Raw genomic sequence first — 57671 nt, 5'->3', positions numbered from 1 at the left:
GGACGCAAAACGCAGCATGGGCGCAAGGCGCTCTTTCGAGTTAGCGCTTGTCCACTTTTCGGGCGGCAATGTCGCCCGCACTCTGAAATACCTGCACGAGCACGATGCATAAAATGACCGCTGCTATCATGACGTCGTCCTGGTAGCGCTGGTACCCATAACGGATGGCAATATCGCCCAGTCCGCCCGCACCCACCGTGCCCGCCATGGCCGAGTAGCCGAACAGCGTAATAAACGTGATGGATACGCCACGGATGAGCGACGGCAAACTCTCCTTGAGAAACACCTTCGTCACGATCTGCCAGACACTCGCGCCGAAACTCTGCGCTGCCTCCACCAGCCCGCCATCGACCTCCGCCAAGCTCTGCTCCACCATGCGTCCCACGAACGGGGCGGACGCCACCACGAGCGGCACGATAGCCCCCGGTACGCCGAGCGACGTGCCCACGATCCAACGTGTAAACGGGATGAGCGCCACAAGCAGGATGATGAAGGGGATGGAGCGTCCAATGTTCACGATCCAGCCGAGCACCGCGTTGAGCACGCGATGAGGCTTCAAACCGTTCGGGCCCGTCACGATGAGCGCCACGCCGAGCGGAACGCCGATAACGTAGGCGAACAGCGTGGACACACCCGTCATGACGATGGTGTCCCACGTGCCCTGCGCAAGCAGCAGGCCATACGCGTCGAAGAACTGCATCAGGAAATCCATGCTACCTCCCCTGCCGATCGAGGCGAACCGCAGGGTTCCCAGGCGCGTCGACAAGCCCCAGAGAACCCGCAGCAGGATCATCCAGCCGGTTCCCTTCGGACGGCTCAGGCTCCTTCCACGCCGCTAGATCGCCCGACAGGCTATCGTTCTCGATCAGCTCACGGGTCACCGGACTCTGCGGGTTTGCGAACACCTCCGCCGTAAGCCCTTCCTCCACGATGCGCCCGCCGTCGATAACCGCGATGCGGTTGCACACCTTCTGCGCCACAGCCAGCGAATGTGTGATGACCACCATCGTGACGCCGAGGTCGCGGTTGATGTCGGCGAGCAGCTTCAGAATAGAGACCGTCGAGCGCGTGTCGAGCGCGCTCGTAGCCTCGTCGCACAACATGATGGCGGGATTGTTGGCAAGCGCTCGAGCAATGGCGACGCGCTGCTGCTGGCCGCCGGAGAGCTGACTGGGATAGCGGTCGGCCAGATCGCCCAGCCCCACGAGCTCGAGCAGTTCGCGCGCTCGTTTCTCACGCGGCTCCTTCTTCTCGTGGCGAAGCTCCAGCGGGAATGTCACGTTGCGCAGCACGGTGCGCTGCTGAAACAGGCTGAAGTTCTGGAAGATCATGCCGATGGAGGAGCGCAGCTCCAAAAGCTGCTTACCGGACAGATCCGTCACGTCTCGGCCGTCGATGAGGATACGACCTCCGGTCGGACGTTCGAGCAGGTTGATGCACCGCACAAGCGTAGACTTGCCCGCGCCCGAAGCGCCGATGATGCCGAACACGTCGCCGTCGGCGATTGCGAGGTCGACATCGCGCAGGGCATGATGAGCCGTCTCGGCGCTGCCTTCGTAGGTCTTGCTCAGATGCTGTAACTGGATCATGGTGGTCTCGATCGGTCGTCGTTTCGTCCTTGTTGCGGAAATGCGGCCATTTATTATAGACGAAGGCCGCACGGAAGCTAGGCCTGGGCCTCAGCGAATGCGCCGAAAGGCCCAGGCTTGGGCATGCACATGGCCACGGTATGCGCGAAACGCGAACTCATAGTTGGGTATCTTACGGGAAACGAACGCTGAGTCAATGGTCGATCCGGGGAAACGCTATGCGAATCCCCAAACATCAGATATCTATAATACAGATAGCCTTGCTGACTGTTCGCACAATTGCCATGTACCGAGCAGGAGACCCCGAAGACGCGAAACGGCGTCCCGGTCGGAAACACGCCCAAACGGGCCGCGGCATTAAAATTCAACAAATCTATGACAATTCGCACTCCGCCTCGACGCTCGCAGCGTGTGAGCTCTATACTCCGCCCCTGTCGCGCAGAGGCGGATCGCGCGCAGGGCAACCGTAATACGGAAGGATGACCATGAGCGAGGATCTACTGGCCGCAAACGGAGTGGATTATGACGAGGCCATTGAGCGCTTCGGCGGCAACAAGGAGCTCTACAAGCGGATAGCTGTCAAATTCGGCGACGATCCCCACTTCGCCGCTTTGAACGACGCAATCGACCGCAACGACGTCGAAGGGGCGTACCACCATGCGCATGCGCTCAAGGGAGTAGCCGGCAACCTCTCGCTGGGAAACCTCTACCGCGCGGCCAGCGATATGACCGAAGCACTGCGCTGCGGCGATATGACCACGGCACATTCCCTGATGGGCCTGGTGCGCGAGACGCACGCCTCGGCGCTCATCGGGGTGGAGCAACTGAAGCGCATGTAGAGAGTCAAAGCCGTCTTCGAGCGAGACTTACGAGCGGGGCGTTCCGCTCCCAGCACCTTCGTTTTCGTCGCGCCCAGATCCTCCTTCAGAGTCCGATCCCCCGGCCTCCTCGTCCGTACGGCCATCCCCATCGGCGCGCCCGCGCTTCGTTTTTTTCCGGGGATGGTAGTGGTGGAGCAAGACGGGATCGAGCAGATGCAACTTGAGCACTCCATACGCCGTGACGCCCGCAGCGATGCAGAATACGACGATACGCCCCATGCCACTCAGTCGCGTGATGAGCACGCCGCACAGCGCGAGCACCGCCGTCCAACCCCACATGATGAGCGTCGTAGCACGCTGAGAAAAGCCCGTCTCCATAAGCCGATGATGAATGTGCCCGCTGTCTGCCTGGTCGATGGGCTTATGCGCACGCGTGCGGCGCACAATAGCAAGCGCCGTGTCTATGATGGGCACACCCGCGGCCAGAAGCGGCACGAGCAGCGACACGAACGCCGCCGAACGCGCCACCGCAAACAGCGACACGATGCCAAGCGAGAACCCGAGGAGCAGCGCACCGGAATCGCCCATGAAGATGGATGCAGGGTGGAAATTGTACCTGAGAAATCCGACGCAGACGCCGGCGAGCGCAATGGACATGATAGCTGCATCGGGACGGAACGTGAGCACGGCAAACGCGAAGAGCGTGAACGCCGAGATGGCCGTGATCCCGGCGGCGAGCCCATCGAGCCCATCGATGAGGTTGATGACGTTCGCGAATGCGACAAGGTAGAACACGGTGAGCGGATACGAGAACCAGCCAAATTCCAAGAAGCCCGCACCGAACGGATTGCGCACGCTCGAGAGCAACAGCCCCGAGGCCACGACGATGCATGCGGCCGCCACCTGCCCCGCCAGCTTCGTCTTCGGCTTCAAATCGACCACGTCGTCGACCACGCCCACAGCGAACATGAATAGCACACCCGCTCCGACGCCGATATAGTTCACCTTGAGAGACGGGTGCGGTACGAAAGGATCGGCCCAGCCGAGTACGCACATGCCTACAAAGACCGCGAGCAGGGCGACGAGAAGGCCGCCGAGCATGGCCACGCCGCCCATGCGGGGCACGGGCTCTTTATTGACGCGGCGAGCGCTGGGATAGTCGATGGCATCGAACCTGACGGCCAAACGCTTCGCCGCGGGGACGAGGAGCATGGTCGCGAGTGCGGCGAGCACGAAGAGCGCGAGGCACTCGACCAGGTTCATGCACCACACTCCTTGTCTCGGCAATCTCTGCCATTTTTTCGAATTGACGCCGCACCGAAGGAATATTATAACGTTTCGTTTAGAATTGACTATAGGCATGTTCGCTTGCACGCTTATGGAAAGGCCGTCCGTGGCGCACCGCCCTGTTATCAGCATCATCATTCCCGCCTACAATGTCGAGGCGTGGCTTCGCCGCGCCGTGCAATCGCTGCAACGGCAAACGCTGGAGGATTTCGAGCTGCTGATCGTCGACGACGGCAGCACCGACGCGACGGGGGCGATCTGCGACGAGCTGGCTGCCGAGGACGGGCGCGCCAAGGCAATCCACCAGCGGAACGGGGGCGCGGCGCGCGCCCGGAACACCGCCATCGCCCAGGCGACGGGCGAGTTCCTCTACTTCATGGACGGCGACGACTGGTGCGAGCCGACCATGCTCGAGGACATGCACCGGCTCGCGGCCGAGCATGCGCTCGATTTGGTGGTGGCCGGCTTCTACATCGACACCTACTATGGCGACGACAAGTTCTACCGGGAGCTTCGCACCGCCCCGGACGCGGTGTACGAGACGCAGCAGCAATTTCGCGAGCAGGCCCATCGGCTGTTCGACGCGCAGCTGCTCTACGCGCCGTGGAACAAGCTCTACCGGCGCTCTTATCTGGCTGAGCGCGGCATCGTGTTCCCCGAGACCTTCTGGGACGACCTCCCTTTCAACCTGGACGTCATCCGCGATATCGAGCATGTGGGCTGCATTCCCGAGCGCTACTACCACTTCCTGCGCGCACGGGCCGAAAGCGAGAACACGAAGTACCGCAGCGACATGTACGGCAAGCGCGAGGAGGAGCACCGGTGGCTGTGCGAGCTGTACGGCCAGTGGGGGCTCGACTCGGACGAGATCCGGGAGTTTCTGGCGCGGCGCTATGCCGAGCGCCTTGTGGGATGCGTCGAGAACGTCACCAACAAGAGCTGCACGCTGCCCAAAGCCGAGAAGCGAGCCGAGATCGAGCGCATGATCTCCACCCCGCACGCGAAAGACGCGCTCGCGAAGGCGCAGCCCCGCTCGACCATGATGAAGCTCATGCTCGCACCGCTGCGCCGAGGCGACGCGCGCCTGACCATGTGGGAGGGCGCGTTCATCTCGTGGGTGCGCCGCCACAGCACGAATCTGTTCGCGCGCCTGAAGGCGAATAGGTAGGGGCGAGCGCTCCATGCCGGCAGGAACCATGCAGCGAGCACCCCACCCCGTTTTGCAACGAAAGGCGGAGACGCAATGAGCCGTATCGCGGCAGTGGTCGTGACGTACAACCGGAAAGAACTGCTGCTGCAGTGCCTCCAACGCCTTCAGGCGCAGAATCATCGGGCAGAGTTCCCCGGAGCCGAACTCGAGGTCATCGTGGTGGACAACGCGAGCTTCGACGGCACCCGCGAGGCGCTCGACGAGCTCATACAAGAGGGCGGCATCTGGTATTCCAACACGGGATCCAACCTGGGCGGCGCCGGCGGCTTCAACTGCGGAATGCGCAAAGCGGTCGAGCTGGGCTGCGACTACGTCTGGATCATGGACGACGACTGCATGCCCCACGAGGACACGCTGCTGGAGCTCCTGCGCGCAGACGCCCAGCTCGGAGGAGACTACGGCTACCTCTCGAGCGTGGTCCGCTGGACGGACGGCGGCATCTGCACGATGAACGTGCAGCGCCACCCTCTGACGCGCAGCATCGTCGACTTCGCACCCGAGCTGCAGCCCGCGACGCTCGCTTCGTTCGTGTCGCTGTTCGTGCCCGCGGCGATCATCAAAGAGCTGGGCCTGCCCATCAAGGACTTCTTCATCTGGAGCGACGACTGGGAGTTCACGCGGCGAATCTCGCGCGCGCACCCCTGCTACGTGGTCGGCAAGAGCGTCGTGACCCATGCGTCCAAGAGCAACGGCGTGGGAAACATCGCGTTGGACTCCGAGGAGAAGATCGCGCGCTACAAGCTGGCGTACCGCAACGACGTGGTACTGTACCGGCGCGAGGGCCTCAAGGGCTACGCGTATATCGTCGTCAGGGGCTTGTACCATACCGTTCTCGTGCTGACCAAGGCGAAGTCGAAGAAGCTCGAGCGCTGGCGCACCATTCTGCAGGGCAACCTGGAAGGCTTCGGGTTCCACCCCGAGATCGAGTACGTGGATGCAGGTACGGAGGAGAGCCTGCCGTCCCACGACGTGCAATAGGGGCACTTGGCAATTCGTTGTCGGATATCGAAGGCCATCGCAGAGCGAATGGCATCTTCCGTCTTCGACTATCCTCTTGGATTCAAGTCCGTTCCTAAATACTCGTTCCAGAACTCCCACGAGACGAGATAGGGCTTCGCCGCCTTATAGGACGCGCGCACCTTGTCGCCACGCGCGCGATAGTCCTTTTTCAGATCGGACCAGCGACGCTTCAGGCCCCTCCAGCGATCCTTGTCCATATGGCGCACGCAACCGTTCTTGCCGCCCAGATCGAGCGCAACGAGCGTCTTCGCGCCCATCGTATAGGCGCCGAGCGTCGAGAGGCCGCTGTAGAACACCGCTTCGGGGCGATCGCGCAGGAAGGCATCGGGGAGGTAGTGGCGATCGTAGGGTAGCGTGCGCCACAATTTTAGCAAGCTGTCCTTGCGCACGCCGCCGTCCAAGTTGCCTGGAACGATTTTCAGCGATGCTATCGTGTCTTGGTCGAGCTCCCCCACCGGCACAAGCTTCTCGTTCTTCGCCCCGTTCGTCTTCATCAGCTTCTCGCCGCTCACATGCGCCAGATAGTCCGGCCCCTTGAGGTAGTCCTCGAAGCCGTCCAGGAACAGCTCCACCGTGTCGTAGGACATCGTGCGAAGATGCAGGCGGATGTTGCGCCCGAGGCGCGTGACGAACAGCTTTTCGGAAGCGCAGTCGTCCATCGCGATCATGATGAGGAAGTTGCGCACGTACTGGTAGCAGTCGACCGAAGGGCGGAACCGGCCCTCGAACCCTTCATGCCACACGCAGATGCCGTTCATGGTCATGTAGACGGGCTCGGCACGCATGCCGTACTCGACGTCGTCGCAGCGGACGAACAACGGCAACGGCAGACCCTTCTCGCGCACGACAGACAACGGGATGCAGCTGTACCACCAGGCGCCGTATGCCTTCGGCACCTCGACGCTGATGGCCTCGTTGTCTGCGATATCCTGCGCGCGATCGATGTGCAGGTCTTCTTTAATGCGAGCGTACGCTCCAGTGTCGCGGACGAACGACACGTCCTCGAATTGCAGGTTCGGCTCCTCGACAGCCAGCATGGCGCCGTTAATGAACGCGCTGCGGTACCTTCCCTTCGCGAGCACGAGCAGGTTGAACGTGCGCTTCAGGCTCTCCGGCGATACGATGACGTCGTCGTCCATGAGTAGCACGTGCGTGAAGCCCTCCTCGGATGCCAGCGCCTCCATCATGCCGCGCGCGAATCCGCCGGCTCCTCCGACGTTGGGGTTTGGCAGAACCGTCACGCCGTCGTCGCTGAGTTCCTCGGCATCGAGCGTGCGCCCATTATCGACGACGAACATATGGAATGCTTCGGCTATCGGATCGTCGGAACCCAGAACCTCGCGCTTGACGAGGCCGATGTTCGGAACGATATACTGCTCTTTTTTGAACGTGGTCGTGGCCAAGGCAAGCCGAACGGGATTGTTGTCCGCGTCGTCCACGTCAGCATGATAGTAGGCTTCGTGCAGCTTCGTCGCTCCACTCGATTCGAGCTCGAATGCGACGATATCCTTGTCGCTTTCGGGCAAAGACACGTCGAAGATGAAGCGATCGCCTTCCGCACAAACGCAGCACGCTTCATCCTCTTTCAAGATCAAGTCTTCCCCAAGCGATGTCGGCTCGTCATCGCCGCTCGCAATCCCGCGAAAACGCAGCATGCACCGATCGCCCGACAAGACGAGACGCAGCCGAACCGACTCGATTTCCGCATAGGTACGCCATTTTTTGACGGAGCAGGCGTTGAAGTAGGTCAGGAAGTCAACCGTTCCTGAGAACGCAAGCGCCCCCGCATCGAACGTTGCCGAGCCTTCCGCCCGATAGTACGCCTGCGGGTATGCGGACATATGGTCGTCCACCTTCAACATAACGTTCGAAAGCTTATGGCTCGTCATCGCTGCCTCCATTGGGCCGGCCGCATAATCCGTCGGCTCGCGCACGGTGTCGGAAAAGAATACCTCCACCCTACCGTATAGCGTGGAAATCGGCAGCTACCTCCAGGCCAAACCGCAAGACAGTTCCATATAATCGTTGTATGCTTTCGCTTTCGGCATCGGCAAGTAGGCTATAATTGCGGGCGATGATGTACGGGGAATCCGCTCAGCGAATCAACACGGGAAGGCCTTTGCTTTGCGCAGCATATCGAAACCTGAAATGCGCCGGAATTGGTTCATTCTCACCTCGTTGGTGTCGAAGGACTTCAAGCTGAAATATCGCCGCAGCGCTTTGGGCGTGGTGTGGTCTGTGCTCAATCCGTTCCTCATGATGTGCGTGCTTTCGGCCGTGTTCAGCACATTTTTCCGGTTCGACATCGAGAACTTCCCCTTGTATCTGATTCTGGGCAGCACGCTTTTCACGCTCATGGCCGATTCCACCACCACCGCCATGAACTCGATCATCGATTCGTCGTCGCTTATCAAGAAGATCCGCATCGAGAAGATCCTGTTTCCTCTCGAAAAGGTGCTGTTCCAACTGGTGAACTACTGCCTCTCGCTTATCGCGGTCGCCGTTGTTATGATCTACTTCCAGGTGGCGCCCACCGTCAACCTGCTGTTCCTCCCCCTGCTGCTGCTGTACGTCCTTCTGTTCAGTGCAGGGCTGGGATTCCTTCTCTCTGCGCTCGTCGTGTTCTTCCGCGACATCGGTCATTTGTGGAGCGTAGTGATAACCGCCTGGACGTACGCAACACCGCTGTTCTATCCCGTGAGCATTCTTCCGGACTGGATGGTGCCGGTCATGAACTTCAACCCCATGTACCACTACGTCACCTACTTGCGCGAGATCGCCCTATGGGGCCAGACGCCAGGGCTCACGGAGAACCTGATCTGCCTCGGAATGGGCGTGGCTGCGCTGCTCATCGGCTACTTCACATTCCGCAAGCTCGAGAAGAAATTCATCCTTTACGTATAGGTGGTCAGCATGCCCGAAGTCGTCAATACTTCGTTTCTCGGTTCGAGCATCGAGGAAGTGGAAAGTTCAAGCGAAGAAGTCATGGTAAAGGTCGATCATGTCTCGATGGTTTTCAACATGGCCAATGAGACGATGAACAACCTCAAGGAGTATGCGATCGCCCTGGCCAGGCGGGAGCTGCGCTTCAAGGAATTCCGCGCGCTCGACGACATCTCCCTCGAGGTGCGCAAAGGAGACGTATTCGGCATCCTCGGCACCAACGGATCCGGCAAATCGACTTTGCTCAAGATCATCGCCGGCGTCCTCGAGCCCTCCGAAGGCACGTGCACCATCAACGGCAACATCGCACCGCTCATCGAGCTGGGTGCCGGGTTCGACATGGAGTTGACGGCGCGTGAGAACATCTATCTGAACGGCGCCCTGCTCGGCTATTCGAAGAGCTTTATCGAAGACCATTTCGACGAAATCGTCGAATTCGCGGAAATCGAGAAATTCCTCGATATGCCCCTGAAGAATTATTCGTCCGGCATGGTAGCGCGCATTGCGTTCGCCATCGCCACCGTCATCGTTCCCGACATCCTCATTGTGGACGAGGTGCTCTCCGTCGGCGACTTCATGTTCCAGCAGAAATGCGAACGGCGAATACAGACGCTTATCAAAGAACATCAGGTGACGGTTCTTATCGTCTCTCATGACAACAACCAGGTAGAACGCTTGTGCAATAAGGCAGTATGGATTGAGAAGGGCCATGTGCGCATCGATGGCACCGCGCAGGATGTCTGCCAGGTGTATCGCGTCCTCGGGGGACATATCGGATCGGCTGAATCGGAAGAGCGCATATTCGAACTGCTGCGCGATCCCTCAATACCTTGCGACGAGCTTGTAGAAACGTTCGCCGGCGAAACCCGCTACGCTACGCCCGTGAACCTCCTCGAAAGCCTCGAAGGGGGCGAACGATCAGGCTCGATCATTCTCGCGCCTGGTGAAAACCATGCCGTCTGCATGCTTGCCAATGCCTATTCCAGCTTGAACGAAATGCCTGTTTTGCTCACGCGACCCGACCGTCTTCCAGATATTGTGGATCAGAAAATCCGCCAGATGCAGATATCCAGCATCACGGTGCTGGGAGGAAGCGACTTGATTTCGGATGCCGTTGTGAAACGGCTTGAAGTCATCTCCCCCGCTGCAACTATCACACGCATCGATCAGAATTCGGAAGAGCGCTTGGCTTACGCCCTTTTCAAGCACGGCGAGAGCGAGTGGTGGGGACGCAAAGCCATCCTTACCTATCAGGAGGGCATCGGCGACATCCTGTGCTTCATGCCATACAGCTACCGCAATCGCATGCCCTTGTTTTTCAGCGTTTCACGCGGCGTGATTGGGGAAGACGTCCTCAAATCTCTCGTCTCGGGCTCGTTCGACGAAGTGCTCCTCCTCGGAGGAGAAGACGTGTTCCCAGCGGAGTGCCTGGCGCCCTTCGAAAAGGCCGGCATCCCGATCACGCGCTTCTGCGGCAAAGACCCCTTCGATGCCAACAACATCATTACGTCATGGGTAGAAGCACGAGACAATACGACCGACCAGAGTTTCGAGGCCTTTTTCGTGTCTATCTGGAATCCGTCCGACGCCCTTGCCATGGGCCCTTTGACGAAACAGCGTAATGCCACCGTGCTGGTAGAAGATGCCCAGAACCTCGACAGCATCACCAACAACTTCAGCTACATCGAAGCAAAGAAAGACACGCTTTCAAAAGTGGTCTTTTTCGGCGACTCCACGCAGTTCAGCGATTTGGACAAGATGCTGCTGCTGAAGGATCTGCAAAGGTCTCTCAGAAGCTAGGGATCACTCTGCATCCCCACAAGACGACACGATTAAATACTAGTTCACCGGAAGAATTTCATACAAGCGCATGTCGCCTTCAGCAAGCAACGTTTTAAGTCCAGGCGTTTCATCATCGATATTGTTAAAGCCCGTCCATTTACTCGGCGTATAGTAGCCATAGAAACAACGCTCGTCGGTTATCTCGCCACCTAAGTCAAGAATCAAAATGTACCTAATATTAGCATCCTTGATCACCTTTTGCACTTCGTCATCAGAGGCGAGATCATCAATCCGATTTCTCAGGAGTTCGCTCTGGACAGACTCGCCTCCATCAAGAAGTTGGGCTGCCGATCTGCGATAGCACAGATTGAGGCCTTCGAAAGCATAGGCGAATGGGCTACCGTCATCGGCATTGTTGTAAATGCAGTATGCAGGATCAACGACATCCTTCACCTTTCCCGCAAACGCAGCTTCTTCCCGATCATACAGATTGTCGCGATCTTGCAAGTTTGCAAGAATGTTGCACGTCTCATAATCGCCGAACGCGGTTACAACATTTCCGCGCCCAGGAAGCGTGTAACTTGGATAGTAGTTCACAGCAATAAATCCGATAACGAGCGCGACCGAAAGAATAGTTATCAGACTCTTGCTCTTCTCGGGCGCCACCATCCTTGTCGAAATTTTTTTCACCGCCTGGAGCAAAATATAGAGGCCCAGGGTGGCAAGCGGAATGCCAATTAAGGCTGCCATCGCCGCGAGCCGATAAGGATCGGTATACCAGAAGCCCGTAAGAAAGCTCTTGAGCGCACCGTCAGTCGTTGCTCCAACAAAGCAGAATGCACATATGACAGCATAAGAAACCGTTAACCACAAATATCGTCTTTCGTATAGCGTATACAAGATGCCGATAAAAACCAGTATCGCGAGCGATATTTGCGCAGCAGGAACCCGAAAGCCCAGTGTGACTATATTGACCAGTTCTTGACGAATGCTTGCATACGATGCCCAGTTGTAGTGCACTGTACTCTGAAGATACGGCGTGGTATACAGCAAATACCATATCACTGCTACACCAACCAAAAATGCGAGGCATCCAGCAACGGCATACCAGGGTTTAATCGAAGATCGTAAGCCGCTATTCATGATGCGAAGGAAAATCTGATAGACGCAGAAAGGGATAAGGATAAGCGCAGTGGTAAACGCTGCATTAGCATGCAGCACGACCAAAGCCATTAGACCGAATACCAGCAGAATCGCAAGCATTGCCATTCGGCGCCGCGAGCCCCCCCTACACAACCGTATAAAGAACGTGCAGCACAGCGGCACGAGCGAGAAGCCTGCGAGGTTGGGAAATAGAGGACCAGAAACAGAGAGCACCATGCCCCATGGGAACGCAACGAATCCCAAGCATATGATGGAACCAAGACATACAAGCAACCAGCTGTGCTTCTCGAATAAAGTCCGCAAAAACAAGAACATGCTCGACGGAAATACCAGAATTATAAATAGGCAATTCACCGCATTCGCTGCAAGAGAAACAGGCACCTGCAAAGCCATCACATCGAGAGCAGCTAAAATATGCCATGCGGCTGGATAGAACGAACCAGTAACCGGAACGAGCGTCGTCAGCCCTAAACCTTCCAGATCATGGTACAGCGTGGCGTCGAGCATCGAAGCGTTTCCCGATTGACTGAAGGACTGAATAAGGGCAAGATGCCAGCTATTGTCGCTATCTTGCGCAAATGACCAGGCTCCATCAAGCGTTTGCACATAATAGAAGAACGCAAGAATAGCGGCAACGAGAACGTAGCAGAACAGACCAAACCATGCTGAGCGAGTGATTGGCCTTCTCTGCTGCCCAGCTCGGAGCGATGCGGCAAACCTTACTGTTCCGCGCGCGAGAGAGCAGCCGAATATGACAACCTCCAGCACCACGAGAGGAACGACGAGAGTCGCCATAGAAGCAGCGACACCTATCTGCGCGTACACCACACCCAGCATGCTGTAAACCGGTATTGTGAATACCGGAGCACACACGATACTCGTCAACCAATCCGAACGGAACGACTTCAAGAACAAGCAACCCGGTACATATACAATTCCGGCTAATACTATACATGCCAACAAAAATTCAACCCACATTGCTACTACTTCCGAAACTTTCGAATCATTTTGCTGGCAATCCTTCTTCTCTTACTGCCTTCGGGAAACAGCAACCTTTTTGCGGACGGCGCATCGGGCTCCAACTCCTCAGCCAACAGCACCTCATATACCGTTGTATCCCGCGCCGCAATCCAGAATGCCCCGCCGAAGCGATGACTGCCGCTTAGCAAGGGAGGTTTTCCGTACTCAGGATACACTATCGTCGGATGCCGCGCAGCCTTCCATGCCCGAGCGGTGTCTTCGTTCGCCCAAGTCATAGTATCTGGTAAGTCGATGCACGTCGACACGTTCTCAAATGGCAGCGGCATAGCTCCTATAACCGAAAGGAGTTGCGCACGGAAAGCCTGGTTACCCAAAAGGTACGCCGAAGGGACTTCGGTCCTTTTCCGCACCTCCGGCTTATACTCAGGCCTCTTGGGCTGGGTATAGCGGTATTCCCCTCTTAATTTTTGCAACTCATTAACGATCAATGCGGGATCGACCGCTTCTCGCGCTATTTTCGAATTGATCGCCATCACCGTTGTATCAAGAATCTCATCGACTCTCGTATCCAATCCATACTCGCTTAAGAAATAGCGTGTCGTCGGCTTATTCAACTCACGCTGCAAAAGAATGTTTTGCATGCAAACGAACGCCGAATCACCGTCTACGGCATTCAGCATCTGAGCCGGATCATCCTGAAAGAGTGCGAGCCCATCGATCCAGAGAACATTTTCATATCCCGAGCTCAACCAGGGCAACAACAAGGGCTGTGCAATATCAAAATCGTCAAGCGATAAGGTTGCGACCTCCTGGGGACAATCGAAAACCGACCATTGCGAATGCTTGATTATGAGATTGTCGGGGATGGCTTTGAGCGCATTGAGCACCGTGTCGAAAACGAAATCCACTTCATGAAGCACTTCCACCTCGTAACTTCGAGTCGGATCAAGGGTACGAATCAGGCTCTCCAGACATACAACGAACGCGCTTGTCGGCCGATCGCGATACCGCCAGACAATCCTCGCCAGATCGGCTCCGGTCGAATCTTCCTTCGAAGGAGCGCATGATACGGACGTGTCGAGGAAGAAAACGAGCGGGTATCGATCGATTCGCAGCTCTTCTTCTTCAATACGACGCACGAACACGCTATACAGTATCTCACCCAAATAGCCGCAAATACGTTTTCTCGTCGTCGTCAAACCCTCATAGTTGAATCGCTTGTCAAACTCAAGCAACACATCGAACTCGAATTCGCAAAACCGCTGGAACAGATCCTTTCGCATGATGTAACAACTGTAGCCAAGATATTTACTGCCACTTAGGTACGCGTCAAGATCGTTTGCGTATTCCGGCTGTCGTTCTTGAACGATCTCTCGAAGTAAAGCAATATCGTCCTCGAGAAACAGTCCGTAAGCGACCATATGCTCCTGTATGGTCCGCTTCACCCCATCCGGGGTTTCGGCCTTGGATATGTCCCAATAGGGAGGGGCCACCATATCGCACTCCGAAACACATCGCTCGATCAGATCCGCATCGTCTAGCCGGTAATCGCGCAGAGAGAACGACGACAGAGAGTCTTCTTCAATTTGAAGGTGATCGTTCGCGGAATGCTCGAGGCCATCAAAGCAGAAGTATCGCCGGTAATGGCAGAGGCCGTAGTAGTCGGCATCGAGGTTCTTCCAAGCCCAGTACTGGGCGGTTAGCTCGCAGAATGTGAAATTCCGATCTGATATGTTCTCCCCTTCGTCATCGGGCTGCATCCCCTCGAAGCGCCGGGCCGCATTTGCCGCGCCAACCTGCACAGGAAGAAACACGTCCGATTGCGGATGGGGAGCCTCTTTGTGGCATGAGATCAGTATCTTGATGTTCGGGTTTTCCGTACCGGCCACGCTACTCATCCTCCTTGACGCACGGCAGGGCGAACCGGTCTTCATGCTCGGCGTAATACTCCATCATGCCTTTGGTCTGGGGTCCATAGCCAAGGTGCCCTGCTATCACGTTTTCGCTCACGACCATAGCCCGGCCCGTGAAGCACGCGTAATGGCAGATATGCTCTTCGTCATCGCCCAAACCAAAGTCGCTTCCGACAAACGTGAGCGGGAATTTGCCGAATTCCTCCCACGCATCGCGAGTAAAAAGGATCGCCCCGATGCTGTATCTGGTCGAGCAGATGGTGTATGAAAGATCGTCCATCATAAAGCGCTTCGTCAACTCGTCGACATCACGCAGTACAGGCTGCGTCTCGCCCCAGAGGTAACGAGCGACTGCTGCGTCTTCAAGTACGCGCTTGTTATGGTGGATGCCGTCCGTTATCTTCACGTCGCTTAGCTCAGTGGATCGGAAATCATCAATGAGTCCGCATTTCTCAAGCAACCTGATATGCCCATAGCAGCTGACGTTGATAAGGGGAGAGACGAATGCGGGCTGATAATAGCTGTCGCGTTCGACCAACCCATAAGTTTCAATAAGCGGCTCGAAGAACGTCTTTGGCAGAAACATATCCTCGTCGAGCTTGAATATCCATTGAGCCGACGGATGGAGCTCGATGGCGAGGTTCTGTATGAGCGAGAGGTGATTGACCTCCGTTGACAAATACGACCAGCCGTTCTCTTCCGCAATGCGCGCGAGCTGCTCATTTTCCAAACCGCTCGTCATAATGCAGATGTCCATATCCTCGGGAACGGCATAGGCAAGGCGTGAGAACACGTTGTCCCACAGGGGTTCCTTGTACCCCGCAAGCACGATGCAAAGTCTCTCGCTGCCCGTGCTCCTATCGACGAAACGGTGCTCCGAAGAAAGCACCGTTTCTACCTTTTGCCTATGTCGGCGAATTCGCCTCGCTTCAAGCAACGCACTGCCGAAGCCGTTACTGTTAATGAATCCATACAGCGATTCTTTCAAACTCATTCGACTCTCCCAGACGGTATAGAACACACCAGAATATAGATTTCAACTTGAGGGATACATAATACTTCAAGTGGGGTAAAGCTGCAGAAAATGCATCAGCGAGCCATAAGCCTCAACTCTACCCGCCATTTAGCCTTCGCAAGGGGAAAGGGACTCTAAAGTTTCATCTGTGCAAGCTAAATCATCTAACGGCAGCTATGCTTCCAAGGAGGCTATCCTTCTCGCTCAAGATGATCTTCGAAGGATTGAATACGTCGTCCCCCTGCAAAGCAGGCCAGTCAATGCCGATTGCCGGATCATCCCACCGGATCCCGCCCTCATCGTTGGGATGGTAGACATCGTCGCACTTATAGCAAAACTCGGCCGTTTCGGAAAGCACAAGAAAGCCATGTGCGAAGCCCCTCGGAATGAAGAACTGCCGACGGTTTTCGTCCGACAGAATCGCCCCTTCCCACGTGCCGTAGGTGGGACTCCCCTTCCTCAAGTCGACCGCAACGTCGAACACCTCGCCTTTCGTGACGCGAACGAGTTTCGCCTGAGGGTGGTTGATTTGGAAATGAAGCCCTCGTAATACGCCCTTCGTCGATGAAGACTGATTGTCCTGCACGAACTCGCAGTCGATACCGCCAACGGCGAAATCGGTCCGCTTGTACGTTTCCATAAAGTAGCCGCGCTCGTCACCATAGGCTTTAACGTCGATGATCTTCACGCCTTCGATAGACGTATCCGAAAACGTGAAGTTACCTGATGTTACGGTTGTCACGCCAATCTCCCTACTTACCCTCGTACATAGCACGGTAATAATCCTGATAAGTGCCGCTCGTCACATGCTCAACCCATTCGGGGTTGTTCAGATACCAGCGAATAGTCTTGACGATGCCGACTTCGAATGCCGTTTCGGGATACCAGCCCAAATCCGCCTTTATTTTATCCGGGGCGATACCGTACCTGCGATCATGGCCCTTGCGATCTTCAACGTAGGCAATCAGCTGATCGGTTATCTCCGCATCGTCCGCCGCCTTCGAGCACTCCTCGATAATCTTTTTCACAATGAAGATGTTTGGACGCTCGTTATGGCCGCCGACATTGTACACCTCCCCGACCGTACCGTTTGAAACGACCATGTCGATGGCCTTGCAATGGTCCTCCACGTAAAGCCAGTCACGCACGTTCAGGCCGTCGCCGTACACGGGCAGGCTCTTGTGCTGCAGCGCGTTATTGATCATGAGGGGTATGAGTTTCTCAGGGAACTGGAAGGGGCCGTAGTTGTTCGAGCAGCGGGTGATGTTCACCGGGAACCCGTAGGTGTCGCCGTATGCCTTGACGAAGAGATCAGCTGCCGCCTTCGATGCAGAATACGGACTGTGGGGGTTGATCGGCGTATCCTCACGGAAGAACACTTCAGGATCGTCGAGCGGCAGCGAACCATACACCTCATCGGTGCCCACCTGAACGAACTTGTGGACGCCATAGCGGCCATCCGCCTGCCCCCAGGCCGCCCTCGCCACGTTGAGCAGGGTGACCGTGCCCATGACGTTCGTGTCGGCGAATACCTCAGGATTCCTGATCGACCGATCAACGTGAGACTCTGCGGCGAAGTTCACCACAAAGTCCGGCTGATATTCCGCAAACGCCCTTTCCATGGCACTCTTGTCGCGGATGTCAGCCTGGATAAAGACATGACGCTCGTCGCCCTCGATGGACTTCAGGTTCTCCAGGTTACCTGCGTACGTGAGCGCATCGACGTTCACCACGCGAATGTCGTCATGCTTGTTCAGCAGGTGCAATACGAAATTCGAGCCGATGAACCCGGCTCCTCCGGTCACAAGATAGGTCTTCACTCGGTGCCTCCCCGTTCGGCCAGGTTGTTCAGGTAGCTGGCAAGGGCCTTTTGCCAGGGGCGCATCTCGTCGCCCAGCGTCGCTTCGAGGCGCTTGTTGCACAGACTCGAATACTGCGGACGATCTGCCGATTGCGGGAAACGTCGCTTGTACTCCTGAGAACTCAAAGGCTCTTTCTCGCATGGCACGCCGGCCCCGTCAACGATGGCCGAAGCGAAATCGAACCAGCTGCAGGTTCCATTGTTTGTACAGTGGTATGTCCCGTACTCATCCGTAAGCGCGATCTTGAGCATCTCGTAGGCAAGGTCGTTGGCGCTAGTGGGGTTGCCCATCTGATCGGCCACTACCGATATCTTGCAGCTCTCGCGCACAAGACGAAGCATCGTTTTAACGAAGTTCTTCCCGACGTAGCCGTAAAGCCATGCGGTGCGCACGATAAATACACGATCACAGGCAGCCTGGGCAAGTACTTCTCCTGCCCACTTTGTACGGCCGTATGCCGACACGGGACAGACGGGATCGTCCTCAGTACGAGGCTCCGGCACATCTCCGGGGAACACGTAATCCGTCGACACATGGACGAGTTTGGCACCGCACGATGCCGCTGCCAATGCAAGGTTCTCCGCACCTGCCGCGTTCACGTGGTACGCGCGGGCCTCATCGGCTTCACATCCATCGACGTTCGTCGCCGCAGCGCAATTGAACACAATATCGTACGGACCGTGTTCGTCGAACCATATCTCGACTGCAGGAGCGTTTGATATATCGAGCACATCGAAGTCAACATAATCCACCTGTGCACCTTCGTATGCAGCAGGAATGGCGCCAATTTCAGCATATCCTGTTTCCAGAAGTCGCCTGAGCTCGTTTCCAAGTTGCCCACGAGCCCCTGTAATGAGGATATTCAATTAGCCACGCTCCTTGGCCGGAATGATCTTGCCCTCAGCGACCTTCAAGAGGTGCTGGCCATAGACTGATTTCCCATACTTTTGCGCCGCCTCAATAAGACGACTTTTACCTATCCAGCCATTCTGATAGGCAATTTCCTCAATAACCGAAACAGACAGCCCCTGACTACGCTCGACGGCGCGCACGAACTCGCTCGCCTCGAAGAGCGATTCCATGGTGCCCGTGTCGAGCCACGCATATCCTCGACCAAGCGTAACGACATTGAGCGACCCTTCTTGCAGATACATCTGGTTGAGCGTTGTTATCTCAAGCTCACCTCGTTCAGAAGGCTTAACCTGCTTTGCGAAATCGCATACACGGGAATCGTAGAAGTAGAGTCCTGTAACGGCATAATTTGATTTGGGATGCTGAGGCTTCTCCTCAATCGAGACAGCATTGAAATCTTCGTCGAACTCCACCACACCGAAGCGCTCAGGATCATCCACATGGTAGCCGAACACCGTGGCGCCGCCCGTGCTCTCAGCATTCTCCACCGCCTGACACAGGTGGCGCTCAAGACCATTGCCGTAGAAGATGTTATCACCCAGCACGAGCGCACAGGAATCGCCGTCGATAAACTCTTCGCCGATAATGAACGCCTGAGCAAGCCCATCCGGCGACGGCTGTTCGGCGTACGACAGCCTGATGCCGTAATCGGAGCCATCCTTAAGCAACTGCTTGAAATTGGGGAGGTCGCACGGGGTAGAAATTATGAGGATGTCCTTGATGCCCGCCATCATGAGAACCGATAGCGGGTAGTAGATCATCGGCTTGTCGTACACGGGAAGCAGTTGCTTGCTGGTCACCGTGGTGAGCGGGTACAAGCGCGTCCCCGAGCCGCCTGCTAGTATGATGCCTTTCATGAAACCTCCGATAAATCGTCCGACCGAACCGGAAACATCTTACGGTTTTCCAGCATCGTCCACATCGGTGCCGGTTGCAGACACGGCGCGTTCCCTATCGTTCTGATAGCGTTCGAACTTCTCTATTGCTAACTGCTGCGTCAGCTCCTTGAGCTTCGTATCCACCTGCGATATACGCATGTTCAACGTGAAACACTGGATGAGTAAAATGAAGATGAAAAAGAGGAACACGAAGTTGACCGTCGAATACGTGCCGGCCACATCGGACAGGAAAAAAAAGATGCCGGGAAAGATACTGACCAGAAGCAGCAGGCCCGCAATGCAGAACCAGAAGATGGAGTCTTCGAGGCGCACCTTCGCATCCCGCACCTTGCGGGTGATGAACACGAGAGTGAGCAGCGACACGACGAGCAGCGTGATCCTCAGCTCCAGCGTCATTTCGCACCACCCCCGATGCGCTTGCGGAAGAACTGGATAAATAGAATCGATATCGCCATGCGCAGCATGTACATGGCCGATGACCACGGATTCAAGTAGCTCTCCCCCGCCGCACGTTCTCCCATTTCCACCGGCACCTCGACTACTTTCGCATCGGCTCGTTTAATCAGGTAGGAAACAGTATCGGGTTCAGGCCCGAAATTCAGTCCGTGGGCCATCTGTTCGATCATGCGCGCGTTGAACGCACGCATTCCTGACGTGGGATCGGTGAGCTTCTCGCCCGTAGTGAGCCTGATGGCGAGTTGAATCAGCGTGCTGCCCACCATGCGCATGCTCATCGGTTTCTTCGAACCTAGGAACCGCGATCCTATTACGATGTCGTAGGTTTCCACGGCCTTCGCCAACGGCTCGATGTATTCAGGCAGATGCTGCCCGTCGGCATCGAATTGGATAGCGCAGTCGTACCCATGGCGGTATGCGTACTTCATTCCCGCTTGGAAGGCTCCGGCCAGTCCAAGATTCGTCGAGAGATCAAGGAAAGGGTATCTGTTCTCGCGGCACACACGTACGGTGCCGTCGCGAGAACCATCGTTCACGATAAGCAGGTCAACTTGCGAGACTGTTTTTCGCAGTGAATCGATAGTCGTTTTCAACGACTCTTCTTCATTATACGCAGGTATGATCAGTAGGGTTTTCAGCAAACTTATCTCTTTCGCTCATGAAGCACTTCCGTTAATTATATCGCTGGGCACCGGAATACGCACGGTTGATCATGCGGGCGAAAGGCGCCGGCCAGAACCTCTTCAACATCGCCAGATCCTCCTTTGTCCTTACATCATCCATTATGCAAGCCGACGTCTCCGATCCCTCGTGGACCCTGTGATACATTCCAACCCAATCGTCGAACACAAACGAACCGTCACGCTGGGAGAAACGGTACCATGCATCCCAGTCCAAATTGCTTTTAAACCCCGAGCGGAACAAAGGCTGTTCCAAGTTGTCGAGCACGTACGTTACCGCTGGACAGCATATTGGATTACCCAACGACAAGACACGGCGTTTGATGAAGGGGGAACTCTGCAACGCCCGAATTTTGCATGGATTCAGTAATAGACGCTTCATCCCCGAAAGCTCAGAAGAATCGACTTCGACGCCGTCTCGCAACTCACCATAATCTGAAAAATATATTAATGGGCGAACCGCTTCGTTCACCCTTTCCATCATTCGCTCAGCATAGCATTCGCAGTACACATCATCTTGGTGGGCTATAGTAACCAGAGGAGTCTCCGCACACGAAATGGCGAAGTTCCAATCACCGGCGATACCGGCCTCTCCCTTGTTCACCGTAACAGGAACGCCGCATCGCGCCGCCTGCTTTTCGATAAGCGCGTTAGGTGTCGAGGTGGCGAACCGTATATTCGTTGCAATCGACTGCCTCGTGAGTGAGTTTACGCATGTTTCTAGATATTCGCTTTCTTGATAAGCGCACACCACAAACGTATGGTCTTGAGGGGTATACATGCCAACACCTTAAGTTGAAAGCCAAAGCGGCACGAGCTTTGAAGTATCTATGCGTCAATGCCTTCGCATTTGAGCCGAGCATACTCCTGGAGTTTCAGTCATGCCACAGGATCCGCCATAACAATCCGCATCTTCTCCTATACTATAATGATAAATGAAAAAGCAAAGCCTATTTAATTGAAAGCAACTGCAATTAACCTCGACAGACAAACAACAGTTTTACATGGAGCGCTCGCATGGTAAAGATAAGCGTCGTGGTTCCCGTCTATAACACAGCCTCCACACTGCCCCGTTGCCTGGATAGCGTCCTTGGACAAACGTTCACGGATTTCGAAATTATCATCGTCAACGATGGTAGTACGGACGAGTCGCACGCGGTCATAGCTTCCTATGCGGCTACTCACCCCGAGATCGTTGTGGTCACTCAGGAAAACCAAGGGCTGGGTGCTGCGAGGAATGCAGGGATCCGAGCAGCACGCGGTACTTACATAGCATGTGTTGATAGCGATGACCTCATTGACTCAACTATGCTTGAAAAAATGCTGCGTGCCGTGGAAGCCCATGAAGCAGATGTAGCGATATGCCAAGCTGATAATGTCCTGTATTCCGATGGAGAAAGAATTAAATCCCTTGGCATTTACACAATACCGGGAAAGGCCGAAACCATAAATGGTAAAGAAGCGCTTACGCTTCAAATCAACTATATTGTGCCCATTCTCTTCAACAGCGTTTGCTTCAAGCTTGTTCGAAAATCCCTTTTCTTCGACCACGGAGTCTGGTTCCCTGAACAATTTCGCTACGCCGAAGATACCCCGACAAGCGTCGGCATCTTTCTTTATGCAGACACCGTCGCCCTTGTTCGTGAAACCCTATATGATTACGTGAGGGAAAACGAATCGCTCACCAGTTCATACTCGTTGAAGAAAGCACACGACATCTATCTTGACGTCGTCGATATCTGCTCCTATATTCAAAAGGTCGATCCGAGCATCTCAGTCGATAACTTTGTGCTTGGAATGCTTTTTTCAATGGAGAAGCAGATTATCTGGTCTGAAACTAAGGATAAAGAATTCAAGGATTATCTCATGATGATTGGCGCCAACCTGCGCACAATCCATACGCCACAGCTTCACTCGCTTAACATTCCATTTATTCAAAAATTAAAGATATTATGCGCCTATCATGGCTACACCCCAATGGTGTGCAAAATGATATCTTTGTTCAAATGGATTCCTTTTGTTAGATACATGCTCTGATCACAACCACCTTGATCAAGAGATTGCGACAAAATTTATATATCTAATCGAATAATCCTTTAGATAAATGAGGCTTTAAAAAGTTTAAAAGCCTCATTGGGACGGAAAAGTTCATAGCCATATCGCAAAGCAGAGCTCCTACTTTTCTTCCGGCTGAAACGCCCGGCACCGATAAAAGGGTTTTCCCTGGAAATTTTATCCATATATCCTTAATATACTTAAGTGATTCTGTATCGCCAACGATATAGCTTTGTCGTATGATTCCTGCCACGCATTGAGCTACCCTTCCTTTCGCAAGCATACTTTGATCAGGGTAATATCTGCATGTAAAATTGTATATTTTGCATCGCATGTGAAGCTCTTGGTATGATCTTGCCTTATTGAACCCGGAAGACAAGCTACCTTGTCTTTTTCGATATAGATAATACTTTTCCTGCAACAGCATCACCAATTCGCAACGCCTTGCTGTATTTATCCAAAACCATTCGTCTTCAAGAATGGAAACACTTTCATCAAATAAAATGAAAGGCGATTCGAATAATAATTCTTTACGAACAACTTTACCACATGCATATCCTTGAAATGGACTATCTAGGCTTAGAATCCCAGAAGCCATATCGGCTGAAGATCCTTCTTTCCCTTTCAAGTCAAAAGACTCGGAATCGCCACTTCCATCATAAGGCCATTCACGAAGCCCAAAAAGTATACAATCGTAACGGAGCGATTGTATTAAAGGAAATAAATTCCTGAGAGTGTTTGGCTCAAGACAATCATCACCATCGACGAACATAATATATAGTCCGTGGGAAAGCCTGATGCCCGCATTGCGAGCCGCTCCAACACCATAATTATTTTGCGATTCTACGATTACCTGATTGTAAGAGTTAGAATAGGAATTTAAAATCGACCAAGAGTTGTCTTCCGAGCCATCGTCGATGCATACAATTTCGATAGGTAAAGCATCCATTTGACTCAAAATGCTTTCGAGGCATTCGCCAATATATTCCTCAACGTTGTATATGGGAATAATGATTGACAATAGAGGATTGCTCATTTCAGAAGTTCTTCCCCGAAAAGGTCAGATACAATGTGATAGCAATTAACACATTTGCAAGCACAAATACAGCTTACCACATTGTCAATAGCCTTGGAGGTATTTCATTTATAATAAAAGGTTCTAGAAACGAAAAGGAATCGCTACAATTTATTTAAAATCTAGATGAGCGCATACTCCTCGAATTGAGTAAATATGATTAGATGGCTTTTTTTTGCAGACACCCCACTTCAACTGTACAATTCATATCTTATAGCATCAGATATTTCAAAAAATGGTGAAGTTGCCGACGTGCTTGTGTATGGTCAGTTTAGCGACGCTAAGTCATTAGCAAGTGTCTATGCTCAAACCAACCGCTTCAGTACCATATATATCTGCGAACCGCAGAGCTGCGTTGATTTTAAGGATTTATTCCTTTGGCAACTCAGCGTATGTGTGGGCAAAAATCGGCTACATCTTCAAGGTCTTCCCGAAAACTCATACGATTACTATGCAATAGCTTGCCCCACTCCTGCCACATTTGATATATTACGAACTCTTAGAAAGAAAAACCCGAACGTTAAAACTGTTTTTTATGAAGACGGTACAGGAGCCTATAACGGAAACATTTTTCGACAGCCCTTCTATTTCGATAAGCCACCTGACAAATCGCTTCGCGCGGTTACATACGTAAGAATCATTCAATCTCTATTTTCAATTTTCCCTAATAAAAAGATTCTTTACTCGCCTTCAAAACTCTGCCTTAAAAGGCCGGAATTGTTGCAATATCAATTAACTATTCCCTGTGCGAAAATCCCGATAGATCCTGAGGCAATCCAATCTCTAAAGCGCGTTCTCCCTCCTGTAAACAACGTACTTCCAAAAAAACAAAAGATAATTTTTCTTGATGTACCCAGAACTGCACGAGAGAATACGGGGGCTAACATAATAGATCATATGATCGAAATTGCTCAGCAGTTAAATACTCCTTGTCTTCTTAGGACGCATCCCCGTTCGACTTTTGCTTCAAGTTATAGTGAAAAATGTATTGATTTTTCAACAGGGAGTTGGGAGTTAATATGCCAAACCCCAAACATCGATAATGCAATTTTAATTAGCGTTGGCTCATCAGCCCAACTCGCTCCATTTATTGAAACAGGAAAGAAACCTTTTCTCGTTTTTCTGCATAGATTGGTCTTTAAACGAGGCACTCAGAACTATGAACTTGACGAACAAATCGTTCAAATGGCGGTACAAGGTTACGGGGTAGAAGCTGATCACATTGCCGTCCCATCATCCATCAATGAAGCCATTTTAGCAATAAAAAAATTTGTCAGCTAAGTATTGAACTGATTGCGTGCTTCTTAAGTTAGCCAAAGCACAACTTCGACATCAACACAGGAAAGAGCAGTTTTCCGCACCATCCAATCCTGCTTCCCGGCTTGCGCAAGCAGTGCGAAGAAAAGAGAAGACGGACATATGGAAAGCAACTACACACGGATCGCATCTGCTGAGCGAATCCGCATTGAGGAGATGATCAACGAAGGCGCCTCCCTGGCCGAGATCGCTAACACCCTCGGTAAAAGCCCCACGAGCGCCTCGCGGGAGGTGCTGCGAAACAAGGTGACCTGCGCGGCGTATCTTCGTCGTGGTTCATGAGAAACCCGTGCGTCAAGCGGGAGTCCCGTACGAGGAAGAGACTGTGCGCGGCGAAGGGCTGCAACAAATTTTACTCCAGATGCTCGATGACGTTCTGCCATGCCCGCTGCGACAAGTTCAAGGCTTGGACGTGCCATTACGATTTGTTTACATTTAAACACTTGTATACTGGATAAATTCGTGCGGCAAGAACAGGGAACTTCGCAATGAGCCGGTTAATGAAACGAATCCCCGGCGTCGTCTGATCAATATAGTACGAGTTTTTCCACCAGGTAGGAAATTCTGTATGCAAATTTTTCATTATCAGCTTCATCTCCCGCAAGGGTAAGGTTTCGAACTTAGTTAAAAAGATCGAATAGCTATTGAAAGCATACCGGAACGTGTAAATATACTCCCAAGCCGAATAATATCGCTCGAAAAAACCTCTGCTTTTCACTTCTCTCAACAGTTCATTTTCAATTACAATTCGATCAAAGTGATATGCCGCATTGAATTGATGAGTTGTTGAATTCGAATTCTGGCGATAAAAATATCGCACACAGGGCACGAATGAAACTTTATTAATATAGCATTTTAGCAGTGCTGCCCAATAGTTGTCTTCATACCTTATGTGCTCAGGAAATAAGACTTCGCTATCGAGAATAGTTGACTTTTTCCAAAGTCCGCAAACCACTCCTCCAATTGGATAGCACATCACGTCCATTCGCCCTGCGACAGACAACTCGCTCCCACTTGCATCGATAAGCTTTTCATTCCAGCGAACATACGGAGCAATGCCGCCATTCGTCAAATCGGCGACATCAGCAAGGACGCTGTCTTCGGAAATGCCGGCATACTGGATAAAAGCTACGTCAGAATCATCGTCGCAGATAGTCTGGTAAAGCAGCTCATACATATCATCAGCTACCATATCATCGGGATCCACGAATCCCACATAAGCACCTCTCGCTGCCGCGAGGCCAAGATTTCTTGCCCCACCTTGACACAAGTTCTCTTTCGAATCTATAACCTGAATTATATCAGGATGCTGCTTTTTGTTCTCGAGAAGTATCTGAAGCGAGTTATCCGGTGATGCATCATTTACAAAGATATACTCGATTTCTTGGAACGTCTGCGCAAGCAAACTGTCAATACACAGCTGCAAAAACCGCTCCACATTATAGACCGGAACGATGACGCTTATTACCGGACTCATCCGCACTCCCCTTCGAAATATATCCCAAGCAGCTTAAGCCATCTCGCGCTCAATTTCCATGTAGCAAACTACGTTTGATTTTAAGCAATATTCCTTTCACCAAAACCCGTTCGGAAGTGTTCATCGAAAGGAAATATGAAACTATGACGTATAGCAAGCAGTATAAAAATATACCTCCGATTAAGCTGGGCCAAGTAGAATAGTGAATGGAAAACACCATCAATGCCACGCCAAATAACCCCGAAAGCAACAGCAACGGCCCGATCACTCTAGCCAAATTCAACCAAAAACACTTAATGTCCAGCTCGACTTTTTTCGCATAATAATAGTTCATTATTAACCCGTTGCCAAGAAACAACGATATGCCAGTAGCTACCGCAGCGCCTATCGCACCATAAGATGGTATCAGCAAAAAGACGAGCAGGATATCCAGCAAGGACATAATAAGAAAAATCTTGCCCCGAAATGCATATCTGTCAACCACCTGCAATATTGTCAAACCTAAGCTTTGTAGCAGGTCGATGGTAAAAGGGATCATCACAATAAGAGCAATCCAGTAAGCATCGCCATAACCCGAACCAATCCACAGCCCAATAAAATCGTACCCAAACAAAGCAAAACCAAATAACACTAAAAAAATTGGATAGGCTGCTATTCTACCAACACGGGTAAAAAGATTAGAAATCTCGTCAATGCGTTTTTCTTTGAAATACAGTCCAGAAATCTTGGGCATGAAAACCGCTGAAACGGCAGTGCCGACGGGCGCATATGCATCTCTTATCTGCATGGCAACTGCATACACTGCCACAACCTCCGTCCCATACAGGTAGCCAAGAATCAGTTGATTTGTTTTCCAAAAAATCAAATCCCCTATCAAAACTAATAGAATGCCTGACGAAAACAAAAGCAATGCCTTGAACAACTTTTTGTCTTGATGATGGTACACAACGCGCGCTTTCAGTATTCGCCTCGCAAATACTCGCTGGGCAATAGCGCAAATTATATTTAGAAAGAGCTGGATTGCACACACTGTCAGAGCGGAGGGGAAAAAGAAGATTGCAGCAACGACTGCGACAGGCTGCAGAATCGCGGTGATCAATTGAGTTGCTTTCAAAAAGACGAACTTCTCGTGAGCGCTTATGATCGCAACGTTTATGGTGTTGTTCATGGTCACAATCAGGTTCGCGACCAGAACGGCAACCATAATTGAACTTTCAAACAGTTGAAAATCAGTCAAAACCGAAGCATATATTACACGCACGGCAATGGCGGCTACTATGCCGAACGGAATAGCGATAACAGACACAAACTGATAGATTTTTCGACCATAGGCAAGCACATTCTCCATCATCGTTGTGTCTTCACTGGAAAAGTACATGCAATAAAATCTTGTGATACCACCTGAAAAAACCGTATTCATGACAGCCATATAAGAGATAACGGAACCTATGAGCTGGAATAACCCGTACTCGCTCGATCCGATGCCAGCTAACAGGAGCGGCACATACAAGAGTCCAACGAGTACTTGGGCCAATGAGTACAAGTATGAAAGCAAAGTTCCTACGGCACGCTGATGCGCATTATCGCCAACAAGAACTCGAGATTGTTTCATTCTATCGGGCTCATCGCTCATATGACGTCATCGACTTCGACATCAATACAGGAAAGAGCAGTACGCAGCGACTTGTCTGCTTCGTCATACGAATCACCCACACATATGACATGACCAATACGATCATTGCTCGAATGCGGTGAAGCAACACGTTCTCCTGGTGCGCGATAAAGCTCCACCTCAACAACACCGGCGACACTGCGAGCCTCATCTACGCCCCGCGCTGAATGGATGACGCCCCCTTCCGAAGTAATAAATCCTATTGTTGCCACACGATTTATCGTTTGAACAAAATCATACGTTTTGCATAGCGCAACAAAAACTGATCCCTCTACCAGGTTAATCCCGGTCGAAAGAGGAACCAACCTTGAGGTGATATAATCGCCGCCCAGCCGAGCGGCGATTTCAATAACAACGGGCCCGGCTTCGGTAATTTTCATCTCGGTATGCGAAGGGCCATCAACAATACCAATGGCATTGATAGTTGCTCGCGCCACTTCTTTAATGGAGTTCCTAACAGATTCGGGGAGCGCAGACGGCTCAGTATGACCAAGCTCAACGCAATACGGAGGCTCCGTAATCCGCTTATCGGTTATGGCGATAATCTGCGTATTACCTGCTATCGTCATTGCCTCCACGCTAACCTCGGGACCACTGACGCGCTCCTCAACCATCAATACGGCCCTATGCGAAAAAGTTAAAAACTCATCGAACATCTCCGCGGTGAGAAGGCCCTTAAGAGACCCGTCGATCATCTTAACTCCACGACTGGCAGCACCATCGGTCGGCTTGACGACACAGTTGTAGTCGAATGATTCTATCGCCCTGATCATATCCTCGGCCGAAAGGCATACACAAAAATCCGGCATTGGGATTCCGCAGCTAGCGAGACGCGTTCTCATTTCATCTTTATAAGTGGCACATCGAGCGTTCTCATAGCTGATTCCGGTCGGAAGGCCAAGACGCTCTGAAACATAAGCCGCAGTGCGAACCGGCGCATCACTTGTTGATGTTAAAACGTAATCAACACGCTCTCTCCGCGCAAGTTCGAGCACCGACTCCTCGTCAACTGTGCTTATCAATTCAGCCTGGTCAGCAATGTCAAAACCAAGAGCTCTAGGGTCATAGTCGACACAGACCACATGACAACCAACGTTCTTCAAGACCTTAATTGCTGGCAGTTGCAACGGACCTGCACCGAGCATAAGCACCTTGCAATCAGCATCTTGCCCCATCATGACAACCCCAATTCTTCGATGATCCGTTCGCAACCTGCCCCATCGATGAGCGCGTGAGAGGCGCTTGCTAGCTGATTTCGACGCTCACTATCCTTAATCAAAGCTTCAAAAGCCAGCCCTACCGCAGCAATGCAACCATCGAAGTCGCTCTGAACGCAACCACAATATTCAACTATACCGAGTCGCCCCAATGCAGTTCCGCTTGAAACTTGCTCATCCACCATAGCAAACGAAATAGTGGGAACCGCGCACGCAGCAAGCTCGTACACTGTTGTACCGTTTGCAGAAATAGCCAAATCGCTTTGCAGCATGAGCGCACTCATAGAATCCACATGGCGATGCAAATCTACTTTTGGATTATCTCCATACCGGCTTTCAAGACTCTCGATATCATCGAACATTCGTCCTACAACCACATCGATGCCTGAAATCAAATCTGAATAGAGGGACAACACTTTGCTCAATATCGCATCAATAACATGCATTGGGTCGGAAGCCCCCGTTGTTAGAAGCACTCGTCGCACGCGCTTGCTTGCGTGCACGCAATGATCGCTGAACTCTTCTCTCAAGGGCGCATAACTAGGACCGAGTAACAATGTGGTTGAACCTTTGCCATAGGCATCGTCATACCATGCATAATCGATATCCGTGCTATAGTTTATCAATCCTGAGATTTCCCCAAAGCACTCTTTTTTGCTCCCAAGATAAACGATGCTCGCATAGGGGAGCAGCGACTCGACGTACTCTCTTGATGCCTGATACGTATCCAGTAGAAGCGTAGAACCTGGGCTGCTTGAAAGGATCTTTTTCATCTGGGGAATCTCAAAAGAAAGATCATCCCATCTGCTGTCAAGGTTTATAGCTTTGATCCCTTGCTTTTCAATCATCGGCAATGGGGCAGAATCAGCGCATATGAATGCAACTTCAGAGCCCCTCTTGCACAATTGTTTAGCGAGCGTCAAACAGCGTACAATATGGCCCGAAGCAATCTGTTCGTTACCGTCGGCTCGAAAATAGATCACTATTCCACCCCAAAGAGCGCCGAATACACACCACGCTCCTCCTCCTTTTTCCAATCACTCATCAACGCTTCAAATTCGCTATAACGGGGGGTATATCCAAAATCATTTTGCGCTTTAGCTATGTCAAAAGAGTACGCAGTTAGCCCGTTCTTCCTTGTTCGATCATTCGTAATCGTCGATACGCCGTTACTGGGCGCAAATACCTGCGCTATCACCTCCACCTGCTCCGACAGCGACGAAGCAACGCCTGATCCGATGTTATAGAGGCCCTTGGCGTTTGGACTCTCCATAGCATCGACGAAAGCCTGGGCCACATCTTTGACATACACGATATCCCGCCTTACGTTTCCATCACCATAAACGCAAATGGGTTGGCCGAGTTTCGCTCGCTCGATAAACACCTCTGTACCGGATTTCCTCCGCACGCCGTCAACTAAAAGGGAACCATGGGGACCGACGCCGTATACGGGAGGCAACCTGAAAATCACATTCTTCATCCCGTGCTGACTGTTGTAGTACGTACATATATCATTTGCTGCATTTTTCGAAATCACATAAGCAGCATGATCGCCTGTAAACTCAAAATTTCGCTCCCAGTCTTCTCGAATTGCAGAGTCGCATGACCATGAACGTTGAACGTCTGCGTAGGAAGTCGTCGTTATCAATCGATCGACTCCAGTCTTTCTGCAATACTCAAGGAGCCTCGCCGTACCAACCGCATTGACTTCCAAATATTCCCAAGCATTGTCATCGTTTTTCAAATCAGATTGGGAATTCGCAGGTAGGAGCGCCGCTAGAAGAACAACACCTTCAACACCCTCGCTGGGCAAACGCTCTATATCACGATCGCACGCAAGATCAAATGACATATAAGGCACTCCACGCCTTGCGTAATGCGATTCGAAACGAGTGCTTCGCCCAGTCGCTATCACTTCATAGCCCGCATCAAGAAACGCCTGCACGGTATACGCGCCGATAAAACTCGAACCGCCGACAACAAGAACGGACATCCCCTATTCTCCTTCCGTCGTGCTCTCAAACCCTGCAATATATTCTGGTTTCAGCGGAGTACCGCGATCAAGGGAACAGGAGAATCGGCATCCGAGTACCTCGAAAAGATGCTTGGGCAACATTCCTGAGCCAGGCCGGATCGAACGCACATTCTGCTCGGTCACAACATCGCCTTCCGCTACATCCTCGACAACAAAAAGCGATCGACGATTACGCAATCCGCGAACCTCCCCTGCGCTCGGACCATATGAAGCACGTCCAAGCATTTGCTCTACCTGCCTGACATCGGACACCATTTTTCCAAACTCGCCCTCAAGCATCGAGAACGAGGCATCGGGTCCTTTGTCATCATGCGACAGGCAAAGATGCTTTTCAATAACGACGGCGCCAAGCGATCGCGCCACGATGGGCCCCATCGAACCAGGAGAATGATCAGAGAGCCCCACCGCACAGCCAAATTCGCTTTCCATGTCGGGAATAAGCGATAAGTTCATGTTGGAGAAATCGGCCGGATACTGACTGCAACATTGAAGCAGGACTATTTCAGGAGCCCCCCCTATTCGTGCAGCTTCCACGGCATCTGATATTTCTTGCTTGCTAGCCATTCCCGTTGAGATAATCAATGGCTTCTTCTTTCCTGCGGCATACTGAATCAAAGGGATGTCGATGATTTCCGGGGAGGCAATTTTAAACGCCTCTACCCCTAGATCGTTAAGAAAGTCGACTGATGTCGGATCGAAAGGGGTTGACAAGAAATCTAGCCCCAGCTCCAAACAGCGCTTCCGTATAACATCGTGCCATTCCCAAGGAAGAGAACCCTGCTGGTAAAGATCATGCAAGTACTGACCGTCCCACAATCCTCCTTGGATTTTGAAATCGGCGGTTCGGCAGTCGAGCGTGATAGTATCCGCTGTAAAGGTCTGAACCTTCAAGCAGTCTGCACCAGCAGTTTTTGCCGCATCAACTATACGCATCGCATGTTCCAGGCTACCGCCATGGTTCGCGGACATTTCAGCGATTATATAAGCTCTATCGTTCGATATTGATGTAGCAAGCTTTGTCTCAACCACAAGCGCTCGTCCTCCAAAAATACATGCTCGCAGATACTAGTTAACCTCAGGATCAAGCGATTCGTCATCCGCCCGATTCAAGTTGAAGGTTACCAATTTTTGATGCACGTCCTTGTTTTTCAGTAACTCAGGATGATCTTCTATAAGTCTTACGACATCATGGATACCAAAATGCTGATCTTCGTCGAACAGGGCATCGAATATCGCACACGCCGTTCTATAGTCCGATTCCGTATCGACCGTCAAACGCAGACCCGAGAAATCCCTTCCAACGCATGGCGCAGACTCCCAGCGGTAAAGGTCTCCGCTTCTGTACATCGCAACGGTCACATGTTCGCGGCACTCGTCATCGAATGCGCTGTTCCAAGCTCGTTCAAGAGCCGAATAAGAGAATACCTCCACCCCTGTGCCGAGGGGAAGTCCTTCTCTGTAACGTAGATAATCGAGAGGGGCTCGTACGTCAAACTCTCGGATGGCCTCATCGATTATGGAGGGATCGATGAACGGATTGTCCGCAGTCAAACGAATGATCACCGGTGCCTTGTGCTCTGAAGCACATCGATAAAATCTATCGAGAACATCATCTGCATCGCCCCGGAAGCACGTACAGGCCAGAACTCCATTGCATGCAGATTCAACTTGATCGTCTTCATTGCGGTTTGTTGTAGCGATGGTGATCTCGTCGATCAACTCACAATGCCTCAGGCGATCGACGATATGCCACAAAAGAGGTTTTCCACACAAAGGCATTAGAATCTTGCCTGGAAGTCTTTGCGAGCCCATCCTCGCCTGGATGATGGCATGTACCTTCATTGCGCCGTCTCCCTTTCAATGTGCCACTTCGACGGATCAAGAACACTGTCGGGGATAACCGAAAATACGCGTCGATAATGCTCGATGTCCTCAGAAGAAAACAAAGATTTGGCCGGTTCAAGCGTAAGATTTTCTTTCAGCTGCTCAACGGTTTCGCACCCTACCAGAACATCTTCGACGCCTTCCATCTGACGAACGAAGCTGTAACAGAATACCGGCAAAGAAACCTTTTTCCTCTCGGCCTCTTCTCGAACGAAACGCAGAATCGGTGAGATACCAAGTTCCGTTGGAGCCCTATCGTCGGGACCCATCAGCAAAAGACCCTGAAGAAAAATGCTTCTTGCATAAAGAACAATCCCCAAAGAAAAGGCACGGGCTACAGCCTCATCCCATCGGGAAAACGAAAGAACATTCAGGGGGCATTGGACGATGTCGACCTCGCTCGAAAGCCTATTACAAATATACTCAAGCTCGTTTGGATAATAAATAGAAATGCCTATGTTTTCAATGAGCCCTTTGTCCTTCGCGGAAAGCAAAGCATCCATCACGTCAGGATCTTTACATTGCGAAAATCTGTGAAGATAGCAGCAGTACAGACGATCAACACCAAGGGAATCAAGTCGCGAGACAATCTCAGAGGAAACAGCCTCGCGCATGCTTTCTTGTCCTTGTCCGTTCAGGACGGGAGGTAGTTTTGTACAGATGCGAAAAGCTGCGGGGCTACCCTTCCCATACTCTGAGATTATTCTTTCGGATTCACCATAGCCGGCAGCAGTATCCAAGGTCCGAATTCCACCCTGAAATGCTACATCAAGAATAGAAAGGGCCTCCTTGTGGCTTGGCTGGCCGTAACGGTTTTTTATACCGTAGTCGCAACCAAGCTGAACCGTCCCGAGTATCATGGCGTAAACGCCTCCTAGATATACTGACCACAGTCTATTCTATAAACTTGTCCGGTTATCGTCTTTGCTTTATCGCTGGAAAGGAAAAGAACAAGGTTACCGACTTCCTCAGGTGTCGTCAAATGCTTTATCGCGCACTCGTCAAGCACCATTTTATGAATCAACGGACTGGTATTCTCTTGACCTTCTGTATCAATATATCCGGGAGAAATAACGTTGCACCTCACACCATAGCGCCCCAGTTCTTTGGCGATCGTTTTGCTCATTCCCTCAACAGCCGCTTTCGCCGCACAGTACGGCATACTGCCTTCGCGACCGCGCTCTCCGTTTATAGAGCCGATTGATATTATTGTTCCAGATCCTTGCTCCACGAAAAAAGGAGCTGCAGCATTTGCATAATTAAATGCTGGATAAAACGAATTGCGCATACTATAATCCACATCATCCAAACTAAGCTTTAGGAAAGCCGCATGCTTGGCTGATGCAGCATTGTTTATCACTACATCAAGTTTGCCGAACGTTTCAATAGTTTTTTTTACTACGGTTTTTGCTTTCTCATAATCCGACGCATCGGCATACATGGCGAGAACCGAACTCCCATAAAGATCTTTGAGTTTTTCCGCCTGTTCCTTGCTTCGCCTGTAGGTAAAGGCAACCATCGCGCCCTCTCGCACGAGCATTCCTAAAAGCACGCGACCCAAGCCTGAAGCACCACCTGTCAGCAGAACAACCTTTCCATGCAAAAGCATCGAAGACTCCTCGAAAACGCCATTATCGGACATCGTCATCCGCCCCCTCTCCCATAAGCCACTCAACAACCTTCCGAACCGCACCAACCACATCTCGAGCGTCCGAATCGCTCATAGAGCAGTGCAAGGGCAAGGTAATAGCCTGATCGTAAAACAAATTGGCTTCGATGCAACAATTAGGATCGTAGCCAAGCTGATCGTAGTAGGGCAAGCGAAATACGGGCAGATAGTGGACATTTACTCCGATGCCTTCGCAGCGCAAGGCATCGAAGATAAACCGGCGCGAAGTCCGCAAGGCCTCCGTATCAAACCTAAGCACATATAGGTGACGTACCGTGCTCTCAGGCGCTGGATCGAACTGGAACGAAACATGTGGAATATGAGCGAATTCTTCATTGTAGTAGGACACGATTTCTCGACGACGTCGTGCGAATTCCGGCAAGCGACCGAGCTGAGAAATACCCAATGCAGCCTGTATATCGCTGATGCGGTAGTTGTAGCCCAACTCCAGTTGTTCGTAATACCAGTCACCGTCATCTTTAGAGGTCATTAACTTCTTATCGCGAGTGATTCCATGCTTCGAAAAAAGCTCAACTCTCTGCGCAAATTCGGCATTAGAGGTAGCCACCGCGCCGCCTTCGCCTGTTGTCACGGTTTTAACAGGGTGAAAACTAAAGGTAGTCAGATCGGCGATACTGCCTACACATTCGCCTCCGTACTGCGAACCAAGCGAATGGGCCGCGTCTTCGATTAAAATAAGCCCATGTTTATCACATATAGAACGAATATCGTCAAGCGCGGCAGGACACCCCCCAAAGTCGACGGCGATAACCGCCTTGGTTTTCTCCGTAATCTTCTGCCGAATCGAATCAGGAGAAATATTCCACGTAATTGGATCGATATCGGCGAAAACCGGCACTCCTCCGCAATAGAGCACGCAATTCGCTGAAGCCGCAAACGTTATAGGAGAAACGACAACCTCATCGCCCGAACGAATACCCGCAGCAAGACATGCAATATGGAGCGCCGCCGTTCCATTTGCAACCGCCGTTACATAGGGAGCATTTACAATCTGAGCCAGCTTGTTTTCAAATTCTTTGGTTGCCGGCCCGCAAGTAAGATAATCACTTTTAAGTACTTGGACAACTGCCTCTATATCACTTTGCGCGATCACTTGATGACCATAGCCCAATAGTCCACTGCGGACAGGGTTACCGCCGTTTATAGCAAGTTTATTCATAACTATACCCGTGGTTTTCTCTAGTATTGAATATCCATTCGAGAAATGAGTTCCCGCAACTCCTCAACACTTAGCCACTCGGTGTTGAGGCCGGAATCATACACGAAGCCTGGAGCAACCTTCCGTCCGCCCGGCAAAACAGATTTCTCGAGATCGCACCACTCCATATGCGGATACACGATATAGTTCTTATCGTATTCATATGTTGTCAGGCTATCCGCCGCTGGCACCATGCACTCGTGAAGTTTTTCGCCCTCACGAATACCGATTTCAACCTGCTTAATGCCTGGCCCCATTGCGCTCGCCAGATCGACGACTTTAAATGAAGGGATTTTTGAAATGAACGTCTCCCCTCCTTTCGCCTCGGAAAGGGCTTTGACCACAAGCTCGACCCCTTCCGCAAGAGAGATCCAGAACCGCGTCATTTGAAAGTCAGTTATAGGCAGTTCCGTTGCGCCATTATTAATAAGGTTTTTAAAAAACGGAATGACCGAACCTCGCGATCCTGCGACATTTCCGTAACGTACCACCGAAAACGTCGGGCCTGACGCTCCTCGATACGCATTCGCAGCAACAAACAGCTTATCTGAAACGAGTTTCGTTCCGCCATAGAGGTTAACGGGGTTTACCGCCTTGTCGGTAGAGAGCGCAACGACCTTTTGGACGCCAGAATCAAGTGCTGCATTGATGACGTTTGTCGCACCCTCGATGTTCGTCTTTATTGCTTCAATGGGATTATACTCACAAGCAGGCACCTGCTTGAGCGCTGCTGCATGAATAATATAGTCAACGCCTTGACACGCTCGGCGCAAGCGCGCCTCATCTCGCACGTCGCCAATAAAGTAACGCATTACATCATCATATTGCTTTAGTTTATTACGCATAATGAATTGCTTGTATTCGTCACGCGAATAAATGATTATCTTTTTAGGAGAATAATTTTCAAGTACGTACTTCGTGAATGCATTACCGAAAGAGCCAGTTCCCCCAGTAACCAGAATAGCCTTATCGTCAAGCATTTATTCTCCTCTCGCGGCTCCCTCGTAATGGCCACATCACTATTGGGGGCACTTCAGCATTCTCGTCTTTTGCAGTCTCCTCTCAATATCATTCGCATATCGAGAAGAGATCCCTGCATTGCATCTAAATATAATATCCGAATCGCAGGATTGAGTGCAGTAATGGACGCAATAACAACAATCTGCAACGCAACTTTTTGTTCTCACTAATACACCACGACTTTGGTTCCCCAAGGAATGACATCATATATCCATTTGGCGTTCGCAATATCCAACCTAACGCAACCGTGAGAAGCGGCTATGCCCAGCCGTCCATCTTGGATACTTGACATGCTGCCCGGATTGTATAAAACAGAATGGAATAAATAGTTTCCATAGAACTGCGTCCAGTACCAACACGTATATCCCGATCCAAACGACTTTCCTCGATTTTGAACGATGAACGTGCCTTTGACAGTGGGGGTACGGGGCGCCCCGTTGGTGCAGGTCCAGTATTTCACTTCAGTCCAGTTGCCGCGTTCTCCTTGATAGATCGATACCTTGTGAATAGTTGTATTGACTAAAATAAGATAATTCGTATTGCTCGAATAGCCCTGCGCCGTACTTGCCATATTCGCTCGATCCCAATTTACCGATACACGACCGCCGGAACCGAAATTATAGTAAATGCCATTGATGCGTTTCGAACCGTAGCACTGAACGCCGTTGGACTCAAAATAGGAGTATTTACCGTCTGAATTCCATCTCAGCCAACCGACATGCATCGAGCAGTCGGTGTCGAAGTAGTACGACTTACCGTCGATGGTCTGCTCCCACTTGACAGCCCTCATTGTCGACGGACTTATGTAGTAGCGCTTGCCCCTCCAGCTCTGCCAGCCCGAAGCCATCACACCATTGCTGCCGAAGAACGATTTGGAGCCGTCGCGATTCCAAGTGATCAGTCCCGTGTACATTGAGCAGTCGGTGTCGAAGTAGTAGAACTTGCCGTCGATAGTGGTCTCCCACCTGGCGCCGTGGTACTGCTTCGCGGGATCGAAGTAGTAGCGCTTACCACCGATGGTCTGCCATCCGGAAAGGGCGGCGCCGTCACTGCCAAAGTAGGTCCTCGTCCCATCCTTGTTCCAGGTGACCCATCCGGTGCGCATGGAGTAATCGGTGTCGAAGTAGTAGAACTTGCCGTCGATGGTCTGCTCCCATTTGAGAGAGTAGTAGGAGTCGCCGAAGTAGTAGGTCTTGCCCGACACCGTCTTCCACCCCTTCACAGCCACACCATTGCTGTCGAAGAACGATTTGGAGCCGTCGCGATTCCAAGTGATCAGTCCCGTGTACATTGAGCAGTCGGTGTCGAAGTAGTAGAACTTGCCGTCGATAGTGGTCTCCCACCTGGCGCCGTGGTACTGCTTCGCGGGATCGAAGTAGTAGCGCTTACCACCGATGGTCTGCCATCCGGAAAGGGCGGCGCCGTCACTGCCAAAGTAGGTCCTCGTCCCATCCTTGTTCCAGGTGACCCATCCGGTGCGCATGGAGTAATCGGTGTCGAAGTAGTAGAACTTGCCGTCGATGGTCTGCTCCCATTTGAGAGAGTAGTAGGAGTCGCCGAAGTAGTAGGTCTTGCCCGACACCGTCTTCCACCCCTTCACAGCCACACCATTGCTGTCGAAGAACGATTTGGAGCCGTCGCGATTCCAAGTGATCAGTCCCGTGTACATTGAGCAGTCGGTGTCGAAGTAGTAGAACTTGCCGTCGATAGTGGTCTCCCACCTGGCGCCGTGGTACTGCTTCGCGGGATCGAAGTAGTAGCGCTTACCACCGATGGTCTGCCATCCGGAAAGGGCGGCGCCGTCACTGCCAAAGTAGGTCCTCGTCCCATCCTTGTTCCAGGTGACCCATCCGGTGCGCATGGAGTAATCGGTGTCGAAGTAGTAGAACTTGCCGTCGATGGTCTGCTCCCATTTGAGAGAGTAGTAGGAGTCGCCGAAGTAGTAGGTCTTGCCCGACACCGTCTTCCACCCCTTCACAGCCACACCATTGCTGTCGAAGAACGATTTGGAGCCGTCGCGATTCCAAGTGATCAGTCCCGTGTACATTGAGCAGTCGGTGTCGAAGTAGTAGAACTTGCCGTCGATAGTGGTCTCCCACCTGGCGCCGTGGTACTGCTTCGCGGGATCGAAGTAGTAGCGCTTACCACCGATGGTCTGCCATCCGGAAAGGGCGGCGCCGTCACTGCCAAAGTAGGTCCTCGTCCCATCCTTGTTCCAGGTGACCCATCCGGTGCGCATGGAGTAATCGGTGTCGAAGTAGTAGAACTTGCCGTCGATGGTCTGCTCCCATTTGAGAGCATATGTATCGCTTCCGAAGTAGTAGGTCTTGCCGGAAACAGTGCGCCATTCCTCACTAGCAAAAGTACCGCTATCAAGCCGATACCTGAGTCCGGTATTGTCTCGATGCAAACCCTCCTGGCATACATCTTTCTTATTAAGCGCTATTAAAGAATTGGAATGAGTAGATTCTCCCAGCGGCGTCTGCTCTTTCGGTATCGAATCAACCCGCTCTTTATTCTGCTCACGACCATCCGCAGCACATTCTGAATTTATAAGAAAATCTGAATCTTCATCTGCATAAGCAGAGCCTGAAAAAGCAAAAAGAACGATGAAAAACGCGCTTGTCACAAGCAAGGCAGCGGAAAGCCGAAAAGGGCAAAGGCTCTCAAGAATACGATTCATAATCTAGCCTTTCTATTTCAAGCGTCTTCCGGCTCCATTAAAATCTGCTTTCATTGATCAATTAATATAATACGGATGTATCCGACCATTACGCAATCACTATTTCTTTGTTCCCGTGAATGATTTCGAATTAGTCGATTAACAAGTTAGTTCATACATTTTGTCTTTGACCTGTCAAGAAGAATATTAGCCATCATTGCAGAGCGGTGCTTCAAGCCATGAGATCAGAATTGAATGCAGTAAGAAAAGGCCCCACACGCGCACAACGTCGCACTTGGTCAAACCCGTTCGACAACCTCGGTCTCGACGAAACCAAACGCAATCGTGTAGTGAGAAAAGGATTGAATAGGGACGGTAAACTGAAGAGACGTCAGAAAAAGCCCATAAGCATTCCCAGTGTAGCCTTGGCTTGTAATTGATGTGAAGAGACTTGTGCATGCAGTCGATTGTCCTCGCTCAACCTTTCGTCTTTAGGAATCCATCTGAGGCGTGTAAGACAGTGCACCAGAGGTACGACTTCGAGCATGCAGTTGTATCGACCAGTTCGGGTATAACCCGAGACCTTTTTGCTGATGCAACAGCCTAGGGGTATGTCTGCAAGTTCAGGCATACCCCTAGACAATCCTTTAATAAACAGAATACCCAGAAGCAACTTAGGCCGAAATACTACATACTGGATTCAAGACGTCCATTATTATCGAAATAATATATTACGCCATCAATGGTATAGAAACCACGGACCATAACGCCGTTGCTATCAAAATACGAACGAGAACCGTCTCTGTTCCATGTGAGCCAACCGACATGCATTGAGCAGTCGGTGTCGAAGTAGTAGAACTTGCCGTCGATAGTGGTCTCCCACCTGGCGCCGTGGTACTGCTTCGCGGGATCGAAGTAGTAGCGCTTACCACCGATGGTCTGCCATCCGGAAAGGGCGGCGCCGTCACTGCCAAAGTAGGTCCTCGTCCCATCCTTGTTCCAGGTGACCCATCCGGTGCGCATGGAGTAATCGGTGTCGAAGTAGTAGAACTTGCCGTCGATGGTCTGCTCCCATTTGAGAGAGTAGTAGGAGTCGCCGAAGTAGTAGGTCTTGCCCGACACCGTCTTCCACCCCTTCACAGCCACACCATTGCTGTCGAAGAACGATTTGGAGCCGTCGCGATTCCAAGTGATCAGTCCCGTGTACATTGAGCAGTCGGTGTCGAAGTAGTAGAACTTGCCGTCGATAGTGGTCTCCCACCTGGCGCCGTGGTACTGCTTCGCGGGATCGAAGTAGTAGCGCTTACCACCGATGGTCTGCCATCCGGAAAGGGCGGCGCCGTCACTGCCAAAGTAGGTCCTCGTCCCATCCTTGTTCCAGGTGACCCATCCGGTGCGCATGGAGTAATCGGTGTCGAAGTAGTAGAACTTGCCGTCGATGGTCTGCTCCCATTTGAGAGAGTAGTAGGAGTCGCCGAAGTAGTAGGTCTTGCCCGACACCGTCTTCCACCCCTTCACAGCCACACCATTGCTGTCGAAGAACGATTTGGAGCCGTCGCGATTCCAAGTGATCAGTCCCGTGTACATTGAGCAGTCGGTGTCGAAGTAGTAGAACTTGCCGTCGATAGTGGTCTCCCACCTGGCGCCGTGGTACTGCTTCGCGGGATCGAAGTAGTAGCGCTTACCACCGATGGTCTGCCATCCGGAAAGGGCGGCGCCGTCACTGCCAAAGTAGGTCCTCGTCCCATCCTTGTTCCAGGTGACCCATCCGGTGCGCATGGAGTAATCGGTGTCGAAGTAGTAGAACTTGCCGTCGATGGTCTGCTCCCATTTGAGAGAGTAGTAGGAGTCGCCGAAGTAGTAGGTCTTGCCCGACACCGTCTTCCACCCCTTCACAGCCACACCATTGCTGTCGAAGAACGATTTGGAGCCGTCGCGATTCCAAGTGATCAGTCCCGTGTACATTGAGCAGTCGGTGTCGAAGTAGTAGAACTTGCCGTCGATAGTGGTCTCCCACCTGGCGCCGTGGTACTGCTTCGCGGGATCGAAGTAGTAGCGCTTACCACCGATGGTCTGCCATCCGGAAAGGGCGGCGCCGTCACTGCCAAAGTAGGTCCTCGTCCCATCCTTGTTCCAGGTGACCCATCCGGTGCGCATGGAGTAATCGGTGTCGAAGTAGTAGAACTTGCCGTCGATGGTCTGCTCCCATTTGAGAGCATATGTATCGCTTCCGAAGTAGTAGGTCTTGCCGGAAACAGTGCGCCAACCAGTAGCGAAGCTTCCATCGGGATTGCGATAACGGAGGCCTTTACCATCTGAAATAAGTTTTGGAGGATACCATCGATAATCGAAATTGATGTCAACAGCCGTGTTGATTCCATTTACTTTGCCCGAAGACATGCATTGCCACATGTCGTGAGTCCCTGAATAGGAACATTTTGCATTCAGGGTGCCGCTATATGGATACTGAGCAACCCATTTCGTCCACTTATTAAAAACTGGATCAGTTAGATAATTATCGAACCAATTCTTATTGGCATATATGCCAACTGCATAGCCAGCATTAGAAATCTTATTGCAGAACGTAGACGCCATGTTTGCAAGCAAAGCCCTATTGCTCGTTTTCTCGAGGCTTTTCTCTTCAAGATCGTAATATATCGGATAGGCTACTTTCGCACGGCTCAATCCAGCCTCGCTGAGAAGCCGCAAGACATGATCGGCCTCACTTGAGGCGCGCGAAGTACTGTCAGCATAAGAGTAGAGATAAATACCGAACGGGATGTCATTATCCAAACAGCCTCGTACGTTCTGAAAAAAGTATTTATCGTCCTGATTACTCTGATTCATTCCATAACCACATCGGATAATGGCGAACTCAACTCCTGCAGCTTTCGCCTTAGCCCAGTTGATATTCCCATTATGCTCGGAAACATCAATACCGAAAGCTATTGCATTCGTGACCGTCATACGAGAGCCGCCATACATGGTACTCCATGTGGAGCCATTTTTCTCCCAAGCGCTGTCAGCACCAAACGGAAGGATATTAGTCGAACTTGACCCCGAACCCGCAATGCCCGGCAGCAACTCACCATTTTGGTAGCGCCAACTGTTCTCAGTCCCCTCCCCTGTCTTGTTAGTAGAACTCCCTTCACTGTTCTCGCCAGGACTGCCGGCGTTGGTCTCCCTATCGGATCCATTAGGCTCGTCAGCCGAATCGCCTCCGGGACCCATCACAGCATTCTCATTGGCGTTATCAGCAAGCTCCGGATCATCTTCGCCCAGCTCACTAGATTGCTCGCTGTCTTTTTGGTCAATACCTAGCACCTGAGCGATGGCTACCCGTACATCCAAAGCGCCTGCGCTGCCGCTCTCCATATGCGCATTACCCGTCACGTCAACAGCGGCACTCTTCAGGACATCGACAATCTGCGAGGCGGTCAGACTAGAGTCAACCGACCAGAGAAGTGCTGCTGAACCGGAAACAATAGGTGCAGACATCGAACTTCCCGTCGCTGCCGAATAGCCGCCATCAACGTTAGTGGAAAGAATATTTACACCTGGTGCGCTTATGTCCTTCGCCGCGTTGTAGTCGGAGAACGTGGCATTCGAGCCATCTTCGTCGAGTGCAGTTACAGAAAGACATTCATCAAAATCGGACGGATAGCAAGCTGCAGTAATAGCTTGGCCCGAAGCGTCCCCGTTGCCGCCCGCACAGACAGTGAGCACATCATGCTCATTGAGCATGTTTGCAATGGACTCATGTAGAGCCTCGTCCGTCTGGTCGCCCCTATCAGAATAGTAGCCCATGCTTATATTGATAACGCGCAGATCCGTTAGTGAACCAATCTCGATCAGGTCGTTCAAGTATGCGTAAGCAGCAATGAGGTCCGCAGATGTACAAGTATTCTCCTCATCGAACACCTTAACGGGCAAGATATTCGCATTGTATGAAGAACCAGCAATCCCCTGCCCATTGTCGGCCCGAGCAGCGATAACGCCCGAAACCAGGGTACCGTGGCCATTTGCATCACCGCCGTTGGCCACCCCGCTTTGGCTGAGCAGCAAACCCGACGTGACGTCGTAGGCATGCTCAACGTCGAGAGTTCCTTGCAGATCAACATGATTCAGGTTGCACCCGGTATCAAGCACCGCAACCGTAACTGAGCCCTCTGTCTTGGCGTAATCCCACGCATCCACGATCTTGGTGTCGAACAAGTACTGTTGATTATCGAGATTGGAGCCTTCCGCATCGGGCACACAGTACGGATCAGACGTCGTAGTTGCCAGCAATGAATAGGAGTAATTCGGCTGCACATATGCAATGCTGGGAGACTCCTCTAATTTCTGAATAGCCTCTTCCATGGACGCGTCTTCAGATAACTGCGCAAGAGAAACGGCACCACGATTATCCGTCGTTGACTCAATCTCTTCTTGATCAATGATGCCGACATCTTGGAGCGTTGTTTCGGCCGAACGAGCGTTGGGATTAATACTCTCATTAAGCTCAAGCGAATCATCCTCATAGACGATGATCACTTCATCTTCTGAATTCTGGGCAGATACCGCAGTCGAACCTGTAATGTTTGCAGCAAAGGCTTGATCATGAACCGGCACAACGGGAACTAGCCCACTTGCAAGGATGAACGACAGCGACACGCCTGCAAGACACTGATTAAATCCATGAAAGCAAAGGGCAGACGAGCGCGTATGCGTATCTCGCTGATATGATTTACAAACAAACGAAAGCACGCTATCGAACACTCGCGCTACACAGATCTTCACAATGATCTCCATTCAGCGTTTCAGGCTTCTGTTCGGATTAGATTAAGCATAACAAAGCGCGCATTGTCTATTCACTGCAAATCTGTACGCATGGCCTATTCAAACAAAAAAAATAGGACAGTTGATTGCATTCGCAACCTGGACACTGCAATAGCAAGCTGGACGTTCGGGGCATCAAAGCACATCATGAATGAGAATAGTCCTTAGGCCGTCCAGTTTGCTTTCAATTTTGCAATCGAAGGGTCGGTTCGAGGGCGCTCTGAACGGATGATTCGGGCAGGCGGTCGAACGAGGGCATGCTGGCGCAGGCCTCCGTACAAGTTTTGCAAAAGCAATCCGGACGCCCGATACAAATAGATATGCAGACCCTCGCCCCGGCCCTGATGAATCAATTAGAATGGAATCGCTAAAGCCCGAGCAGCTTGGGCGTCATGATCACGTCGTCTGGCGGGACGGCATGGACACCGAGGCTCTCGAGCAGGTTTGCAGGCAGGGTCAGGGAGGCGAGCCGAATGGGCGCCGCCCCCTGGCCGGGCCTGGGATACGAGTTCACGTGCGAGCACGCCTCGGCAACGTCGTTGAACGTGAGGGCATCGAAGTCGGTCCCCTTCGGCAGTATCTTCCTCAGCTCCACATGGTTCTTCTCGCACGCCCCCTTCTGGCCCGGCTTCACCGGATCGCAGTAGAACATCCGGGTGCGGCGCGATCCGCCCGCGCCGGTCTCGATCTTCGCGAAGTCCAGGAACTCCGAGCCGCGATCTCCCAGCATCACCGGGAAGACGTCTTCGAAAACGCCTTCGCAATAGGCCTCCACCGCGTCGAGGGCGGCCTTCACGTGGGCCTGGTCCTTGTTCTCGAGCAGGATGAAAAGCTGGAAGAACAGGCGGACGAAGTGGAGCGTGAGGATGCACTTCGAGTTGCGGCGGAGGCCTTCCACGCAGTCCACCTGGACGGTGAGCAGCTTGAGGTCGTCGGGCAGGGCGAGCCAGTCGGCGTAGGTCCTGCCGGCAAGGTCCATCTTGGGCTTGCCGTCCGCCCACTCCTTGCGAGGGGCGTACTTGACCTTCTTGGGCAGCTCGATGTTGGCTAGCCCCATCACGCCCTTGTCCATGTAGTTGTAGAAGGTGCGCTCGCACACCGGGAACTCGGATCTATGGGTGAGCCAGATGGCCTGAAGGCTCTGCCCTTGGGAAAGGAGCCCCTTCACCTTGCCCACCATGTCTTCCAACTCGCCCGGCTCGCAGGCGATGCCGGCATGGGCCGCGCTCAAGCGGGCGTCGTGGGCTGCCTGTGCCTTCGAGGCGACGTAGCGCGCTTTCTCAAAGGTGCAGTAGGCGCGTTTGCCGCACTTCGAGCAGACGAACGGCGCGCGCTCGCAGCGCGCGCAGGTGTGCGGGTCGAACTCCCTGCAGATGTCCCAGCAGCGCTTCATGCCGCAGCGCTTGCAGGCTGCGGCGCGGGAGGAGCACAAGGGGCAGAGCGCGACCTTGGTGCAGCCGCGGTACTTCGCACACCTTGCCTGGGCCTTCTGCGGCATCGCCTTGGGCTTGAAGAGCACCCTGTTGAGCCTCACCTCGTTGGATACCGTCGTGGGCGACACCTCGAGCTTCCGGGCGATCTCCCGAAAGGACGCGCCCTCTTTGAGCATGTCCTCTATCTCGCACCTGTCGTCGAAGCCCAGGTGCGCTCCCTTCTTCTTGGGCATGGCATCCTCCTTCCCTGGGCCGGGAGAAGGGCTTGTCCATGGTAGAGAAACAGCTCGAAGAAGAAAAGCGGCCCATGCTCGGGCCAGAAGGCCTTCGCACAGGGCAAGGGCTTACGCTATCCGATTGCAAGTTCAAACTGGACAGGTGTCCAGCTTGCGAATTCAATTAAGGAAAATAATAGGACCCTCCGTTGCCATCGCGAACGATGCATCGAGCAATTGGAGCGAGCCCAGATGAAACAAGAATTTCATAGAGACTTGTTTCAGATATACTCGCTATCCCACACGTTCCCATCGTCCAGTAATACTACGTTAGACCGCAAAGATGCACTGCTAGAACCCAAGCCTTGAGAGGATGGCTCTTTTGGTAGCTGGCGGCATTACAATCTCTCCGCCAAAAAAGGTTACATTCGCAATAACTTGCTTATTAAAAGATGCCCTGTGGACAGTGGGAGATGACGGATTCTTCACAAGGAGGAGAACTGACCTTGTTTTGCCTTGAAGCACCGATCCAGACAAAGCGTCATAGGGTCCTGTTCCTGTTGTAAAAGCTACGCCATCCCAAGTGAGAACGCTTGTATCCGCAGCCCACTCGGCCACTTCGGCGGATGTGTCATAGAGCGTTTGGCCCGCTATACGCAGGCAAGTCCTAGAGTAACTGCTCAAAGAAAAGTCAACGTTTTTTGACACAGCACCGGTTCCCCCGATAACAAGCGCTTGAACAAACTTCCCATCTTTCGTGGCAGAGAAAAGAGCATTCTTTTGACGTTGGGTTAAATCCTTGCTTCCATCTACAAGAAATATTGGAGCGTTTTTGACAAACGCAACTGGAGCAATGGAAAGCGCGTCCGCAAAGCCCGTCCCCGTAGCAACGATAACGGTGTCCTTTCCCCAAAGGCCCCGCTTTTCACCATAGTTGTATACTTCCATTTGAGTATCGTACGAACGCATGCCCCAAACCCGCATCGAAGAAATACCTAATCGCGCGAGCTCACTCAATACTTGATCGGAAACAACAGAAGAGCCGCCAATTACGACAACATCTTTAACGCCAAGCTCAGAAAGCAGAGCTTTTGTTGTGCCGTTCAAGGAATTCTTATCTGTAAACACAATGGGGCAGTTTAACGCGCCCGCAAGACCCGCACCCGAAAGGGCATCCTGCCAACCATTATTGCCAACTAGTATAGCCTTCGAACTCGATGAATAGGCAGCTCTGACCTGAGCAGCAGACGTATCAAAAAGCGTATTACCAGCTAAAGTACGAGAGGCTTTATGAGTGGCTTCTTTCCTCCATACGGCATATAACGAAACGATCGACCTATTAACCGATGTCAGATCTGTCACGCTCTGCCCATCCCTGTATTGGGTTACGACCGAACCTGCGCTCCGGCTCCATCCGAGAAATACAAATCCTGTTCGAGTAAACGTATTCGCTGAAAGCGCAGCGGTTTTTCCGTAGGTCATATTCTGCGGCGCCATGACGCCCACACCGCCATTGGAATCGAAACTGACCGTGTAGGTGTTTGCTGCAAAATTCGCCGTATAGGTTGCGCCAACATATGCATTGGTTTGAGCATCTTTTGCAGGGGTGAAAGTTGGTTGCGTCGATACGACCTTGCCGCTTACGTCGCTCCAGTTCACAAAGTGATAGCCGGTTGCTGCTTCGGCTGTTGCCCCGAGTGGCGATCCGGTCGTTGCATGCACCTGCTCACTCGTGGAACTTACTCTTCCCATCGAAACGTCCGACGATGCGTATGAAATAGTAACCACGGAATCCGTCGATTCCAAAGCGCTATGAACTTTCACGTATGCCTTTTTTGATCCTTCGCTACTTACCGCGCAATACACCTTGCCACCAATAACCGCAGAATCCACCGTAGCAGCTGGGGCAAACACGGTACCGCCCAGCTTATCGACTGTTGAAAGATCCGCACGAGCAACTGAATAGGTTGCGGCAATGCTATTTTGGTCGACAGTGCTCAAATACAAATCCGCATCGCCTACTGCAACGCTCGCTTTGAGCAGATACTGCGGGAGATCGTGCAATTCCTGCTCTATCGAGATCGCTCCAGATTTGTCGAGTTTAAGCAGTCGTGGCATAGGCGCGCTAGCATCAATGGTTCGACTTTGATATGAACAGATTACGTATGCACCATCATTGCTTTTTGCAGCACTCAAGGCAGCAGGGCAACCGTCGCCGAGGGCGATCGTAGTCGCCCACGCACCATCTTGGTAGCGGAAAGCTTTTAAAGCTTGCGCATCGGAATCACCGCAGACGACAACCGGAGCCCCGTTCACTTCAACCAGATTAGGGCATGAAGCGCGCCCGATCGGCAATACACCTCCAAGCGGATCGAGAGAACCGTTGTTATATGCGTAAACCTGAACCTGCGTTCCGTATCCATCGGCAAGCATATACAGCGTATTTCCAACAGAACATAGAGACAGCTCGTTCGAACTCTTATCGATACGCGCTTTTTCCTGCCAACTGCCGCCTTCCAGCTTCTTCAGTACGATTTTGTCACTAGAATAATCAGCTGCTGCCACATATAAAGCGCCGTCATGCCACGCCATGCCGGCTCCTCCAAGGCCTTGAGCAACTTGCCCGCAATCAGCCCACGCTCTTTCGGCATACTTCCATGCATTCAGAGAGCGTCGTCCGCTATCGGTACTTGACTCCGTCAAGCAATACATACCATCCTGACCCGCAACGATCTTGGTATCCATAACATCATCGCCAGCCATTAGGCCGATGCCGGCCGCATCAAGCAGGTCATTCCAAAGACTCATCGAAGCATAATCCGCATGAACAACGTTGAATGTTATTGAACCATCTGTCTGCTCGACGACACTGATTTTGAGTCCCGAATTCTGCCCATTCGAATAGCAAAGAGCTCCGGTGGTTATGTCATCGCTCATAGCTAACGAGCCGATAGTCTGACGCGGCGCGCCGTATGCACTTGTGCCTACTTGCGCCGCGACTATATCGCCTGCAGCATCACCTACCCCTGTTTCGTTTTGACGAAACACATAGACATAATCATTGCCCCTGATGTTGCCTTCTTTTGCGAAAGCGGAGTTGGCTCGATACACAATCAGCCCCGACCCACCGATGCCCCTATCTAGGGAGGATACCGATTTTCCCTTCTGTCGGAACTCGACGACGAAATACTCCGAATCGGAAAGAGGCGTTTTAATTTCTACCGCGTTTTGGCCATCGACAGGCGCAGACAAGGTATACGTTCCTTCGTTAGCCGCTTCGGGAATGGTACACCACCCCATGTCTTCACGCGTAATGGCTAACGGCCACGACTTGGAGTCAGATGCGCCCATGATATCCCAAGTATAAACGGGCTTGCCCGTGCTTCCCCCGCGATACAGATCGCGCGCGCCAAGGGTATGGAGGAATTCGTGTATTACGGTTCCTATGAAAAACGAGTCGCACAATGTACTCGTCGGCGAACCAGACACGACGCTTTCGACAACGTTATAAGAGCCGAGCACCGCGGTATTTCCCAAAGATGCGCCAACGGTTATTGCATCGGCGCTGTAAGCTGAATGATTGGTGAACGATCCACTTGTCGAAACTGCCGGCATCAAAAGAAGGTTGTCGATCGTACCGTCATGGTCGAGGTCGGCGCTTGAGACGTCGAAATCGGGGTGAGCAGCATTGAACTTCTGGATAGTATCTGTCAGAAGCCTGAGATCGCCGAGAGCATCATCTTGATAGTACGACAGCTCGTTATCGAGCGTAATGTAGGCAACATTGCCTCCCGGCTGCGTCTGAGGGAAGACGCTGCTCACGTCATAACTACCATTCGAAGCCGTCCGCACGTAGCCTCTGAACGTGTATAGACTATCATTGACAGTGTTCATACTCTTCATCAGATATTCCCACTGCGTTTTCACGCCTGCCGCAGCAGAGGGATACGATGCGTTGTAACTAGTCCGCTCATCGCCCGAAGAATCACCCTTGAATCGCACGAGCAGAACCAGATTGCCTTGCGTTGTTGCTCCTGGCAGCGCATCAGCGTCAAACACGTTTTCGGAAGACCCGGCCTTGACGGCGTTGACGGCCGCCTGCGCATCGATGGCCCCCGCGCTGCCGTTCGCAACACCGCTCGCAGCGGTTCTGGCATCCTCGATCGGCACCGCCGTGCTCGTTATCGCGCGGACGGCTTCATCGACCGTCAGATCGGGATCGGCCGCCCACAAAAGAGTGGCGATCCCGGCAACCAGCGGGGACGCCATGGAGGTGCCGTTCAAAAAAGCATAGCTGCTCGACGAATCCTTATACGTTGAGAGCAGACTCACGCCGGGAGCGCCGATATCCTTGTATTCATTGTAATCGGCCCATGGCGAATAAGTTCCATCTTGATTAAGCGACGTCACCGAGAGACAGGCATCGAAATCCGATGGGAGCGAGCGCTCGGTCTTCGGCACGCCGTTCACCCCGTTACCACCCGCGCACACGGTGAGCACATTATGCTCGGAGCGCATCTTCTCAATCGCAGACTCGAATGCAGGATCGCTCTCCCCATAGAGTCCAAGGCTCATGTTGACGACCCGAAGATCGCTCAACGCGCCGCTCTTGATAAGGCCATCCAGGTAGGTGTAGGCTTGCACGATCTTCGCGGTCGGGGCGCTGGCATTCGAAGCCTCATCGCTGAACACTTTGACGGGAAGCACTTTCGCGTTGTACGATGCCCCGGCGATTCCCACGGCATTGTTCGCCTGCGCTGAAACGATGCCGCAGACATGCGTTCCGTGACCGTTGTTGTCTCCTGCAGATACCGTCGGGCTGGCATCGAGCGCAACGTCATGGTAAGCATCCCACGCATGTGCCGCGTCGAGCGTTCCCTGCAGGTCTTCATGATCGAGCCTGCAACCGGTGTCGAGCACCGCCACCGTCGCAGATCCATCGGATTTCGCGCTATCCCATGCATCGATCACGTTGCTATTGTACAGGTAGTACTGGTTCTTCCCCTCACGAGTGTCGATGCAGTAGGGATCATTCACGGTCGCCTTCGAAGCGGCCTCTTCCGAAAGGATCGACGCGCCCCCGTCCGCAACGCTCACATCAAACCCGTCGATCAGCTGGTAGAGATAGTTTGGCTGAACATACGCCACTCCGGGCGCACCGGACAGCTGCTCGACAGCTTCGTCAACCGTCGTGTCATCGGGAATTTCAGCCACCACGGTCGGCCCCACGTCGCCATCGGCAGGCGCGATCTCCTCGACCACCTGCACGTCAAGGCCATCCGGCTGCGCCTGGTCTTCAAGGCTGAATGTCTGCGAGCCTGACGATACCGCCGAGTCATACACCACAATGATCTCGCCGGGGACGACGTCGTCGCGCGGCTCATCGACGCTTTCCAACGATGGCTCAGTCGAAGTCGCATTCGCTGCATCCGAATGTTGAGCGAGGCCCTGGGCGGAAGGCTCTTCGGATTGCAACGAGGAAGACGAGTTAGGACTTGCCGCATCGGGTCCGGCTTCCTGAGATTCGCCCGTAACCGATGCGGATGGGTCGGATCCTTCGGCCGCCGCAGCCTGGGTGGAATCCGACGTGCCTTCGTTGTCTTGGGGGTCGGATGCCCGATCCACCTGCGAGGCGAGCGATTGTCCTGCATCGTTCGACAAAGCGAGAGCAGGCGCTGGAATACTGAGAGAGAACGCGAGGATAAGTGCGAGGAATGTCCGGGATGCAACCCTGCAGAATGACGGCCGATCATCCGCGCTACGCGTTACGTCCATAGTGCAACTCCCGACCACGCATGAATTAGTACCTACGCAATAGCATTATACGGCAAATGAGGCCGGATTGGCTAGGGGGCTTGGAGGTTCGAAGACCCGATTCTGCCTTGAAGGTTGCCAAGCCCCTACCCCGGCGTCTGCTTCCAAACACCCATCCGGGCAGGCCACCTGCCACCCCTCATCCCTCATCCTGGCTATTCGCAAACGCCTTGATCAGCGCGTTGCCGTACTTCACCCTTATTCCCTGGTCGTACAGGCACGCCCGCGTGTCGAGCTCGGTCGCATCCCGCCAGCCAATGCCCTCATCGTAGCGAAAGCTCTCGCCCGCGTTCGCCCTCGCGGTCGTCTCAAGCTGGGAGAGGTTCGTCCACCGAAGCGAGCTCGCCTCGTCGGCGGGGGCGTTTTCGAAGTAGACCTGGTATACCGACTCGCCGTCCTCGCCGGGCGCCTCGATGGTCTCAACCACCGCAAAACGCTCATCGGCAGCCAAATCTACCGGCTCGTCCAGCTCCACGGTATGATAGCCCCCGTAATCGAACGTCTCGGCCGTATGCGCCACCAGTCGACCGTCGTCGGGAACCACCGCATCCTCGCCAAGCACGTACACCTCCACCTCCACGCTCGCCTCAGGTCGAAACGTCACCGCCGAGACGGCGCCAAGCTCCTCGTCACCATCCGCAACGAACACGTTCGCCGTCGACGCCTCGCCGTCGACGTACTCGGTATCCACGAGCATGGCGGACATGCCGAGATAATCGTACTGGTAGTTGCGCTCATACTCGAACCCGTCTTCCACGGCATCTCCTTGGAAGCTCATGAACTCGCAGGCGGTTTCGTCGTAATAGGAAAGGTAGAAGTACCCCGATGGCTCACCGTTCTCATCGGGCAAGCCCCACGTCCCCCTTCCCCAGCTGTTCTTGGCGATCCACGCGCCGTCACCGGCAGGCCGGCACCCCTCGGTGTAGTTGTCCTTTGAGTAGGCATCATCCCAGCCGACGATGGTCACCACGTGGTTCGGCACGATGAAATCGCGTTCGAACTCTTCGACGCCGGTCACGCACGATGCCCAGGTGTCGCGGTTGAAGTACGAGGAATTACCCTCTTCGCCAGGCACGCTCTGATCGGCATAGTACGACACCGACACGGCTCCATTCTCCATAATGGAGCGCTTGACGGCATCGACGGCCGCCTGGCTGTATACGTGCTCGCCGTCCTGCTCGATCACCGGCGTGGGCAGGAAGTCGACGTCGGTGAGATGGTTCCGCGCGTCGAACCGCAAGCTCTCGGCAACGCGCCAGCTCTCATTGCCGGCTTCCGTCGACCCCCGATCGTCAACATACGGCACCGTGGCCTGGTCCTCCGCGCCCGTCCACGACGCGAGCGTCGAGAGCGCCAGGTACGGCGATCCGGCCGCCATATGGTACACAGAGCTCCACTGCGGATCGAAGGTGCCGAGATTCGCCGGAGTCGCACCCTCCCCTTCCTGGTCGCCCGATCGCTGCACTTCATAGGCGAACCAGGCCAGATGATGCTCAGAATAGCCCGAAAAGCCCGCACGCGCCCCGTCATTTTGCATAAGCGCATTCGACTCGAGCGAGCCCAGCGCGCCGAACGCCCAGCAGGTGCTGAAGGGGCTCTGGTCCTCAACTTGCGCGACAAGCCCTTCTTCGCGCAGATCGAACTTCTCCGGAAAATCGTTCACAGCGAGCACGGCCTGCCCTGGTTCGCCATAGGTATACTCGAGCCATTCCGGCGAGATCGGCAGCAGGCCGCCGCTCTCCACCTCCGCCTCCGCCGATCGGTTGTCCCGCTCGTCCTGCAGGATCGCCCCGACGGCAAGCGCGATGCCCGCCGCCAGGACGATCAGCACGGCGAAGGCGAGCGCAAGCCGCAGCTTGCCATGCCTGCCTGTGTCCATCATGCCCATCCTCCCGCCGCACTATTTGAAGAATCGCAAACGCTTACGGCACAGCCGGAAGCGCGGCCGGAATGGCAAGGGTCGTGCAGTCGGCCTTTGAGGTTCCCGACGGGCTGGTTATGGTCATGGTTCCCTCACCGACGGTCACCTTGACTTCAGGACCCGCACCAGGAGCGACCGAATTGTACGCATCCGCGCTGGTGAGCATGTGCTCTTTAAACGCCTTCTTGCTCACTTTGCGCGCGATGCCGCCAAACAGCAGCTTGGTCAAAGCGCCGCCGAACTCGCTTGCGCTCTTGACCGGATCAGCCGAAGAGATGAGAGCCGGTACGCCCTTAAGCGACGAGATCGCATCTTCGCCGCCCATGATGACGTAGTCGCCGACCATGTTAAACACCGACGGAGCACTCGCATGCTCGACCACCTCATGCGCAGCATTGTGTGTCTTCCAGGTCAAAAGCCACCAGTCGTAGTTGGTCGTGTCGCCGAATCCCGTCGCGAAGCGCACGTTCTTCGTGCTGCTCTGAACACCCGGATCAAGCTGATCCCACATGAGAATGTCCACGGCGTCACTATCTCCGAAACGATGGGTAAGCACTACCTGCTCCATGCGCGCGCCTGTGTTGTTGACGATGGCCACGCGGGCCACCTGCGGCGTACTCATGATTGCGCCCCTTTCGCCGCAGAGGCAAGGACGTCTTCGGGCGTGAGCGCCTTGACCTCTTTCAAGGCCTTGGACATCGCATTGGCGCTCACACTCGGCGCGGCGCCGCGCACCGTTTCGATTGTCGGCGTCGGAACGGCGTCGGCCTCGAGCAGCTTCCAGCACAGCTGCAGCTCTTTGATGAAATCCATGACCTCGCCGATCGGCGGCTCATCTTCATTGTCCTTGCGCATCATGTCCACCACGCAGTGCAGCAGGTAGTCGATGCCCACTTTCTTGTGGTCCACGATGGACTTCGCCATGGTGTAGACGAACACGTTCTCCACGTCCTTTGCCAGCACGCCTTTCGTCGAAAAGGTGTATTTGTAGGCTTTCACGTCCACGCGCACGATGGAGTAGTTCTCGGGGAACACGAAGAACATATTCTCGGTGGTCTCGCCAATGGTGGTGTCGCCGATCAGACCCGACAAACCTTGCTTGACGATGGCCTTGAATCCCTGCTTTACGCCCGACTTGCCTTTGAAGAACTCGTTGACGGCCTCCATGATGGCATCGTCGCAGCCGTGCGAGATATTCACGTGCTGCGAATGGTGGTATTCGAACGCCTTGTCGCCCACGATTTCGATCGCGCCCGCCGTCTCCTTATTGCTGAGCATGACCTTGAGCTCGCTCTCGAACGTCTCGCACTTCGCCCGCGCCATCTTCTGCAGGAAGCTGAATTGCTCCTTCAGGCGCTGCTCTTCCTCGGTCTGGCCTGTCAGGCCCTTGATCATCTTGTCAATCTTTGCCATATCACAATCCTCTCCGCCCTTGTGGGCTTCCTCTGAAGAGCGCAGTTCGCCGCACGCGGGTTCAGACAGCCCGTCTGCCGCCGCGCAAGCCATCTGCGCGCGAGTCTTTCTGTGTTAATCCTCCCTTCTCATCGTTCATGGTCAATCCGTTCGCACAACGCACCTCGACCAGCTCGGTGCCGGCCAAAGGTTGCCTAATACCGCTCCTATCTGCGGTAATCGTGCGATTCTTTTTTGATCATAGATTATGAGAAGGCATAAGAAATGCCTGCGCGCATCCCAGAATGCGCGCAGGCATAAGTCAAGTCATTTTATCGTTAAACATTAAACTATATGAAAACTAATCTATAGACGGTCTTTCATTTGATAAAGGATACTCCGCGATGGCGGCGCCGATCCCCCAGGGCTCCCGCCTGAAGCTCTGCCGCCCTGCCGCCCTGCCGCCGAAGATAGCCGTTCGGCGATGCGGATGACAGCGCGCCTCCGTGCCCGAAAACGAGAAAAGGGCCCCTCTCGGGACCCTCCGGCTCGTCGGCCGCGCACGATGCGCGGCACGGAATAGCGAAAAGCGCCCTCCGCGAGCGCGACGCCCTACCCTCCCGCAGCCTGACGCTGCAGTACTCTCGGCGATGGCGGGCTTAACTTCCGGGTTCGGAATGGGACCGGGTGATCCCCGCCTCCATGGTCGCGCTCGCGGGGGGCGCTCCCCCGCGGCTCCTGTATAAGAGCCGCCCGGTGCGGCGCCTCCGCGCCACCCTGGCGGTTGCACAGCGCTCGACACGATCGATCGCGAAGCTCGATACAGCCTCGAAGAATGATGCATACTGGAAGAAGAGCTCGGGCTATTAGTACCGCTCGGCTGAGGCGCTCGCACGCCTTACACCTGCGGCCTATCGACCTCATAGTCTATAAGGGCCCTTACCGAAAAGAGAACTCATCTTGGAGACGGCTTCCCACTTAGATGCTTTCAGCGGTTATCCGTGCCGAACGTAGCTAGGCAGCTGTGCCGTTGGTCGACAACTGCTGCACCAGAGGTCCGTCCACCCCGGTCCTCTCGTACTAGGGGCAGATCTCCTCAATTCTCTTACGCCTGCGGAGGATAGGGACCGAACTGTCTCACGACGTTCTGAACCCAGCTCGCGTACCGCTTTAAATGGCGAACAGCCATACCCTTGGGACTGACTTCAGCCCCAGGATGCGATGAGCCGACATCGAGGTGCCAAACCTTGCCGTCGATGTGGACTCTTGGGCAAGATCAGCCTGTTATCCCCGGAGTACCTTTTATCCGTTGAGCGACGGCCATCCCACATTGGGCCGCCGGATCACTAGAACCTGCTTTCGCACCTGCTCGGCGTGTCTGCCTCGCAGTCAAGCCCGCTTGCACTCTTGCGCTCTCGGGACGGTTGCCGACCGTCCTGAGCGGACCTTTGCGCGCCTCCGTTACATTTTAGGAGGCGACCGCCCCAGTCAAACTACCCGCCTGGCACGGTCCCCGAGCCGGATCGCGGCCTCGGGTTAGGTCGCCGGAACGACGAGGGCAGTATTCCAAGGTCGGCTCCACGGGAACTGGCGTCCCCGCTTCAAAGCCTCCTGCCTATCCTCTACGCGCCGAGCCAACGACCAATGCCAAGCTGCAGTGAAGGTTCACGGGGTCTTTCCGTCCTTCCGCAGGTAATTCGCATCTTCACGAATAATACAATTTCACCGGGTCCATGGTTGAGACAGCGCCCAAATCGTTACGCCATTCGTGCAGGTCGGAACTTACCCGACAAGGAATTTCGCTACCTTAGGACCGTTATAGTTACGGCCGCCGTTTACTGGGGCTTAGTTTCAGAGCTTCGCTTGCGCTAACCCATCCACGTAACCTTCCAGCACCGGGCAGGCGTCAGACCCTATACGTCGTCTTGCGACTTAGCAGAGTCCTGTGTTTTTGATAAACAGTCGCTTGGGCCGTTTCGCTGCGACCCCCGCACGCTCCAGACGCGAAGTCCTTCACCCGCAGGGGCACTCCTTCTCCCGAAGTTACGGAGTCAGTATGCCGAGTTCCTTAACCATGGTTCTCCCGATCGCCTCGGTATGCTCTACCCGCCCACCTGTGTCGGTTTTGGTACGGGCGCCGATGTCCCTTCCTAGAGGTTTTTCTCGGAAGCATGGGCTCGCCGACTTCAGCTAGTGCCTTCGTCTCGCGTCTCAGGATGCATGCCGCGCTGATTTCCAT

Annotated in this window: 41 protein-coding genes and 2 rRNA genes (1 of these 43 only partly in view); 8 read left to right on the top strand and 35 right to left on the bottom strand. The window is 53.1% G+C overall.

The window, feature by feature from the left end; all coding sequences use genetic code 11:
• Nucleotides 1–40: 40 nt before the first annotated feature.
• Together ABGT83_RS04925 and ABGT83_RS04920 are read right to left on the bottom strand one after the other, a co-directional pair.
• Nucleotides 41–712, bottom strand: coding sequence for a methionine ABC transporter permease (locus ABGT83_RS04925; RefSeq protein WP_103265708.1), 672 nt, complete (start codon nucleotides 710–712; stop codon nucleotides 41–43).
• Nucleotide 713: 1 nt separating this feature from the next.
• Nucleotides 714–1589, bottom strand: a complete 876-nt coding sequence (locus tag ABGT83_RS04920) for a methionine ABC transporter ATP-binding protein (RefSeq protein WP_346686247.1) — start codon at nucleotides 1587–1589, stop codon at nucleotides 714–716.
• A 485-nt stretch (nucleotides 1590–2074) separates the two neighbouring features.
• On the opposite strand from ABGT83_RS04920, the gene ABGT83_RS04915 reads away from it, so the two are divergent.
• Nucleotides 2075–2428 carry an Hpt domain-containing protein gene (locus tag ABGT83_RS04915; protein WP_103265706.1) on the top strand — a complete coding sequence of 118 codons (354 nt, stop codon included), beginning with the start codon at nucleotides 2075–2077 and terminating at the stop codon, nucleotides 2426–2428.
• Nucleotides 2429–2455: 27 nt separating this feature from the next.
• On the opposite strand, the gene ABGT83_RS04910 is transcribed toward ABGT83_RS04915, so the two are convergent.
• Nucleotides 2456–3673, bottom strand: coding sequence for an MraY family glycosyltransferase (locus tag ABGT83_RS04910; RefSeq protein ID WP_157938972.1), 1218 nt, complete (start codon nucleotides 3671–3673; stop codon nucleotides 2456–2458).
• A gap of 130 nt (nucleotides 3674–3803) precedes the next feature.
• Here ABGT83_RS04910 and ABGT83_RS04905 point away from each other — a divergent pair, with 130 nt between their 5' ends.
• Together ABGT83_RS04905 and ABGT83_RS04900 are read left to right on the top strand one after the other, a co-directional pair.
• On the top strand, nucleotides 3804–4865 hold the full coding sequence (locus ABGT83_RS04905; RefSeq protein ID WP_346686245.1) for a glycosyltransferase family 2 protein: 1062 nt from the start codon (nucleotides 3804–3806) through the stop codon (nucleotides 4863–4865).
• Nucleotides 4866–4940: 75 nt separating this feature from the next.
• Complete coding sequence (locus tag ABGT83_RS04900) at nucleotides 4941–5885, top strand: glycosyltransferase (RefSeq protein WP_346686243.1); 945 nt, start codon at nucleotides 4941–4943, stop codon at nucleotides 5883–5885.
• 68 nt (nucleotides 5886–5953) lie between these two features.
• Here ABGT83_RS04900 and ABGT83_RS04895 read toward each other — a convergent pair whose 3' ends face one another.
• A complete protein-coding gene (locus ABGT83_RS04895; RefSeq protein WP_346686242.1) occupies nucleotides 5954–7816 on the bottom strand; it encodes a glycosyltransferase in 1863 nt (620 codons plus the stop codon).
• A 259-nt stretch (nucleotides 7817–8075) separates the two neighbouring features.
• Between ABGT83_RS04895 and ABGT83_RS04890 the strand changes: the two genes are divergently transcribed.
• Complete coding sequence (locus ABGT83_RS04890) at nucleotides 8076–8831, top strand: ABC transporter permease (RefSeq protein WP_103265702.1); 756 nt, start codon at nucleotides 8076–8078, stop codon at nucleotides 8829–8831.
• Nucleotides 8832–8840: 9 nt separating this feature from the next.
• Nucleotides 8841–10670 carry an ATP-binding cassette domain-containing protein gene (locus tag ABGT83_RS04885; protein WP_346686240.1) on the top strand — a complete coding sequence of 610 codons (1830 nt, stop codon included), beginning with the start codon at nucleotides 8841–8843 and terminating at the stop codon, nucleotides 10668–10670.
• Between the two features lie 39 nt (nucleotides 10671–10709).
• Here ABGT83_RS04885 and ABGT83_RS04880 read toward each other — a convergent pair whose 3' ends face one another.
• From ABGT83_RS04880 to ABGT83_RS04835, 10 genes are all read right to left on the bottom strand, one after another.
• A complete protein-coding gene (locus ABGT83_RS04880) occupies nucleotides 10710–12794 on the bottom strand; it encodes a DUF6541 family protein (protein ID WP_346686239.1) in 2085 nt (694 codons plus the stop codon).
• Nucleotides 12795–12799: 5 nt separating this feature from the next.
• Complete coding sequence (locus ABGT83_RS04875) at nucleotides 12800–14686, bottom strand: DUF4422 domain-containing protein (RefSeq protein ID WP_346686237.1); 1887 nt, start codon at nucleotides 14684–14686, stop codon at nucleotides 12800–12802.
• 1 nt (nucleotide 14687) lies between these two features.
• The gene (locus ABGT83_RS04870; protein ID WP_346686235.1) at nucleotides 14688–15599 is read right to left on the bottom strand and encodes a hypothetical protein; all 912 of its coding nucleotides are present in this window, start codon (nucleotides 15597–15599) and stop codon (nucleotides 14688–14690) included.
• 286 nt (nucleotides 15600–15885) lie between these two features.
• Entirely contained in the window at nucleotides 15886–16467 is a 582-nt protein-coding gene (rfbC, locus tag ABGT83_RS04865; RefSeq protein ID WP_346686233.1) for a dTDP-4-dehydrorhamnose 3,5-epimerase, read from the bottom strand.
• 10 nt (nucleotides 16468–16477) lie between these two features.
• Nucleotides 16478–17545 carry a dTDP-glucose 4,6-dehydratase gene (gene rfbB / locus ABGT83_RS04860; protein WP_103265697.1) on the bottom strand — a complete coding sequence of 356 codons (1068 nt, stop codon included), beginning with the start codon at nucleotides 17543–17545 and terminating at the stop codon, nucleotides 16478–16480.
• Nucleotides 17542–18453: a dTDP-4-dehydrorhamnose reductase gene (gene rfbD, locus ABGT83_RS04855; protein WP_346686231.1), complete on the bottom strand. Its 912-nt coding sequence runs from the start codon at nucleotides 18451–18453 to the stop codon at nucleotides 17542–17544. Before rfbD ends, rfbB begins: the two co-directional genes overlap by 4 nt.
• Nucleotides 18454–19356 carry a glucose-1-phosphate thymidylyltransferase RfbA gene (gene rfbA / locus ABGT83_RS04850; protein WP_346686229.1) on the bottom strand — a complete coding sequence of 301 codons (903 nt, stop codon included), beginning with the start codon at nucleotides 19354–19356 and terminating at the stop codon, nucleotides 18454–18456.
• A 39-nt stretch (nucleotides 19357–19395) separates the two neighbouring features.
• Nucleotides 19396–19794, bottom strand: a complete 399-nt coding sequence (locus ABGT83_RS04845) for a DUF2304 domain-containing protein (protein ID WP_103265694.1) — start codon at nucleotides 19792–19794, stop codon at nucleotides 19396–19398.
• Nucleotides 19791–20495, bottom strand: a complete 705-nt coding sequence (locus tag ABGT83_RS04840; RefSeq protein WP_103265693.1) for a glycosyltransferase family 2 protein — start codon at nucleotides 20493–20495, stop codon at nucleotides 19791–19793. Before ABGT83_RS04840 ends, ABGT83_RS04845 begins: the two co-directional genes overlap by 4 nt.
• Before the next feature lie 31 nt (nucleotides 20496–20526).
• Complete coding sequence (locus ABGT83_RS04835) at nucleotides 20527–21315, bottom strand: glycosyltransferase family A protein (RefSeq protein ID WP_103265692.1); 789 nt, start codon at nucleotides 21313–21315, stop codon at nucleotides 20527–20529.
• Between the two features lie 236 nt (nucleotides 21316–21551).
• On the opposite strand from ABGT83_RS04835, the gene ABGT83_RS04830 reads away from it, so the two are divergent.
• Nucleotides 21552–22571 (top strand): glycosyltransferase family 2 protein, encoded by a 1020-nt coding sequence (locus tag ABGT83_RS04830; RefSeq protein WP_346686227.1) that lies wholly within the window; start codon nucleotides 21552–21554, stop codon nucleotides 22569–22571.
• A gap of 43 nt (nucleotides 22572–22614) precedes the next feature.
• On the opposite strand, the gene ABGT83_RS04825 is transcribed toward ABGT83_RS04830, so the two are convergent.
• Entirely contained in the window at nucleotides 22615–23625 is a 1011-nt protein-coding gene (locus ABGT83_RS04825; protein WP_346686225.1) for a glycosyltransferase family 2 protein, read from the bottom strand.
• 195 nt (nucleotides 23626–23820) lie between these two features.
• On the opposite strand from ABGT83_RS04825, the gene ABGT83_RS04820 reads away from it, so the two are divergent.
• The gene (locus tag ABGT83_RS04820) at nucleotides 23821–24945 is read left to right on the top strand and encodes a hypothetical protein (RefSeq protein WP_346686223.1); all 1125 of its coding nucleotides are present in this window, start codon (nucleotides 23821–23823) and stop codon (nucleotides 24943–24945) included.
• Nucleotides 24946–25083: 138 nt separating this feature from the next.
• Nucleotides 25084–25263: a helix-turn-helix domain-containing protein gene (locus tag ABGT83_RS04815; RefSeq protein WP_346686221.1), complete on the top strand. Its 180-nt coding sequence runs from the start codon at nucleotides 25084–25086 to the stop codon at nucleotides 25261–25263.
• A gap of 136 nt (nucleotides 25264–25399) precedes the next feature.
• Here the strand turns inward: ABGT83_RS04815 and ABGT83_RS04810 are convergent, their stop codons facing one another.
• From ABGT83_RS04810 to ABGT83_RS04715, 20 genes are all read right to left on the bottom strand, one after another.
• Entirely contained in the window at nucleotides 25400–26458 is a 1059-nt protein-coding gene (locus ABGT83_RS04810; protein WP_346686219.1) for a glycosyltransferase family 2 protein, read from the bottom strand.
• A gap of 49 nt (nucleotides 26459–26507) precedes the next feature.
• Complete coding sequence (locus tag ABGT83_RS04805; protein WP_346686217.1) at nucleotides 26508–28091, bottom strand: polysaccharide biosynthesis C-terminal domain-containing protein; 1584 nt, start codon at nucleotides 28089–28091, stop codon at nucleotides 26508–26510.
• On the bottom strand, nucleotides 28088–29308 hold the full coding sequence (locus ABGT83_RS04800) for an ATP-grasp domain-containing protein (RefSeq protein WP_346686215.1): 1221 nt from the start codon (nucleotides 29306–29308) through the stop codon (nucleotides 28088–28090). Before ABGT83_RS04800 ends, ABGT83_RS04805 begins: the two co-directional genes overlap by 4 nt.
• A complete protein-coding gene (pseG, locus tag ABGT83_RS04795) occupies nucleotides 29305–30330 on the bottom strand; it encodes a UDP-2,4-diacetamido-2,4,6-trideoxy-beta-L-altropyranose hydrolase (RefSeq protein WP_346686213.1) in 1026 nt (341 codons plus the stop codon). Before pseG ends, ABGT83_RS04800 begins: the two co-directional genes overlap by 4 nt.
• Nucleotides 30330–31340, bottom strand: coding sequence for an NAD-dependent epimerase/dehydratase family protein (locus ABGT83_RS04790; RefSeq protein ID WP_346686211.1), 1011 nt, complete (start codon nucleotides 31338–31340; stop codon nucleotides 30330–30332). Before ABGT83_RS04790 ends, pseG begins: the two co-directional genes overlap by 1 nt.
• 3 nt (nucleotides 31341–31343) lie before the next feature.
• Entirely contained in the window at nucleotides 31344–32411 is a 1068-nt protein-coding gene (pseI, locus tag ABGT83_RS04785) for a pseudaminic acid synthase (RefSeq protein ID WP_346686209.1), read from the bottom strand.
• 36 nt (nucleotides 32412–32447) lie between these two features.
• Complete coding sequence (locus ABGT83_RS04780; RefSeq protein WP_346686207.1) at nucleotides 32448–33224, bottom strand: glycosyltransferase family protein; 777 nt, start codon at nucleotides 33222–33224, stop codon at nucleotides 32448–32450.
• Nucleotides 33221–34126 (bottom strand): aldo/keto reductase, encoded by a 906-nt coding sequence (locus tag ABGT83_RS04775; RefSeq protein WP_346686205.1) that lies wholly within the window; start codon nucleotides 34124–34126, stop codon nucleotides 33221–33223. The genes ABGT83_RS04780 and ABGT83_RS04775 overlap by 4 nt, the downstream gene beginning before the upstream one ends.
• A 14-nt stretch (nucleotides 34127–34140) precedes the next feature.
• Entirely contained in the window at nucleotides 34141–34908 is a 768-nt protein-coding gene (locus tag ABGT83_RS04770) for an SDR family NAD(P)-dependent oxidoreductase (RefSeq protein ID WP_346686203.1), read from the bottom strand.
• Complete coding sequence (pseC, locus tag ABGT83_RS04765; RefSeq protein ID WP_346686201.1) at nucleotides 34898–36115, bottom strand: UDP-4-amino-4,6-dideoxy-N-acetyl-beta-L-altrosamine transaminase; 1218 nt, start codon at nucleotides 36113–36115, stop codon at nucleotides 34898–34900. Before pseC ends, ABGT83_RS04770 begins: the two co-directional genes overlap by 11 nt.
• A 20-nt stretch (nucleotides 36116–36135) precedes the next feature.
• Nucleotides 36136–37134 (bottom strand): UDP-N-acetylglucosamine 4,6-dehydratase (inverting), encoded by a 999-nt coding sequence (pseB, locus tag ABGT83_RS04760; RefSeq protein WP_346686199.1) that lies wholly within the window; start codon nucleotides 37132–37134, stop codon nucleotides 36136–36138.
• 206 nt (nucleotides 37135–37340) lie between these two features.
• Nucleotides 37341–39584 (bottom strand): L,D-transpeptidase family protein, encoded by a 2244-nt coding sequence (locus ABGT83_RS04755; protein WP_346686198.1) that lies wholly within the window; start codon nucleotides 39582–39584, stop codon nucleotides 37341–37343.
• Between the two features lie 939 nt (nucleotides 39585–40523).
• Entirely contained in the window at nucleotides 40524–44198 is a 3675-nt protein-coding gene (locus tag ABGT83_RS13445) for a S8 family serine peptidase (RefSeq protein ID WP_428994604.1), read from the bottom strand.
• Between the two features lie 826 nt (nucleotides 44199–45024).
• Entirely contained in the window at nucleotides 45025–46323 is a 1299-nt protein-coding gene (locus ABGT83_RS04745; RefSeq protein WP_346686196.1) for a helix-turn-helix domain-containing protein, read from the bottom strand.
• 333 nt (nucleotides 46324–46656) lie between these two features.
• On the bottom strand, nucleotides 46657–51702 hold the full coding sequence (locus tag ABGT83_RS04740) for a S8 family serine peptidase (RefSeq protein WP_346686195.1): 5046 nt from the start codon (nucleotides 51700–51702) through the stop codon (nucleotides 46657–46659).
• Nucleotides 51703–52258: 556 nt separating this feature from the next.
• Nucleotides 52259–54001 carry a lectin like domain-containing protein gene (locus ABGT83_RS04735; protein ID WP_346686194.1) on the bottom strand — a complete coding sequence of 581 codons (1743 nt, stop codon included), beginning with the start codon at nucleotides 53999–54001 and terminating at the stop codon, nucleotides 52259–52261.
• A 40-nt stretch (nucleotides 54002–54041) separates the two neighbouring features.
• The gene (locus ABGT83_RS04730) at nucleotides 54042–54662 is read right to left on the bottom strand and encodes a hypothetical protein (protein WP_103265929.1); all 621 of its coding nucleotides are present in this window, start codon (nucleotides 54660–54662) and stop codon (nucleotides 54042–54044) included.
• Nucleotides 54659–55453, bottom strand: a complete 795-nt coding sequence (locus tag ABGT83_RS04725; protein ID WP_103265930.1) for a hypothetical protein — start codon at nucleotides 55451–55453, stop codon at nucleotides 54659–54661. The genes ABGT83_RS04730 and ABGT83_RS04725 overlap by 4 nt, the downstream gene beginning before the upstream one ends.
• 578 nt (nucleotides 55454–56031) lie before the next feature.
• Nucleotides 56032–56146 (bottom strand): 5S ribosomal RNA (rrf, locus tag ABGT83_RS04720).
• 132 nt (nucleotides 56147–56278) lie between these two features.
• Nucleotides 56279–57671: ribosomal RNA gene (locus tag ABGT83_RS04715) — 23S ribosomal RNA — on the bottom strand; it runs 1573 nt beyond the window's last position.

Origin of the sequence: Enteroscipio rubneri, from assembly GCF_963929405.1 — a bacterium.
Taxonomy (GTDB): domain Bacteria; phylum Actinomycetota; class Coriobacteriia; order Coriobacteriales; family Eggerthellaceae; genus Enteroscipio; species Enteroscipio rubneri.
The sequence above is the reverse complement of the archived record's forward strand: the minus strand, read 5'-3'. Positions and strand labels throughout refer to the sequence as shown.

Bases quoted from the DNA above. Each gene is read 5' to 3' on its own strand.
- ABGT83_RS04835 (WP_103265692.1), bottom strand. From the start codon at position 21,315: ATGTATACCCCTCAAGACCATACGTTTGTGGTGTGCGCTTATCAAGAA.
- ABGT83_RS04820 (WP_346686223.1), top strand. From the start codon at position 23,821: ATGATTAGATGGCTTTTTTTTGCAGACACCCCACTTCAACTGTACAAT.
- ABGT83_RS04830 (WP_346686227.1), top strand. From the start codon at position 21,552: ATGGTAAAGATAAGCGTCGTGGTTCCCGTCTATAACACAGCCTCCACA.
- ABGT83_RS04775 (WP_346686205.1), bottom strand. From the start codon at position 34,126: ATGATACTCGGGACGGTTCAGCTTGGTTGCGACTACGGTATAAAAAAC.
- ABGT83_RS04780 (WP_346686207.1), bottom strand. From the start codon at position 33,224: ATGAAGGTACATGCCATCATCCAGGCGAGGATGGGCTCGCAAAGACTT.
- ABGT83_RS04925 (WP_103265708.1), bottom strand. From the start codon at position 712: ATGGATTTCCTGATGCAGTTCTTCGACGCGTATGGCCTGCTGCTTGCG.
- ABGT83_RS04810 (WP_346686219.1), bottom strand. From the start codon at position 26,458: ATGAGTCCGGTAATAAGCGTCATCGTTCCGGTCTATAATGTGGAGCGG.
- ABGT83_RS04815 (WP_346686221.1), top strand. From the start codon at position 25,084: ATGGAAAGCAACTACACACGGATCGCATCTGCTGAGCGAATCCGCATT.
- ABGT83_RS04910 (WP_157938972.1), bottom strand. From the start codon at position 3,673: ATGAACCTGGTCGAGTGCCTCGCGCTCTTCGTGCTCGCCGCACTCGCG.
- ABGT83_RS04730 (WP_103265929.1), bottom strand. From the start codon at position 54,662: ATGAGTACGCCGCAGGTGGCCCGCGTGGCCATCGTCAACAACACAGGC.
- ABGT83_RS04725 (WP_103265930.1), bottom strand. From the start codon at position 55,453: ATGGCAAAGATTGACAAGATGATCAAGGGCCTGACAGGCCAGACCGAG.
- ABGT83_RS04880 (WP_346686239.1), bottom strand. From the start codon at position 12,794: ATGTGGGTTGAATTTTTGTTGGCATGTATAGTATTAGCCGGAATTGTA.
- ABGT83_RS04845 (WP_103265694.1), bottom strand. From the start codon at position 19,794: ATGACGCTGGAGCTGAGGATCACGCTGCTCGTCGTGTCGCTGCTCACT.
- pseC (WP_346686201.1), bottom strand. From the start codon at position 36,115: ATGAATAAACTTGCTATAAACGGCGGTAACCCTGTCCGCAGTGGACTA.
- ABGT83_RS04890 (WP_103265702.1), top strand. From the start codon at position 8,076: ATGCGCCGGAATTGGTTCATTCTCACCTCGTTGGTGTCGAAGGACTTC.
- ABGT83_RS04915 (WP_103265706.1), top strand. From the start codon at position 2,075: ATGAGCGAGGATCTACTGGCCGCAAACGGAGTGGATTATGACGAGGCC.
- ABGT83_RS04825 (WP_346686225.1), bottom strand. From the start codon at position 23,625: ATGAGCAATCCTCTATTGTCAATCATTATTCCCATATACAACGTTGAG.
- ABGT83_RS04735 (WP_346686194.1), bottom strand. From the start codon at position 54,001: ATGATGGACACAGGCAGGCATGGCAAGCTGCGGCTTGCGCTCGCCTTC.
- ABGT83_RS04770 (WP_346686203.1), bottom strand. From the start codon at position 34,908: ATGTCCGATAATGGCGTTTTCGAGGAGTCTTCGATGCTTTTGCATGGA.
- ABGT83_RS04745 (WP_346686196.1), bottom strand. From the start codon at position 46,323: ATGCCCAAGAAGAAGGGAGCGCACCTGGGCTTCGACGACAGGTGCGAG.
- ABGT83_RS04885 (WP_346686240.1), top strand. From the start codon at position 8,841: ATGCCCGAAGTCGTCAATACTTCGTTTCTCGGTTCGAGCATCGAGGAA.
- rfbA (WP_346686229.1), bottom strand. From the start codon at position 19,356: ATGAAAGGCATCATACTAGCAGGCGGCTCGGGGACGCGCTTGTACCCG.
- ABGT83_RS04920 (WP_346686247.1), bottom strand. From the start codon at position 1,589: ATGATCCAGTTACAGCATCTGAGCAAGACCTACGAAGGCAGCGCCGAG.
- ABGT83_RS04895 (WP_346686242.1), bottom strand. From the start codon at position 7,816: ATGACGAGCCATAAGCTTTCGAACGTTATGTTGAAGGTGGACGACCAT.
- ABGT83_RS04900 (WP_346686243.1), top strand. From the start codon at position 4,941: ATGAGCCGTATCGCGGCAGTGGTCGTGACGTACAACCGGAAAGAACTG.
- pseB (WP_346686199.1), bottom strand. From the start codon at position 37,134: ATGCTTGACGATAAGGCTATTCTGGTTACTGGGGGAACTGGCTCTTTC.
- ABGT83_RS04800 (WP_346686215.1), bottom strand. From the start codon at position 29,308: ATGATGGGGCAAGATGCTGATTGCAAGGTGCTTATGCTCGGTGCAGGT.
- ABGT83_RS13445 (WP_428994604.1), bottom strand. From the start codon at position 44,198: ATGGAAGAGGCTATTCAGAAATTAGAGGAGTCTCCCAGCATTGCATAT.
- ABGT83_RS04790 (WP_346686211.1), bottom strand. From the start codon at position 31,340: ATGTCCGTTCTTGTTGTCGGCGGTTCGAGTTTTATCGGCGCGTATACC.
- ABGT83_RS04805 (WP_346686217.1), bottom strand. From the start codon at position 28,091: ATGAGCGATGAGCCCGATAGAATGAAACAATCTCGAGTTCTTGTTGGC.